General features: G+C 68.6%; 29 protein-coding genes (1 of these 29 running past the window's edge). 1 reads left to right on the forward strand and 28 read right to left on the reverse strand.

Annotation, left to right across the window (positions count from 1 at the left end; all coding sequences use genetic code 11):
- The 25 genes from EX88_RS0112835 to cyoA all read right to left on the reverse strand — a co-directional run.
- Nucleotides 1-21, reverse strand: the beginning of a protein-coding gene (locus EX88_RS0112835; RefSeq protein WP_031372392.1) for a hypothetical protein. Its footprint begins 1,335 nt before the window's first position; the window shows 21 of its 1,356 coding nt (coding positions 1-21); its start codon is at nt 19-21; its stop codon lies off the left edge, out of view.
- A 7-nt stretch (nt 22-28) separates the two neighbouring features.
- Nucleotides 29-1,498, reverse strand: coding sequence for a hypothetical protein (locus EX88_RS0112840; protein WP_031372393.1), 1,470 nt, complete (start codon nt 1,496-1,498; stop codon nt 29-31).
- Nucleotides 1,499-1,523: 25 nt separating this feature from the next.
- The gene (locus EX88_RS0112845; protein WP_031372394.1) at nt 1,524-4,589 is read right to left on the reverse strand and encodes a phage tail protein; all 3,066 of its coding nucleotides are present in this window, start codon (nt 4,587-4,589) and stop codon (nt 1,524-1,526) included.
- Nucleotides 4,589-6,901, reverse strand: coding sequence for a baseplate J/gp47 family protein (locus EX88_RS0112850; RefSeq protein ID WP_031372395.1), 2,313 nt, complete (start codon nt 6,899-6,901; stop codon nt 4,589-4,591). The genes EX88_RS0112845 and EX88_RS0112850 overlap by 1 nt, the downstream gene beginning before the upstream one ends.
- Before the next feature lie 11 nt (nt 6,902-6,912).
- Nucleotides 6,913-7,299, reverse strand: a complete 387-nt coding sequence (locus tag EX88_RS0112855; protein ID WP_031372396.1) for a GPW/gp25 family protein — start codon at nt 7,297-7,299, stop codon at nt 6,913-6,915.
- Complete coding sequence (locus EX88_RS0112860; protein ID WP_031372397.1) at nt 7,296-9,350, reverse strand: hypothetical protein; 2,055 nt, start codon at nt 9,348-9,350, stop codon at nt 7,296-7,298. Before EX88_RS0112860 ends, EX88_RS0112855 begins: the two co-directional genes overlap by 4 nt.
- A gap of 52 nt (nt 9,351-9,402) precedes the next feature.
- Nucleotides 9,403-10,125 (reverse strand): phage baseplate assembly protein V, encoded by a 723-nt coding sequence (locus EX88_RS0112865; RefSeq protein WP_031372398.1) that lies wholly within the window; start codon nt 10,123-10,125, stop codon nt 9,403-9,405.
- Between the two features lie 3 nt (nt 10,126-10,128).
- Nucleotides 10,129-11,196, reverse strand: coding sequence for a phage late control D family protein (locus EX88_RS0112870; RefSeq protein ID WP_031372399.1), 1,068 nt, complete (start codon nt 11,194-11,196; stop codon nt 10,129-10,131).
- An 18-nt stretch (nt 11,197-11,214) separates the two neighbouring features.
- Nucleotides 11,215-11,391 carry a hypothetical protein gene (locus EX88_RS26540; RefSeq protein ID WP_161786121.1) on the reverse strand — a complete coding sequence of 59 codons (177 nt, stop codon included), beginning with the start codon at nt 11,389-11,391 and terminating at the stop codon, nt 11,215-11,217.
- Nucleotides 11,392-11,402: 11 nt separating this feature from the next.
- The gene (locus EX88_RS0112880; protein WP_200875839.1) at nt 11,403-12,275 is read right to left on the reverse strand and encodes a hypothetical protein; all 873 of its coding nucleotides are present in this window, start codon (nt 12,273-12,275) and stop codon (nt 11,403-11,405) included.
- Nucleotides 12,276-12,294: 19 nt separating this feature from the next.
- Nucleotides 12,295-12,756 (reverse strand): phage tail protein, encoded by a 462-nt coding sequence (locus tag EX88_RS0112885; RefSeq protein ID WP_031372401.1) that lies wholly within the window; start codon nt 12,754-12,756, stop codon nt 12,295-12,297.
- 2 nt (nt 12,757-12,758) lie between these two features.
- Nucleotides 12,759-15,692 (reverse strand): phage tail sheath C-terminal domain-containing protein, encoded by a 2,934-nt coding sequence (locus tag EX88_RS0112890; RefSeq protein WP_031372402.1) that lies wholly within the window; start codon nt 15,690-15,692, stop codon nt 12,759-12,761.
- Nucleotides 15,693-15,697: 5 nt separating this feature from the next.
- Nucleotides 15,698-16,150 (reverse strand): phage tail protein, encoded by a 453-nt coding sequence (locus tag EX88_RS0112895; RefSeq protein WP_031372403.1) that lies wholly within the window; start codon nt 16,148-16,150, stop codon nt 15,698-15,700.
- Nucleotides 16,151-16,165: 15 nt separating this feature from the next.
- Complete coding sequence (locus tag EX88_RS0112900; protein WP_031372404.1) at nt 16,166-18,076, reverse strand: phage tail sheath subtilisin-like domain-containing protein; 1,911 nt, start codon at nt 18,074-18,076, stop codon at nt 16,166-16,168.
- A 66-nt stretch (nt 18,077-18,142) separates the two neighbouring features.
- Nucleotides 18,143-19,063, reverse strand: coding sequence for a hypothetical protein (locus EX88_RS0112905; RefSeq protein ID WP_031372405.1), 921 nt, complete (start codon nt 19,061-19,063; stop codon nt 18,143-18,145).
- Entirely contained in the window at nt 19,060-19,647 is a 588-nt protein-coding gene (locus EX88_RS0112910) for a DUF4255 domain-containing protein (protein ID WP_031372406.1), read from the reverse strand. Before EX88_RS0112910 ends, EX88_RS0112905 begins: the two co-directional genes overlap by 4 nt.
- Before the next feature lie 4 nt (nt 19,648-19,651).
- A complete protein-coding gene (locus EX88_RS0112915) occupies nt 19,652-19,927 on the reverse strand; it encodes a hypothetical protein (protein WP_057918042.1) in 276 nt (91 codons plus the stop codon).
- 355 nt (nt 19,928-20,282) lie between these two features.
- Nucleotides 20,283-21,692, reverse strand: a complete 1,410-nt coding sequence (locus EX88_RS23765) for a sigma-54-dependent transcriptional regulator (RefSeq protein ID WP_081930935.1) — start codon at nt 21,690-21,692, stop codon at nt 20,283-20,285.
- A 311-nt stretch (nt 21,693-22,003) separates the two neighbouring features.
- Entirely contained in the window at nt 22,004-22,579 is a 576-nt protein-coding gene (locus tag EX88_RS0112925; RefSeq protein ID WP_051885069.1) for a response regulator transcription factor, read from the reverse strand.
- Nucleotides 22,569-23,894 (reverse strand): ATP-binding protein, encoded by a 1,326-nt coding sequence (locus EX88_RS0112930; RefSeq protein WP_235186269.1) that lies wholly within the window; start codon nt 23,892-23,894, stop codon nt 22,569-22,571. Before EX88_RS0112930 ends, EX88_RS0112925 begins: the two co-directional genes overlap by 11 nt.
- 18 nt (nt 23,895-23,912) lie before the next feature.
- Entirely contained in the window at nt 23,913-24,692 is a 780-nt protein-coding gene (locus EX88_RS0112935; protein WP_051885070.1) for an SURF1 family protein, read from the reverse strand.
- Between the two features lie 345 nt (nt 24,693-25,037).
- Complete coding sequence (cyoD, locus tag EX88_RS0112940; protein ID WP_031372412.1) at nt 25,038-25,433, reverse strand: cytochrome o ubiquinol oxidase subunit IV; 396 nt, start codon at nt 25,431-25,433, stop codon at nt 25,038-25,040.
- Nucleotides 25,430-26,065 carry a cytochrome o ubiquinol oxidase subunit III gene (cyoC, locus tag EX88_RS0112945; RefSeq protein ID WP_031372413.1) on the reverse strand — a complete coding sequence of 212 codons (636 nt, stop codon included), beginning with the start codon at nt 26,063-26,065 and terminating at the stop codon, nt 25,430-25,432. Before cyoC ends, cyoD begins: the two co-directional genes overlap by 4 nt.
- Complete coding sequence (gene cyoB / locus EX88_RS0112950; protein WP_200875841.1) at nt 26,058-28,034, reverse strand: cytochrome o ubiquinol oxidase subunit I; 1,977 nt, start codon at nt 28,032-28,034, stop codon at nt 26,058-26,060. The genes cyoC and cyoB overlap by 8 nt, the downstream gene beginning before the upstream one ends.
- Before the next feature lie 102 nt (nt 28,035-28,136).
- Nucleotides 28,137-29,201 carry a ubiquinol oxidase subunit II gene (gene cyoA, locus EX88_RS0112955; RefSeq protein WP_051885071.1) on the reverse strand — a complete coding sequence of 355 codons (1,065 nt, stop codon included), beginning with the start codon at nt 29,199-29,201 and terminating at the stop codon, nt 28,137-28,139.
- Nucleotides 29,202-29,535: 334 nt separating this feature from the next.
- Between cyoA and EX88_RS0112960 the strand changes: the two genes are divergently transcribed.
- Nucleotides 29,536-30,825 (forward strand): MFS transporter, encoded by a 1,290-nt coding sequence (locus tag EX88_RS0112960; protein WP_051885072.1) that lies wholly within the window; start codon nt 29,536-29,538, stop codon nt 30,823-30,825.
- A gap of 148 nt (nt 30,826-30,973) precedes the next feature.
- Here the strand turns inward: EX88_RS0112960 and EX88_RS0112965 are convergent, their stop codons facing one another.
- The 3 genes from EX88_RS0112965 to EX88_RS0112975 all read right to left on the reverse strand — a co-directional run.
- Nucleotides 30,974-31,192 (reverse strand): MbtH family protein, encoded by a 219-nt coding sequence (locus EX88_RS0112965; RefSeq protein WP_031372417.1) that lies wholly within the window; start codon nt 31,190-31,192, stop codon nt 30,974-30,976.
- Nucleotides 31,193-31,325: 133 nt separating this feature from the next.
- Complete coding sequence (locus EX88_RS0112970; protein ID WP_036148802.1) at nt 31,326-32,588, reverse strand: pyridoxal phosphate-dependent decarboxylase family protein; 1,263 nt, start codon at nt 32,586-32,588, stop codon at nt 31,326-31,328.
- Nucleotides 32,589-32,644: 56 nt separating this feature from the next.
- On the reverse strand, nt 32,645-43,873 hold an 11,229-nt coding region (locus EX88_RS0112975), incomplete at its 5' end, for a non-ribosomal peptide synthetase (protein WP_051885073.1).

Raw genomic sequence — 43,873 nt, forward strand, 5'->3', positions numbered from 1 at the left:
GACGTTGTCGAGAGTGCTCATGGCGGCCTCATGCGGTCCCGATCGAATGCCATTGCCCGGCGCCGTCGGCGACCAGGGTGACGGCCTTTTTCTTCTTGACCGAGAACTCGGGCAGGCCGTCGATGCCGTCGCCGACCAGGGTGTCGGCGAACACGGTCAAGGCGCCGACGTCGAGGTTCTTGATCACGTAAGTGCGCCCCGCGGTCATCGGCACCGAGGCCGGCAAGGTCAGGGCGAGCTTGGCGGCGCTGCGGCCGATCACCAGGTACTGGCTGTCGTCGAGCGCCAGGTCCTGGTCGGAGAATTGGATCGGCACCTGCATCGGCGAGATCGCCATCGGCGCGTCGAACTCCAGCGGCATCGGCCCGCCGAACGCCGCCCCGGCGGCGTCGCCGGTGCCGGCGCAATCGCAGCCGCACAGCGCCCATTCCTGCAGCAGGCGCAGATGGGCGAGGAAGGGCCGCGCGCTTTCGTCGATGCGCAGGCTGGCCGGGCTGCCGTCGACTTGCCAGGCGCCGCTCGGCGAACCGCCGACCCAGACCACCTCGAAACTGATCCGCGCCAGCAGCACGCAATCGCCGTCCGGGTATTGCGGGCGATGGCAGCGCATGGCCATCCACATCGGCCGCAGTTCGGTGACCCAGAAGCGGAAGGCGGTGCGCAGAAACTCGCATTGTTGCTCGCGCGCAAGGCTGAGCCGCGGCGAGCCGAGATCGAACAGATAATCGCCGAGGGTTGCGAACGAGGCCGGCGGCGACAGCGGCGGCGACATCGATTGCGCGTCGAGCCAGGGCTGCACGGCACCGCGCATCGCCTCGAGCCAAGCGTCGGGATCGCCGATCTGCGGCGGACTGCTGTCGAGCACGCTGACGTTGCGGCGGAGCCAGCGCACGAAATCGCGCAAGGCGTCTTCTTCGACCTGGGCCGGCGCGTGCTGGCGCAGTTCCAGGCGGAAGTCGTCGGCGACGCGCGAAGGCTTCATCAATTCGTCTTCGGACCGGCACGGCTCGCCGGGGATCGGCACCGGCCGGGTCTTGCAGTCGGCATAGCACAGGGTCAGGTACAGCGAGATCTCGCCCGCGCCGACCGCGGGCGGGGACAGCGGCGGCGAGAGCGGTGGCGACAACGGCGGCGAGCCGGGGTCGAGCATCCGGTTCACCAGCGCGGCGTTATCGGGCTTGGCCAGCCAGCGGTTGAGCACCGCGCACTGATCGGCCGGCACGCACACCAGCTTGCCGCTGGGTACCAGTGCCGAACCGGCGGCGACGTGCAGGCGCGGTCCGTCGCTGCCGTCGTTCTCGAATTGGATGCGCAGTCCGCTCAGCGTGCCGTAGCCGACGGCGTCGCGCGCCAGCCATTGGTCGCGTCCGGCCAGATAGGCGAACTCCTGGGTGAAGTCGTCCACGCCGAGCACCATGCCGCGCTCGTAATTGACATGCTGCGTGGGATCTGCGGGCAGGCCCGTCAGCGTGGTCACCGGTTCGTTGCAGCAGCCCATGATTCGCTCCTTGAGACTTGGCGGCTCAGCATTCGAGCGACAGCCGGTCGCGCCCTTGATGGCGCGGCGCACCGCCGACGAAGCTGGCTCCGAGGTAGGCGCGGCCCACCACGGCATCGGGGATCAGCTCGCTTGCGCGGCTGCCGGCACCCAACTGTGTGTCGAGCCCGAGCCGCGCCTCGCCGACGCGGTTGAAGGCCCAGTAGAAGCGCACGTCGAACACGGTGTGCGCGGGTTTTTCCAGTTCGACGATGCGCCGCGCGAGTGCGAGGCGTTCGTCGAGGAGGTAGGGGTCGGCGATTACGCTCGCCACCGGCAGCAACACCGAGAAGCGGTGCGCAGTGCGATGCATCGCCAGCAACTGGCGCTCGAACTGCAGCCAGTCGGTCTGCGCAGCCAGGCTCGCCGGCAGGCGATCGGGTAATGGCACCTGTTCGAACTCGGGCCAGGCGGCGAGGTGCGCACTGCGCAGGCGCTCGATGCGGCGATAGCGCCGGGCCAGGAAGTCGTGCCACAGCTTGCGTTCGCGCGCACCGTCGCTGCGCGCGCAGAACTCCTGCCAATCCTGGCTGGCGGCTTCGCGCGCGGACGGCGTACCCGGCAGCAGGATCTGCGAGACCTGCGCGTAGGCGCCGGCGTGCGCGAGGTTCAAGGCTGGCAGGCTGCCGTAGCGCGACATCAGGAAGCCCTGCCAACGACTGCGCTCGGCGGCGCCGACGCTGGGCACGAAACCCAGGTGCGCCGAGCAAAACGCGTTCCATTCCTGCGCGGCATCGGGATGCGCGGCGGTGTTCGGCGGCGGCGCCAGCGAGAACGGCGTCATCTGCTGCAAGGCCGATGCCGTGCTTTGCAGCCAGGCGGCATAACGATCGACCAGGCCGGCATTGCCTTCGGCCGGCGTCCACAAGCTCTGCATCACCACGTTGCGCAGGCCGTCGTCGGACGCGGCGCTGCCGAGCGCGGCATCGGCGATCAGGGTTTCGACCAGGCGCGTTTGATAGGACTCGACGATGCGGATGCGGCCGGCGCCTTCGTCGTCGGGGTCGGGGCCGTCGAACATGGCGGCATCGAAGCCCGGCTCGAAGGCCAGGGTCAGGGCGACGCGCAGGCCGTGCACAGTGCCGCGCCAACGGAAGAAATCCATGGCGTGGCGGACCAGCAGGCGGTGGCGGCGTTCGTCCCAGGACGGGTCCAGGGCCAGGTCGAACCAGCCGGCGAGCCAGGCCAGCGCGTCCTGCGGCACCGTGCGCGCATCGAATAGGGACTGCACGTTGGCGACGCGGTCCTCGATCTGGGTCAGGGTGCTTTCGCAGTTGGCGAGCCAGCGTTCGAGGAAATCGCCGTTGGCGCTGTCTTCGCGGTACAACGCCGGCAGGAAACGCTGCGGATAGGAGAAGCGCGGCGACCACACGCGCAGGGCGCGCAGGCGCGGCGTGGCGGTGCCGTTGCGGCCGACCAGGGTCACGCGCAGTTGCAGATAGCGGCCGTGGGCTTGCTGCAGCAGCAACTCCCAGGTGCCGGCACCGGCTTCGCGGCGGGTCGCGCGTGCGGCTTCGCGACGCAGCCAGGGCAGCTCCGGGCCGCTCGTGCGCAAGCGCGGCACCGGTTCGAGCAGCCAACTGCCGATGACTTGCGCATCCGCCGCCGGTTGCGACTCGCCGTCGAACCAACCGCTGAGTTCGTCGCCGGCGCGACTTTCGATGGTGATCGCGGTGTCGGGCGGAATCGCCGCGTCGAGCAACAGCTTGTCCCAGACCGTGCCGAGCTCGTTGCTGTCGAACACCGGGGTCACGAACACCGCTTGCGCGGCATAGCGTTGCCGGTGCTGCTGCACCACCGGGGTCCAGCGCGGCAGGCCCGGGCCGCAGTCGTAATGGGCCTTGCCCGCAACCGAGACCAGGGCGCGGCCGCCGTAGCGGCGCAGTGGATACAGCTCGGCCGGCGCGCGCAGGGCGAACTGCCCGTCGTTGTCGATCACTTCGAAAGCGTGGACCTGGTTGCCGACTTCGCTGGCGATGAACAAGCGCGGCGGCGCCAGTTCGGCCACCGAGGCCGGGGTATGGCCAAGGCCGCTGGCGTAGACCATGTCGTGGGCGAGCGCGGGCAGGGCATCGAGCCATTGCGAGGCATCGACCGACCAGGCCGAACCCTCGCGGCGCAAGCGCACCACGCGCGAGCGTTGCAGGGGCGCGTCGCGGTCGAGCAGCAAGACCGTGCCCGCACCGATGGATTCGATCGCGATCGGATCGAGCACGGGCAGACTCAGCGCCGCCAGGTCCAGGCCGGCGGGGAATTGCACCGCCGCTTGCTCGCGCAGCGGCCCGGAATGCGGTTGGAAGTCGTCGACGACCGCTGCGCTCAACGGCAGCGCGGTCTGCCCGCTGTTGACCACGGCCAGGGTGCAGTCGAGTTCCCACAAGCGCCGATGCACGCGATCCAGCACCCAGGCGCCGCCGCCATGGCGCGGGCACAGGTCGAAGGGTTCGAACGGTACCGCCGCCGGCCAGCTGGTTTCCAGCGGCGGACCGCCGGAGATCAGGTCGAAACTCATCAGGCCGCGCAGATCGCCGCGCGCGAACGCCGCGACGAGGTAGTCGTCTTCGGTAACGACCACCGCGAGGTAGCGATCGGCGGCGTGCGCCTGCGCGGCCTGATGAGTCTCGAAGGCGAGGCGCCGCTCGCGGCGGGTCTGCGCGCAGTCGGCCGGGTCGGCCGGCCAGAACGGCGCTTCGCTGCCGCCTTCGGTCGAGGCGACCCGCAGGGAGGCGGCATCGTCGGCCACGCGATAGACATTGCCGTGACGATCGGCGGCGGCCGGGCGGCGCGCGTCCAGGCTCAGCGGCGTTTCGCCGAGCGTCGCCGGCAGTTCGATCGCTTGCGGCTGCAGGGTGATCTCGCTGCGCGACGGGTCCCATCCGGGCAGGGTCGCTGGAGGGATCGGCATCGGGCTGGCGAAGACTTCCCACCAGAACGCCAGTGGCTGCGTCGCTGCGGACTCGGCGAACGTGGCCTCGGCAAAGTCGGCAGTCGTGCAACGCGCCCAGTCGTCGCGTCCGTACAGCATCTGGAAGCGGGCGCCGTTGACGTTCATCAGCAGGTCTCCGGCACGACCGGCACCGGCAACAGCGGCGTGGTCGAGCCCGTCGAACCGCTGCCGCCGGCGCTGCCGCCACCGCGCAGGGCATCCAGCGACATGGCTTCGCCGGCGACGACCGAAATACCGAGGATGCGCGGCAGTTCCAGCCCGCTCATCTCGACCACGTCGCTGGCGCTGAGTTCGCCTTCGGCGAGCAGCACGTCGGCGACCGAGGTCACGCCGGCCACGCGCGCGACTTCGGCCAGCAAGACGCGGCTGGCGACGGCGGTGCGCAAGGGCCAGCCGCGTGCCGGGTCGGCGCCGCGCGGCGTGAACAAAGCGCCGTTGCGCGGCATCGCGCCGGCCGGGCCGATCGGCGCCAGCACTTCGCGCAGACGGCGCTTGACGTCGTCGACGACCTGGGCGATCGCATAACCGGCCGCGGCTTCGATGCCCACCGAGATCCAGATGCCCTTGTACTCGGCGCCGCGCACGACCAGTTCGGTGGTAACCAAGCGACGCGGATCGAGATGGCGGCACAGCGCGTTGAGGAACAGACGGTCGGCGCGCGGCGCATCGGGTTGGGTCGGGTCGGAGCGTGGGATCGCCATCAAGGTGACCACGCCGGGCGCCGAGCCCGGTTCGTTCGGCGATAGGTCGGGATGGAAGGCCGGCAACACCTCGATGCGGCCGATCTGCACGCCGGGCGCACGATAGGCGACCGACTCGAAGTCGTCGATGCTGACCATGCGGTCGCGATGTTGCAGATGCCGGCGCACCTGCTTCTCGCCGGTGTCGGCCGATTCGGCATCGGCGCCGCCCCAGGTCTGTACCGGGTTGAGCACGGCGAAGCCGGACGGCAGCTGCGGGGCGTTGTCGATCTTGCCTTCGGCGACGTTGCCCTGTGCACCGAGACAGAATTCGTAGGCGGCGAATACGCGTGCACCGAGCGGCAGGCGGCGCCCGCGCAGGCCATCGCCGAAGCGCAGTTCGCCGGCTTCCGGATCGAGCTCGAACACCTCGGTCGGGCCGGTTTCGACGCAGGCCAGGTCGCGCGCGCTCGAACGCGGATCGGAGACCGGCACTTCCGGCGCGGCCGCGGCCAGGTCGTCGATTTCGCTCCAACGACGCGGCGCCGCCGCACCGACCCGGGTCGACACGCTGACCGAATGGCGCAGCACCGGCCTGCGCGACAACCGCCGCACTTGATCGGGCCGGCCGTCGCCGTCGGCGAGCGGTTCGGCGGCGATACGCTGGATCTGCCGCACCGGCGTGGCGTTGATGCCGGCCCAGCGCATCCGTGCTTGCGCCGCACCGTCGGCGCGCACGCGCAGCCAGGTGATCACGCGTCCGGCCAGAGCCGCGTCGTCGAGGGTCGGCGGCATGTCGCCGACGCCGCCTTCGAGCGGGTCGATGTCCTGCCAGACTTTCAGTTGCGCGGCCGGCGGCAGCGCCAGTTGCACCACGCCGGGCACCGACAACAGATCGACTTCGGTGCGCGGTTCGAGTTGGCGATAGCTCGGTGCGGGACGGTCGCTGGCGTCGCGCGGTACGCGGCCGTCGGCCGGCACGCTCGGCAATTCGAAGCGCAGCAGCTGCCGGCTTTGCGCGTTGCCGGCCGGCAGCAGTTGCGCGCTCACCGCATCCAGCGCCGGCACCAGGCCGAGGGTCAGGGTGCGGCCGCCGAGCGCATCGCGCACCGACTTCCACGGGTCCTCGGGATCGCCGGGCGCATCGGTCTTGCGCGCCAGCAGGGCGATCCACAACGAGCGGTCGACGGTGTCGGCATTGAGGTCGACGCTGTCGACGACCTTGCGATCCAGCGCCAGGGTCTTGTACAGCTGCACCTCGGACGGGAACGGCAGTTGATAGGACGCGTACAGCAGCCGGTAGTAATCCAGCAGTTCCTGCGAGGGATCGTCGAGGCGGCGCTTGAAGTAGACGCGCGCCTCGACCGGCAACACGTCCAGCCCGAGCTGGGTGCGGAACGGTACCGAGCCGGCGCGTACTTCCAGGTCGGCCGGCAAGGTTTCGACCTTGGGCAGGCCGCGCTCGTTGGCGATCGCCACCAGGCCTTGCGCGGCGCTCGCGCTGGCCAGGGGAATGCGCAGTATCTGCAGGAACTTGAGGCGGTTGCGCTCCGGGGTCAGGTTGGCGCGGTAGAGCAGGTTCTCTGTGAGGAAGGAGAACAACTGCACCAGGGTCACGCCCGGGTCGCTCTGGTTGAAGTTGGTCCACTCCGGCGTGTGCACGCTCGCCCGCGCCAGCGTGTCTTCCACCAGTTGGGCGAAGCGGCGATCGTCGATGGGCGGGGGCGTCAGCGGCATGGATGCGGGCCTCAGGTCACGGCCAGCGGAATGGCGAGGCTGATGCGTTCGCGCGAGGCGGTCGCCACCAGCCGGTAAGTGATCGTGGCCACCGCGGTCTCGGCTTCGGTGGCGTGCGCGGCCACCTCGACCGCTTCGACTTCGATGCGCCGCTCCCAGCGGGTCAGCGCGCGTTGCACCGCATCGCGCATGCGCGCATGGGTGGCCGGGTTGTTGGGCTCGAACAGGAAGCGCGCCAGGCCGGCGCCGAACTCGGGCACGCCGACGCGCTCGCCGGGCTCGGTCTTGAGGATCACCGCGATCGATTCGCGGATGTTGTCCTCGCCCGACGACCAGACGAAACGCCCGTCGGCGCCGACCCGCGGCGGGAACGACAGGCTCCGACCGAAGATGCTCATGAGGAGTCCTTTTTGCCCTTGAGCCCGGGCACCGGGAAACAGATCACGAAGTAGGGCAGCCAGCGGAAGATCAGGTCGAACAGGATGACGATGATGATCAGCAGGATCAGCGCGCAGATGGTGATGATCGGAATCGACAGCGAGCAGATCATGCCGATGTTGATGCCGCCGCTCTGGCACGGCGCGCCGTCGCCGGCGGGCAGGTCCTTGTGGAAGGGCCACGGCAGCACCGACAGCACCAGGTCGACCAGGCCCATGCCCTTGGCGCGTTGCACCTGGCCGCAGAGCATGTCCGAGAGCACGAAGGCGGTGTTCTTCTGATACTTGCGCAGGCCGGCGGGGCTGGTGTCGGCCGGCAGCGAGATGCGGATCGGCCGCGCCGGCGCATCGGAATCGAAGAAGCTCGCCAGGCGGAAGCGTTCGGTCGGCGCCGACAACAGCGGCGGATGCAGCGGGCCGCAGTCGCGGCGGCCGTGGACGAAGCGCAGCACGAACCAGCCGCCGTCGCCGAGGTTGGCACCGAGGTTGTTGCCGAGCGCGTTCTTGACCTGCAACGCGAACGGCACCGGCGGCGCGTCGGTTTCGGTGGTGGCTTCGAGTGCGCGCGCGTATAGCGCGGTGAACCGGTCGACCTTGCGCGCCACGTCCTGGCCCGGCACGTTGCCGGCGACCGGGTCGGGATCGATCGAGGCATCGTCGCCGAGGCTGTCGAGCGCGCTGTACGGCCCGTTCGCGGCCAGGCTTTGCTCGACCCCGGCCAGGCAGAAACTGAAGCGCGGCCAGTCCGGCAGGCTGCGGGTGTCGGGCGTGGCGGCGAAGGTCGCGGTGCTCGCTTCGAGCTTTTCGCGCACGCCGGGCGCGCGAATGGCCTTGAGTGCGGCGCGCATCGAGGCGGCGACCGGGTATTGCGCGGTCGGTTGCAGTGCGGCGATCAAGGGCGCGCTCATGACCACTGTACCGAGCCAGTCGTACAACGCGCGGCGGTTGCTCGACAGCGCGGCATAGCCGGCGCCGTTGTTGTCGATCGCGTTCCAGACATCGGGCAGATAGGTCTGCAGATGGTCGGCGCAATCCAGCAGCACCAGCCACGACGCGCTTTGCTGCTGCAGATTGAAATTGAACGCACGGGTGACGCGATCGCCGGGCGGTTCGGCTTCGTCGCCGATGGTCGGCGTCGAGGCCGGCGCGGCGGCGAGCTTGAAGGCCGAGCGGATCATGGTCTTCCACGGCTCGCTGACGTCGATCTGGAACTGCGAGGTGCGCGCGAGCTTGGAGTTCGCCGGGGCCGGAACGCTCGGCGACAGTTGTTCGCGCTGGGCGGCCGCGTACGCCGGCGAAGGCGCGGTATCGACCCGGCAGCCGAGGTACTCCTCGCGCCGGCCGACCGGGACGCTGCCGGCCCACAGCGCACGTCGATGCTGGCCGTCGTCGAGAAAACTCAAGGCGAACGCCGGCAGGCGGTCCTCGCCGGGCACGAAGTCGCTGTTGTCGTTGCAACGCTGCCAACGCGCGCCCTGCAGATCCTTCAGGTAGGCGAACTCGTGCAGCGTTCCGCTGGCGTCGCCGGGCACCGGCATCAGGCGCCGCAGCACCATGCCGACTTCTTCGCCGCCGCCGCGCACCAGCGCGTGCTCGGGCAGGCCCTGGATGCCGCAGACCAGGCTCGCGGTGGCCACGTAATGGCGCTGATGCGCGGGCTGATACAGCTTCAATGGCGGCGCATCCGCGTCGGCCGGGGCTACCCGCGGCTTCGGCAGCCTGGCTGCGGCACTGCGGCTGGAGGCCTGCACCAATTGCGGCATCGGCGCGCGTTCGACCAGGTCGGGCGGGTCGACCATCGGCTTGCGCCAGGTCTCGTAGCGCGCGACCAGTTTGTCGATGCGGGTCGGGTCGCGCGCGAGGGTGCCGAGCAACTGCTCCATGAAGTCGTCGCTGGCGAAGCGCAGGATCGCCGGGCGCGCCTGCTCCGGCGTGGCCGCGGCGCCGGCGGCGTCGCCGAAGCGCGACCACAGCGGTTGCGGCGCTTGCCAGCGCAAGGGATGGGCGTTCATGGCGCCCTCCGCGGGTATGGCGGGCGAGCTCGGCGCGTGGCGGTCATCGGCTTCACCAGATGTTCCCCGCGCCTGGGGTGTAGGAGGCGCTGATGATGCTGTTGCAGATCACCGTGTCGGCTTGCACGACGCCGGAGAAACGCGACATCGCCGAGTCGACCGTGACCATGCCGGCGCTGACCGAGACCTGGCTGGCGTTGACGGTGACCTTGGCCGCGGCGGTGACGGTGATGCCGGACATTTCCAGTTTCACCGAGTTGCCGTTGCTGTCTTCGATCTCGACCGCGCCGGGGCCGTCCTTGAGGGTGAAGCTTTGGCCGCCGGGCGTTTCCAGCACCAGTTGTTCGCGGCCGTCCTGGTCGTCGAGGGTGATCTTCACGCCGTTGCGCGAGCGCAGCACTTTCTTGTAGTTATTGCCGGCGCCGTCCATCGACTCGGGCGGCTGGTCGCGGCCGTTCCAGAGGCCGCCGATCACGTAGGGGCGGCGCGGGTCGCCGTGTTCGAAACAGACCAGTACTTCGTCGTCGACGTCGGGCACGAACCAACTGCCGCGGTTGTTGCCGCCGAACATCGTCGCCAGCCGCGCCCATCCTTCGTAGCGCTGGCCGCTGGCGTCGGGCGACCAGGGCAGGGTGATCTGCACGCGGCCCTGGTTGTCGGGGTCCTTGATGTCGGTGACCAGCGCCACCAGCACGCCGTACCAGCGACCGCCCCAGCCGCTCGGCAGGCGTTCGCTCAGCAGTTGTTCGAACGGCGGCAGCTCGACGATGCGCATGGTTCAGCCCCGTCCGATCGCGGGCCGGTCGCACCAGAATTCGGTGCGCACGCCCAGTTTGGGATCGAAGCGGATCTGCACTTCGGTCACGGTGTAGTCGCCTTCGAACAGCGGCCCCACGCCCTTGATGCTCAGCTTGGTGCCGACCCGCAGGGCATCCTTGGTCTCGGCCACGCCGTGGCCGGTGATGAAGCGCCGCGCCATGTGGCGGAAGCTGGCTTCGGCCAAGGCGCGCGCTTCCCCGTCGGAACTCGGCAGGCCGTGGGCGAGCGCGTCGACGCGTGCGCCGAAGGCCTGTTGCAGGGTCTCGGCGCCGCTGGGGCCGCCGTTGAGTTCGGCGCGGATCGCGGCTTCATCGGCCTCGTGCTTGGCCACGCGCTTGTCGGCGACGCTCCAGCCGGCGCCGACCAGGCGCGTGCGCTGATGGGCAAGGTCGGCGCAGACTTCGAACTCGCGCAAGGGCCCGGCCCAGGACAGCTCGAGCGACTGGCCGTTGCGTTGCGCGCGTTGCGCGGCCTTGAGCTGGGTGCCCTCGACCCAGATCTGCGCGTCTTCGCGCCGGGCCAGGTCGCGCAGGAAGGCCAGGTCGCTCTGGTTGACCTGGGCCAGTAATTTGTAGGTTTCGCCTTGCACGTCGACCTGCGCCTGCAGGCCGTGGTCGCCGGCGATGCTGCGCAGGATGTCGGCGAGGCTGGCGTCGGCGAAGGCGCGGGTGCGCCGGGTCATGCGCAGGTCTTGCAGACGATCTTCGGCGCAGACGCCGATCTGCGGCGTGCCGCCGTCGGGGAACTTCGCCGACAGCGCGCTGATGCGGCCCTCGAACAACTTGCCGTCGCCAAGTTTGATGGTGAGCGGTTTGCCGAACTCGAGCAGGTCGCGGCCGAAGTGCTGGAAGCCGCCTTTGTCCGGGCCGCCCCAGTTGCCGAACACCAGCTCGCAGCGGGCCAGGCCGGCCTCGGACTCGACGATGTCGAGCGACATCAGCGAACTGGTCAGCGTGGCCTCGCGCTTGCCGTCGATTTCCACCGACGGACGCGAAGCTTTGATCGGCAATGTCGCGGTATCGCCCATGGGCTGGCTATGGCTCCGTCAATGCGCCCAGACGCGCAGGGATTGCTGGTCGATGTAGCGCAAGGCCATCTGCACGTCGCGCGGTTCGAGCTTCTCCGGCGCCTCGCCCTCGGACTTGGCGCCGCTGTTCGCATCGGACTTCGCCGCCGGTCGCGGCTCGGCCAACACTTCGAATTCGTTGATGACTACGGCCATGGCGGTGGTCCTTATCCGAACGAGATCGAGCCGCCGGCGCTGCCGCCGAGGGATGCGTTGAGGCCGACACTGGCACCGGCGTCGACACCGACGCTGCCGCCGATGCCGGCTCCGAAACCGGCGCCGACCGAGGCGCTGCCGCCGATGCCCGCGTCGACGCCTATGCCGACACCGACGCCGATGCCGACACCGCCGCCGATCGAAGCGCCGGCGGAAAGATTGAGATCGACCAACTGGCCCGGTGACATGCGCAGCGGGTCTTCGATGCCGTTGGCCGAGGCGATGCCCTGCCAGTCCGGCTTGCCGCTCTTGCCGGCCATCGATTGCAGCGAGTCGCCCTCGTTGGCGCTCTTCAACGGCGCCTGGCCGGGCTGGTTGGGCACCTTGCCTTCGCCCTCGAACTTGGCTTCGAGGATCTTCTGCTGCGACAGGGTCATGGTGATGCTGGAGCGCAGCGGCTTGCCGTCGGGCGAGAAGAACTCGAGGGTTTCTTCCATGCCCTCGACCATGCCGTCGAACAGGAACGTGCCCCAGTGGAAGCGCAGCCCCGGCGGCGACAGTTTCTTCGGGTCTTCTTCGGACTTCTGCGGGGTCATGAAATAGACCACGTCCTGGGTCAGGCGGCGGACATCGTCGACCGCGTCCTTCTCCATCGCGGTGACATCGAACCACAACTGCAGCGCGAGCTTGGTGGTGCCGGCGCCGACGAACTGACGGCCGGCGTTGCCGGCGGCCTGGTCGCCGCCCTGCGGTTGCACGATCTGGTTGGCGAAGGTGACCTTCAGCGTTTCCGGATTGAACTGCACCGCGACCTTGCGCCCGCCCGATTTCTCGTTGGCGAAGCTCTGGTCGAGTTCGATCAGCTGGGCTTTTTCCAGGCTCATGACGTGGCCTCCGCGCGTTTCATGCGTCGAGCTCCTTGAGGGCCAGGGTCTCGTAGGCCACCTGCAGTTCCTCGATCGCCACCTGGCCGTCGCGCGCGTTCAGCGCCGGCGCCTTGAGCTTGACCGGGACGCAGCGCGAGAGCTGAAAGCGCGCGCGCACGGTGCTGCCGTCGGCGGCGAACAGCACCACTTCGGCATTGGCGCGCAAACGCGGGTTGGCGACGCTGTCCTTGAACCAGCGCCACAGGTCGAAATTTTCGGTCATGCCGCGCTTGAGGGTGAGCTGGCCGTAACTGACCATGCCGTTGAGGCGGATCTGGCGGTCGTTGGCGCCGCCTTCGCGGATGGTCTTCACTTCCATGTTCACTTCCAGGCCGTCGCATTCGGCGAACGCGGCATTGACCAGCGGCTTGGCGTCGTCGCCGCGGTTGATCTCGACGGCGAAGTTGAAATTGGTGAACGGGTAGGGCTGGGCGGCCATGCTCAGAGCTCCTCGATCACGGCCAGGCGCTCGCCGTTCTGGGCCAGGCGCACGGCGATGAAACGCATCGGCAGCGACGGCGCCACCCGCAGTTCGACCACGAAGCGGCCGGCGTCGACCGACTGCGGCGTGTTGACGCCCTCGTCGGTGACCACGCGGAAGGACTGCGCGGCGGTGGCGCCGGCGAAGGCGCCGCGTTGGAACAGATCGGTCAGCAGCAAGTCGAAGCCGCGCTGCACCGAACGCCACAGCACCGGCCCATTGGGCTCGAACACGTAGCGAGTGCCGTGGCGCAGCGCCATGCGCCGCAGCAGGATCAATAAGCGGCGCACGTTGATTGGCCGCAGCGCTTCGTCCAGGGCCAGGGTGTCGGCGGACAGGGCGAAGAAGCCGCGCGGATCGTTGCGCAGCAGATTGATCTGCGCGTCTTGCAGCGCCTGGCGGTCGCTGTCGGCGATCGGCGGGGTCAATGCGACCACATCCTTCATCGGTTCGTTGGCGGCGGCGATCCAGGCGCCGCGCATGGAGGCCCGCTTCGACAGCACGCCGACCGAGACGCCGTCCGGCGGCACCACCCGCAAGGGGCGTTGACCGGCGTTGTCGGCGCCGCTCGCGCGCGCGTCCGATTGCAACCAGGGGAAGTACAGGGCGCCGTAGCTCAGAGCGCGGGCTTCGTCGAAGCCGAAGGCGTGCGGATCGCTCGGCCCGGCTTGATCGGTCGGCGTGCGCACGGCGCGCAAGCGCTGGGTGTAGCGCAGGGCCTGAGCGGTGCGGAAATGGCGCGGCATCGACAGCATCGCGAACAGATCGCCGCAGGCCGCGGCCAAGCGCAGGCTGGCCCGATGCACCTCGAGCCAGTCGGCCTCGTGCAGGTCGCCGGCCGATTCGGGAGCCACCTGTTCCCAGTCGTCGGCGCGCACGCGCACCGTGACCGGGTTGGAGCCCTGACTGCTTTCGTCGCCGACCCAGGCGAACACGCGATAGTGATACAGGCCTTCACGTTGGCTCATCGCCACGTACTCGCCGTCGGCGCCGCGGTAGATCTCGCGCTCGTCGCTGAAATCGGCGCTGCCGGCCTCGAACAGGGCATAGACCGCACCGGGCTCGCTCTCGGTCCAGCTCAAGCGATAGGTGCCGGGCGGCATCGGCGCATCGGGGCCGTCGAGCAGCGGCGCTTCGATCAGGCGTGTGCCGCAATCGAGGAAGCGGCCGAAATCGGGTGTTGCCAAGACGGAGTCGGCCGGCACCGTCGCCAGGCAGGCGCCGCGATGCGCGCGCCAATGCGCCGGCGTCGTCACGGGTGGCGCTTGCGCGGGTTCCGGGTCGTCTGCGCCGCGCCGTTGCCAGCCGCAGTGGATGGCGTCGGGCACGGCGATCAGGCTGGCCTCGTTGAACAAGCCGCCGGCACCGATGCCGAACACGGCGTGCAGCCCGTACAGCGGGCGCGTCTGCTCGCGGATCAGGCGGATGTCGTCGGCGTGCGCGAGCAGGGCGTCGACGCCGTCGTCGGCGAGTTCCGGGTCGAGAAACAATCCGCTGTCGAACGCTGCCAGGCCATCGCGTTCGAGCGCGGTCTGCTCGCGGTGCAGCGGGCCGACCGCCGCGCCGAACAGACCGCTCGCACCGAGCGGCAGCCAGGCCAAGGGCAATGGCGCTTCGTCGGGCGCCAATGGAAAACGTTGCAATTGCGCCGGCGCCGCGGCGGCGAGATCGTCGTGCACGCGATAGAACTCGCCGTCGCGCTGCAGTTCCCAGAAGTTGCCGGGCCGGCTCGGCGTCAACGCCAACTGGCGCAGCCGCGCTTGCGGACCGTTCTCCGAGGTCGCAAGCAGTTCGATTTCCAACACTTGCGCCGAGGCCACCGTGCCGAGCGGCGCGGTGGCGAGATCGGCGCTGCGCCAGGCTGGCCCATGCACGGTCGCAAGCACCTGCAAGGTCGTCGCCGACGGCGGGCTCGCTGACAGGTTCGGCGCGCGGTCGGCTTCGTCGATGCGCAACCAGTGGACCGCGCCGGCGGCATCGAAACGTACCCAGGCGCCGACCTCGAAGGCGGATTCGGGCAGCGGCTCGTCGAAGCGCAAGGCAAACGGTGCGGGTTCGGCGGCCGAATCGGGTTCGCTGCCGAAGCTCGGCGGCGCCAGTAGAGTCGCCGCGAGCGGCAGTTCCAGACCGGCGAGGTGGGCGACACCGGCAAGCTCGCCCGGCGGCGAGGGCTCGGCGACGATGCGTTCGAACGCGGCCAGCATACGCACCGAGACCTGGTACGGCGCCGCCGGTGTCGCGCCCGCGGCGACGTCCTCGACCTGGGCATAGGCGCAATCGCCGACACTGCGGCCGAACTGCAGCAGGTCGCCGCCGCGCAGTGCTTGCCGGGTCAGGAATTCGTATCGGCCCGAAGCCGGCGAATCGACGCCGGACCAGGCGTCGAGGGCAAAACCGCGCGACTGCACCGACACGCTGACGCGCAATGGATCCGACCAGGAACCTTCGCAGCGCGTCGCGACGATGGCCGGTTCGGCCTCGCCGCCGGCCGTGGCGATGGACAGCATTCCGGACAGAGCGAAGCGGTTGCCGTCGGCGACCGCGAGCGAGGGATCGGCGTCGGCGTCGACCTCGGCGCGCACGCGTTCCATCTCGGCGCTGCGCGCCACCCGTATCACCCAGCAGCGGCGACCGCCGTTGGCGAAGAAGGCGCGTACCGACGGGCCGAGATGCGCATGCACGCGCTCGCCGCGGCGTTCGTCCCAGGCCAGTGCCGCGTCGGCGCCGAACACGGTCGCGTACTGCGCCGCGCTTTCGACCGCGACCGGCAGGTGCAGCGGGCCGGTCGAGGCGAAGCCGACGAACACCGCCACGTCCAGGCGCGGCAACGCCTCCGCCGCGAGCGGCGGAGCCACGTCGACCTGGATGCCCGGCAGCCGGCGCGCGTTCGCCACGATCCTCACTCCATCTCGAGCCGTTCGTAGGACAGGGTCAGCTCTTCCAACGCCACATCGGTGCCCTTGGCGTTGAACGGCCCGCTGGTGTGTTTGATGATCCGCGCACGCAACAGCTTCCAGGTCTGCACGATTTGGGTGTGGTCCTCGTTCTGCAGATGGATCGTCACCGTGCGCATGGCCTTCTGGTCGCCGTTGCGGATCTGGTCGAGCCATTGGTACAGGTTGAGCGAACCGATCACGCCGCGTTTCATCGTCACGTCGGTGGATTTGTTCATGCCGGTGATCTTCATCACGCTGTTTTCTTTGGCGTTGCCGGTGCGGTATTCGGACACGGTCACTTCCATGCCGATGCCGCTGAGCTCCTGGAACCCGGCCTGCGGCCCGTCGGTGACCCCGTCGCCCAGGTCGACGAGGAAATTGAACTGCACGTACGGGCGGTCGCGAAGGGTGGCCATGACGTTGCTCTCCGATCAGACTTTGCGGTCGGCCGTCCACTGGCCGATGCGGAAGATGACGAACTCGGCGGGCCGCAGCGGCGCCACGCCGATCAAGCAGATCAGGCGGCCGTTGTCGAGATCGTTCTGCGACATGGTCGAGCGGTCGCATTTGACGAAATACGACTTCTCCGGTTTGTCGCCGAGCAAGGCGCCGCTTTGCCATTCGTTGAGGAGGAAGTCCTCGATGGTGCGGCGCACGTTGGCCCACAACTGTTCGCCGTTCGGCTCGAACACCGCCCACTGCGTGCCCTTGTCGATCGAGCGCTCCAAATAGGCGAAGTAGCGCCGCAGGTTGACGTACTTCCATTCCGGGTCGGAACTGATCGTGCGCGCGCCCCACAGGCGCATGCCGCGGCCTTCGAAATAGCGGAAGCAGTTGATCCCTTCCGGGTTCAGCACTTCCTGCTGCGCCTTGTTGAGGAAGCGCTCGAAGCCCAGGGCCAGGTTGACGACCTCGTTGGCCGGCGCTTTGTAGACCGCGCGGTTGACGTCGTTGCGGGCGTAGATGCCGGCGACGAAGCCCGACGGCGGCATATGGGTCTCGCGCTGGGTCAGCGGATCGAGCACGCGCACCCAGGGGTAGTACAGCGCGGCGTGTTTGGAATCGAGCTGGGCGCGCATCGCCCGCACTTCGCTGATCGCCTGGTTGTCGCCGCTGTCGAGCACGGCGATGCAGTACTTCATGCGTTCGGCGTGGCGGATCAGGGCGCGCACGATCGACGGCGCATGGGTCGCATAGCCGGCGCCGTAGCCGAAGGTCGAGCCCGGCGCGGCGACGATCGAGATGTCTTCCAGGTCCTCGAACTGGCGCAGGCCGGTCTTGCGGTCGGCGCTGTCGACCTCGCCCTCGTAGGCGGACGCGAACGGGCGCAGGCCGTCGTCGCCGTCGTCGATCAGGATCGCCAGGCTGCGTTCGGCCGGCGTGCTCTGCGAGTTCTGCATGGCCGCACGCAAGCCCGCCGGCGGCGACAGCGACGCGTTCGGGTCGGCATCGAAGAAGGCGCCGAGCAATTCGGTGCCGGTGCCGATGGCGGCGACGTCTTCGGCGCGGATCACGATCGGCAGGGTGCGGGCGCGGCTGAGGCTGGCCGGGAACTCGGCGAAATACGCGAACAGCGAATCCGGCGAACCGGCGCGCTGGTGCAGCGGGTCCAGCGGCAGGTCGGGGGCGACGAAGGCGTCGCCGCCGCCGAGCGGCTGCACGACCACCGTTACGGTGACCACGCGCAGCTCGTAGTTGGCGGCGCTGAGGTCGGTCAGGGTGGCCTCGGCGGTGCCGATGTCGTCGCCGCTGGAGACGAAGGCCCAGCTTTCGTTGGCCGCATCCCACAGGGCGAGGTAATAACCGTCCTCGACCGCCGGCGACGGCGCGCCGGCGCGCGGCCGGATCCACACCACGTCGCGCGATTGCAGCGAGTTGGCGAAAGTGACGCCGTCGACGTCTGAGAGCAGGCTCTGGCCGACGTTGAAGGTGAAGCCGACCCGTGCGTTGCCGGCGCGACCGGGGAAGCGCGCGTACACCATCATCGACGAGGGGCTGCCGGGCAGGCCGCCGCGGGCGCAGCCCGGGCGTTCGTCGGTCGCGTCGATAGGGGTGAACACGCGGCTGACGTAGAGGCGCTTGCCGCCTTCCTCGAAGAAGGCGCGCACACCGTGCCAGAGGTAGTTGTCGACTTCGCCGGCGTCCTGGAACACCAGTTTGTCGCGACCGCCGTAGGTGCGTTCGAACTCGACCAGGCTGGTGACGATTTCCGGCTCGATGTCGAGCGGGCCGTAGCGGGCGGGACCGACGAAGCCGGTGGTGGTGGTGCTCACGCCCTCGATCGATTTCGCGCGGAAGGAGACTTCCTCGACGAAGACACCGGGAGCCAGGTACTCAGACATAGCAGTTCTCCTTGCCTAAGACGGCGCATGTCTTGGCGCGCGTGTCGGCGTAGTGGCGCGGCGCGGTCATGCGGTGGATACCAACAGCCAGGAAGCGTCCGCCGCCGGCTGCCCTTCGGTTCTGGCCGTCATCGGCCGGCGGTACTCCAGGCGCCGGGGCGGCGCCGGCGACGACAGCGAATCGATCACCGTGCACGGCGTGGCCAGTTGCGCCAGCACGTCGGCGAGATCGGGTACGGCGGGCGCTTCGATCGGCGGCGAGGCCGGCGACCAGAACGCGCTGAGCTCGATCGTCCAGCGGAAATCGCTGCGCGCTTCCGGCGGCGACGACAGCGGCGTGCGCGGCGGCTCGGGGTAGGGATAGATCACCGCTACCCGGCCGTCGCGGTCGGCCATGCCGATGCCGCGCGGCGCGCCGTCGATGTCGACCGCGAGCAGGCTCCAGGCCGGCACGCGCTGGGTGCCGGCCTCGCGCAACTGCGCATAGGTCACGGCGAGCGGTTGCGGCAGGGGGCGGCTCGGCGCCGAGAACAGCGGGATGCGTTCGATCAGCAACTGCGGCGGCGACGAGGCCGTGCCGGGCAGGGCGAGCGGCTGCGGCGGCGAGATCCATGGCGCCAGCCAGGTGAACAGCCCGCGTGCAGGCAATTCGGCATCGAAGGCCAACGGCAGAAAGCGGCCGAACGGGTCGCTGACTTCGATGCGGTAGCCCGAGGCCGGCGGCGACGCGTTCAACGCATCGATCCAGGGTTGTTCGACCGGTTCGCGTTGGTCGAACTCGAAATCGATCAGGCCGCTGACCCGATGCGCCACGTAGATGCCGCTGGGATTGGGCAGGGCGCGTTTGCGCGCGTTCGGGGCGCTGCGTGGGTAGACCTCGACGACCAGGCCGTCGATGACCGAGCTGGCCGTCGCCATGTCCCAGAAACGCAGGCCCAGCGTGGCATTGCGTTGCAGCACTTCGAGTTCGAACAGGACCGCGCTCACGTGATCGCCTCGTGCACTTCGAAGCGGCGGCTCTGCACCGCGGCGGCGTCGTCGACGCTGACGTCGGAATCGATCAGCACCATGCGCAAGACATAGGTCGCCGAGGACGGCAGGCGCCGCAGGCGATCCCACAGGGTCAGATAGTCGTTGAGCGACAGCGGGTCGCACACCACCTCGATGCCTTCCTGCGCGCCGAAGGTGTCGGTTTCGGGCATGTAGTGATTGAGATGGCCGGCGCTGAGCACGCTGGTGTCTTCCATCAAGCGCATCACCCAGCCGAGCATGCGCTGCTGGCGTTCGCTGTCCTGCGCCCAGGGCGTGATCATGTAGTGCAGGTCGAGCGGCAGCGACGGACGATAGCGACGGCCGTCGGGCGAACGGCGCAGGGTCAGGTTGCGCATGGCGCCGTTGACGGCGACGCGGAACAGGTAGATCGAGAAGCCGTCCTGCATCGGCGACTCGAAGTCGCGCGCCTGGTACAGGCTGATGTCGAGGCCGGCGCCGAATTCGTCGCGCGGATAGCGATCGCGCAGCAGACCGGCCAGTGCGGTACTGGTGGCTGCGATGGCGCGGTAGTTCGCCATGGCCTCAGTCTCCGCGCCGTTGCGTCAGCAAAGCGCCGAGCAGCGCATCGCCGGCGAGCCGCCGGTAGCGCCTGCGGCCGTCGGCCGCCACGGTCTCCTCGATCACCCCGCAGCGTTTCATCCAGTCCAGCGCCTCCTGCAATTCGTCCATGGCGACCTCGTGCTCGCTTCCGAACCACCAGCGATGGATGCCTTCGGCGGTATCGCACGCGTGCGGATTGGCTCGCATATAGCTGGCCAATGCCTTCACACATGCCGATACCGCGGAGCTTTCGTCCATCGCGATCGACCCTCTGCGCACCAGATCAATGCAAGAGCGATGCCAACGGCGATGGATGACGCAAACGCTTGCGCAGTGGGCGTTATCGATGCGGCACGGCGAGCGAGGGCGGATGTTTTGATCCGGGCGCGAACCCGACGGCCGTCACATAGCCGGCCGCAAACGCCGTGTTTTCAAGCCTGCGCAGCCAGGATGTTTTTGTCCGCGCAGTGCGTGGCTTTGTCCTGTGAGCGCACGGACAGGCCGACCGCTTCGTCGAACGGCGCATATCCGGGAGACCCGTTCGGCCGTACATGCAGGCGCGACGATGCCGCGGGCACGGCGGTTGCCGTCGCCGTCGCGGATAGCGCTGCGATCAGGTGAGCTGCGACTCGAACGCGCGGAAGCGCTTGGGTTCGATGCGGTGCTTGCGCATCAGCTCGAAGAAGGCGCGGCGGTCCTTCTTGGCCGCCATCGCGGCGTGGGTGACGTTGCCGGCGTGCGCGGCGAGCAGGTGCTCGACGTAGCCGCGCTCGAAGTCTTCGACCACGCGTTGTTTCGCCGCCCGGAACGAATCGGCGGCCAGGCCGAACGAGCGCGGCAGGGGCAGGTCGGGCGAGGCCGGTTCGATCTCGATGTCTTCTGCGACCAGCACCTGGCCGCTCGACAACAGCACCGCGCGCTCGATCACGTGCTTGAGCTCGCGCACGTTGCCGGGCCAATCGTGGCGCAGCAGCCGTTCGAGCGCACCGTAGGAGAAACCGGCAGGCGCGCGGCCGAATTCGCGGGCGAAATGGGCGGCGAAGTGGCGCGCCAGGATCGGCACGTCCTCCGGCCGTTGCCGCAGCGGCGGCAGAGTGATGTTGAGGACGTTGAGGCGGTAATACAGGTCCTGTCGGAAGCCGCCGCTCTGCGAGAGCGTGCACAGATTGCAGTTGCTGGCGGCGATCACCCGCAGGTCGGCGTGATGGACGGTGTTGGAGCCGACCGGCCGGTATTCGCGTTCCTGCAGGAAGCGCAGCAGCTTGGCCTGCGCCGACAGCGGCAGGCAGTCGACGTCGTCGAGAAACAGGGTGCCGCCCTCGGCTTCGCGCACCAGGCCCGGGCAGGCGCTGTGGGCATGGGTATAGGCGCCTTTGACGTGGCCGAACAGTTCGTTCTCGACCAGCTCGACCGGTATGGCGCCGCAGTTGACCGCGACCCAGGGGCGGTCGGCGCGCATCGACAGGTAATGGATGGCCTGCGCGCAGACCTCCTTGCCGGTGCCGGTCTCGCCGGTGATCAACACGCTGGCGTCGCAGCGGGCCAGGGTCGGCAGACGCGCCGCGATCGCCGCGCAGACCTTGCTGCCGTGGACGAAACCGCGGATGTGCGGTTCCTCCTCCTGTACCGGCTCGCCGCGGCAAGGCGCCGCAGCGGTGTGCAGCGCACGATGCAGGCGCACCCGCCATTCCGACACGGTCGAGGGCAGGGATACGAAGTCCGAGGCGCCGGCCAGGATCAGGGCATCGAGCTCGCTGTCTCCGGCATCGCGGGTCGCCACCACGATCGCCAATTGCGGACGCTCGTGCCGGATCGCGGCGATCGACTCGGGAATCGTCGCCAGCCCGTCAAGGCCCGGGACCAGGACGATGCCGTCCGCGCTTTGGATCGCCGCCTGCAGATAACCCGATGGCGACAGCTCGACCGAGGCGCAACACGACAACGCCGCGAGCACCTCGCGCACGTCGCGCGCTTCTGCAGGCGCGCTTGCGAGCGGAACCACGGCCCATCGGGGGACTTCCATCGCACGCCTCCATGACCGGGACAGTCCGCCAGATACCCGCGCAACCGACCACGGCGCGGCGCCGTGGGGCGCCAGGCCAAGCCGGAGGTTTTCGAGGTGTTGCAGGACGATCAACGCGGCGCCATCCCCGCGCCGGTCACGGTGGGGGTGTTCGTTTACGTAACATCGGGGGGATTCCGACCGGCGGTAGCGTCTCGCTCCGAGCCAGAAGAGGATCCCGGACGCACCGATGCAGAGGCGAAGTTATCGCTTCAAGGTATTGATAACGATTGAATAATTGGCCGGGCTCGTCAGCGAGTTCCGTGCTCGATCTACTTAACCCGATGCTTCCCCAGCTTCCGCGCCAGGGTCCTTCGGTGCATCCCCAGCCGCCTGGCGGTCTCGGAGATGTTGAAGTCGGTTTCGGCGAGCATCTCGTGGATGCGCTCCCACTCGAGGGTCTTGATCGAGGTCTGGCGCTCGGTCAGTTCGACCGTGGCGTCGCCGCCGGCGCGGCCGAAGGCGGCTTCGATGTCGTCGGTGTTGGAGGGTTTGGCCAGGTAGTGGCAGGCACCGAGCTTGATCGCTTCGACCGCGGTGGCGATGCTGGCGTAGCCGGTCAGGACCACGATCAGCATGTCCGGGTCGTGGGCGTGCAGGGCTTGCACGCAGGCCAGGCCGGAGTCGCCGCCGGCCAGTTTGAGGTCGACCACCGCAAAACCGGGCGAGTGTTCGCGCAGCAGGGCATCGACTTCGCCGAGGTCGGTTGCGTTGCGCACCAGATAACCGCGGCGCTCGAACGAGCGGGTCAGGGTGCGGGCGAAGGCCGCATCGTCTTCGACGATCAGCAGTTCGCGCGGTGCGTCCCGGGGCGGGCCGGGATCTTCACTCTTGAGATCAGGGCTCATCGGCGGCCTCGACCAGGGTCAGCGCCGACAGCGGCAGGGTCATCGCGACGATGGCGCCGCGCGGGCTGCGGTTCTGCGCGGTGATGCTGCCGCCGAGGGTGCGGGCGACGTTGAGGGCCAGGAACAGGCCCAGGCCGCCGCCGGGGCGGCCCTTGCTCGACTGATAGGGCTTGCCGAAGTGCGAGAGCATCGCCGGGGCGAAGCCGGGGCCGATGTCGCTGACCTTCAGCACCAGGCGGTCGTCGTCGCGCGAGGCTTCCAGGCCGATCCAGTCGGGCGAGGCCTCCAGGGCGTTGTCGAGCACGTTGCAGATCATCTGCTTGAGGCCCGAGTCGGAGATGATCGGCAGATCTTCGCCGAAACCGTTGGCGTAATCGAATCCGCGCACCGGGCGGGTCGTTCGCCACTCGTCGACCAGTTCGTCGAGGAAGGCGCCGACCGTGGTCTCGGCCGGGGCTTCGCCGCGGGTTTCGCCGGCGGAGAGCAGGATGCCGGTGACGATGGTCTTGCAGCGATGCAGCTGGGTCTGCATCTCGTCGAGCTCCTGCAGCAACTCGGGTTGCTCGGTGAACGGCGCCATGCGCCGCCAGTCGCCCAGGATCACCGACAGCGTCGCCAGCGGCGTGCCGAGCTCATGCGCGGCGCCCGAGGCCAGCAGGCCCATGCGCACGATGTGCTCTTCCTCGGCTGCGCGTTGGCGCAGGTCGGCCAGGCGCGCGTCGCGGGCGCGCAGGATGCGGCCGATGCGGGTGATGAACACCACCAGCAAGGTGGCGTTGAGGACGAAGCACAGCAGCATGCCCTGGACGTAAGGGTCGGCGAGGCCGCGGGTCGGGTCGGCCGGAATCACCACGGGCCCGGCGAACATGGTCAGGGCGATGAAGCAGGCGCTGGTCGCGAACACCACCGCCCAACTCGCCCACGAGCGCAGCAACACCGCGGCCAGCGCGACCTGCAGCAGGTACAGGAACACGAACGGATTGGCGGCGCCGCCGCTCAGGTATAGCTGCGCGGTCAGGGTGACCACGTCGACCAGCAGGGCGAGGAACAGGGCGCCGTTGGTGACCTTCTCGCGGTGCCGCCAGCGCAGCAGGCTGACCAGGTTGAACGCGGCCAGGCAGGCCAAGACGATCGCCATCGGCGCCAGCGGTAGGGCGATGCCGAAGGCGAAATGGACGAAGACGATGGTCGCGACCTGGCCGATCACCGCGATCCAGCGCAACTGGATCAGCTGATGCATGTTCTTGACCCCGGCGCTGTCGCGCGAGGCCGTCGAGGCGGGCGCTTCGGCGTCGAGCGTGCGGGGTAGCGGCAAATCCTGCATCGGCGGCCCTCAGCGGATGTCGTCGAGCGACGCGGCGGCGCGACGGCGCCGACGTTCTTCCAGCGCCACCCGCCATGCGGCGGCAGCGACCATCAGGGCCAGCCCGAACCAGGTCAGCGCATAGACCAGATGGTTGTTGGGAAACTTTATCACCGTCAGTCCGCCGACCGGCCAGGCCGGCTCGGCGTTGGCGGCGACAGGGGGCTCGTCGTGGCGGTCGGCGTCGACGAAGTAGGGCGCGACGCGCTGCAGGCCGCGGGCGGCGGCGATGGCGGCCACGTCGCGCGAGTACCAGCGATCCTGCTGCGGCGCGTTCTTGCGCAGGAAGCCACCGCCGGGTTCGCTGAGGCGCAGCAGGCCGGTGACCCGGGTGTCGGCCGAAGCGGCCGCGGCAGCGGCTTCGCGCTTGCCCGGGACGAAGCCGCGGTTGACGAGCACGATCGGGCCGGCGTCGGTCTGGAAGGGAGTCATCAGCCAGAAACCGGGGCCGATCGCGGTCACGGCCTGGACCAGGCTGTCTTTTCCGCCCAGATAACGGCCTTCGAGCTGGACGTGGCGATATTCGTCGCGGGCGGCGCAGACCTGGGGCCAATCGGCCGGCCCGGGCGCCGCGCCCGGCGGCGCATGTACGCGCGTTTCGACGCGTTCGATCAGATCGAGCTTCCAGGCGCGGCGTTGCACCTGCCAGCCGCCGAGGGCGATCAGGCCGAGGAAGGCGGCTAGAAAGACCGACGACAGGACCGCCAGGGCGAAGCGGCTGCGCGGGCGCTTGGCGGTGTTCGCGGTCATGGTCGGGGCCTCTTCATGGATCGCCGATAGGGCGTTCGGTGTTGCTCGATTTCAAGCTCGTGCAGCGGCCTACGTACTCCTCATCCGTCATCCCCGCGAAGGCGGGGATCCCGAGACTTCAGAGTCATGTCGCGGTGAAACCCTGGGTTCCCGCCTTCGCGGGAACGACGGGCAAAAAGAACACGGCGAGAACCGAAGACCCGAAACTCGATTCCCGATTCCCGATTCCCGATTCCCGATTCCCAATTCCCAATTCCCAATTCCCGATTCCCGATTCCCAATTCCCGATTCCCGAATCCCGAATCCCGAATCCCGAATCCCGAATCCCGAATCCCGAATCCCGAATCAAGGCATGTTGCGCATGTCGTGCGGTGCCATCGGCATCATGTTGACGTTGAGGTGGTGCATGACCCACAAGGAACCGGCCAGCAGGATCACCACCAACACCAGGGTGAAGATCAGCGCGAGCATGTTCCAGCCGCCCTCCGACTTGGTGTTCATGTGCAGGAAATACACCATGTGCACGACGATCTGGACCACGGCGAAGGCCAGCACCACGAAGGCGGCGGTGCCGGAGTTCGGGATCACCTTGGCCATGATCAGCCAGAACGGAATCGCGGTCAGCACCACCGACAGCAGGAAGCCGATGGTGTAGCTGCCGACGCTGCCGTGGGCGCCGTCGTCGTGGTCGTCATGGCCGTGGCCATGATCGTGCGCGGCGTGAGTGGTGGGCTCGGTCACGGCAGCACTCCCATCAGGTAAACGAAGGTGAAGACGCCGATCCAGACGACGTCGAGGAAATGCCAGAACATCGACAGGCACAGCAGGCGGCGGCGGTTTTCGGCGGTCAGGCCGTGCTTGCCGACCTGCACCATCAAGGTGACCAGCCAGACGATGCCGAAGGTGACGTGCAGGCCGTGGGTGCCGACCAGGGCGAAGAACGAGGACAGGAACGCGCTGCGCTGCGGGCCGGCGCCTTCATGGATCAGGTGGGCGAACTCGTACAGTTCCAAGCCGATGAAGGCCAGGCCGAACAAGCCGGTGATCGCCAGCCAGCCCTGCACCGCGGCGATCTTGCGCTTCTGCATCGCGATCATCGCGAAGCCATAGGTGATCGACGACAGCAACAGCATCGAGGTGTTGATCGCGACCAGTTGCAGGTCGAACAGGTCGGCGCCGGACGGGCCGGCGGCGTAGCTGCGGCCCAGCACGCCGTAGACCGCGAACAGGCAGGCGAACACCAGACAGTCGCTCATCAGGTAGAGCCAGAACCCGAGCAGGGTGCCGTTCTCCGGATGGTGCTTGCCCTTGAGGTCGAAGAAGACCGGGCGCCCGTCGGGCGTGTGGGTGGCGATGGCGTGGGCGTCAGACATGGGCGGCGGCCAGTTGTTGCGTGCGCTTGGCTTCGGTGGCGGTCACTTGCTCCGCCGGGATGTAGTAGTCGCGCTTGTAGTTGAAGGTGTGGACGATGGCGGCGACCAGCATGGCGGCGAAGGACAGGCCGGCGACCAGCCACATCTGCCAGATCAGGGCGAACGCACACAGCGTGCTGAGCCCTGCGATGACCACGCCCGCGGCGGTGTTCTTGGGCATGTGGATCGGCAGGAAGCCCGAGGTCGGACGCTGGTAACCGCGCTGCTTCATGTCGTGCCAGGCGTCGTTGTCGTGCACCACCGGGGTGAAGGCGAAGTTGTAATCCGGCGGCGGCGAGGAGGTCGACCACTCCAGGGTGCGGCCCTGCCAGGGATCGCCGGTCTCGTCGCGCAGCTCGTGGCGGCGGCGGATGCTGACCACGAACTGGATCAACATGCAGGCGATGCCGATGGCGATCAGCACCGCGCCGAAGGCGGCGATGACGAACCAGATCTGCAGCGATTGGTCCTCGAAGTGACTCATGCGCCGGGTCACGCCCATCAGGCCGAGCACGTACAGCGGCATGAAGGCGAAGAAGAAGCCGGTGATCCAGAACCAGAACGAGCACTTGCCCCAGAACGGGTCGAGCTTGAAGCCGAAGGCCTTGGGCCACCAGAAGTTGATGCCGGCGAACAGGCCGAACAGCACGCCGCCGATGATCACGTTATGGAAGTGAGCGATCAGGAACAGGCTGTTGTGCAGGACGAAGTCGGCCGGCGGCACCGCCAGCAACACACCGGTCATGCCGCCGATGGTGAAGGTGACCATGAAGCCGATCGTCCACAGCATCGGCACCTCGAAGCGGATGCGGCCGCGGTACATGGTGAACAGCCAGTTGAAGATCTTCGCGCCCGTCGGGATCGAGATGATCATCGTGGTGATGCCGAAGAACGAGTTGACGCTGGCGCCCGAGCCCATGGTGAAGAAGTGGTGCAGCCACACCAGGTAGGACAGGATGGTGATGACCACCGTCGCATAGACCATCGAGGCATAGCCGAACAGGCGCTTGCCGCTGTAGGTCGAGACGATCTCGGAGAAGATGCCGAAGCACGGCAGGATCAGGATGTAGACCTCCGGGTGGCCCCAGATCCAGATCAGGTTCACGTACATCATGGGGTTGCCGCCCAGATCGTTCGTGAAGAAGTTGGTGCCGGCGTAGCGGTCGAGCGAGAGCAGCAACAGCACCGCGGTGAGCACCGGGAACGCCGCCACGATCAGCACGTTGGTGCACAGCGAGGTCCAGGTGAACACCGGCATCTTCATCATGCTCATGCCCGGCGCGCGCATCTTGACGATGGTCGCGATCAGGTTGATGCCCGATAGCAAGGTGCCGACGCCGGCGATCTGCAGCGCCCATATGTAGTAGTCGACGCCGACCCCGGGACTGTAGGCGATGCCCGACAGCGGCGGATACGCCAGCCAGCCGGTCTTGGCGAACTCGCCGACGAACAGCGAGACCATCACCAGGGCCGCGCCGCAGGCGGTCATCCAGAAGCTGAAGTTGTTGAGGAACGGAAACGCGACGTCGCGCGCGCCGATCTGCAGCGGCACGACGTAGTTCATGAAGCCGGTGACCAGCGGCATGGCCACGAAGAAGATCATGATCACGCCGTGGGCGGTGAAGACCTGGTCGTAGTGTTCGGGCGGCAGGTAGCCGGCGTTGTCGCCGAACGCCATCGCCTGCTGCAGGCGCATCATGATCGCGTCGGCGAAGCCGCGCATCAGCATGATCAGGCCCAGCACGATGTACATGATGCCGATCTTCTTGTGATCGATGCTGGTGAACCACTCGTTCCAGAGATAGCCCCAGAGCTTGTAGCGGGTGATCGCGGCGACCACGGCAAGGCCGCCCAGCACGACCATGGCGAAGGTCGCGATCAGGATCGGTTCGTGCAGCGGGATCGAGTCCCAGGTAAGCCGGCCGAAGATCAGCGTGGCGAGGTTGGATTGGTCAGACATCTCGACTCCAGAAGTCCGCGGGCGGACTCGGCGCGCGTTCGGCGCGCCCGGTGAATGCGTTTACGAAACAGGTCAGGGGGCGAGCGTGGCCACGCCCAGGGGCGAGCCGGCCGAGGGTTCGGTCAGGCACATCGCCGAGGTCACCACCGGGCCGCCGCGCAGGTCGCCCTTGCGGCGCGGCGCGAGCGCATCGGTGTTGAGGCCGAGGCCGCCGCCGGCGTCGATGGCCATCATCTCGTCCATGCACATCTTGCTGCTGTCGACGCAGCGGTTGAGGATCGCCTTGTACAGGCCGGGGGCGACGCTGGCGTAGCGGCGCACCGGTTCCTTCTCGCTGGGCTTTTCCAGTTCCAGGTAGCCGGCGCGCTCGAGCGTCGCACCGCTGGCGCGATTCTTCGCCACCCAGGCATCGAAGCCGGCCTGATCGAGGCCGTGGAAACGGAAGCGCATGTGCGAGAAACCGGCGCCGCTGTAGTTGGCCGAGAAGCCTTCGTAGTCGCCCGGCTTGTTCATCACCGCGTGCAACTGCGTTTCCATGCCGGGCATGGCGTAGATCTGTCCGGCCAGCGCCGGGATGTAGAACGAGTTCATCACCGTGGAGGCGGTGATCTTGAACTGGATCGGGCGATCGACCGGCGCGGCGAGTTCGTTGACCGTGGCGATGTTCTGCTCGGGATAGAGGAACAGCCACTTCCAGTCCAGCGCCACCACCTCGACCACCAGCGGTTTCACGTCGGCCGGCACCGGACGGTTCTTGGCGATGCGGTCGAGCGGGCGATAGGGATCAAGCGTGTGCGTGCTCATCCAGGTGATCGCGCCGAGCGCGATGATGATCAGCAGCGGCGCGGCCCAGATCAGCAGCTCGAGCTGGGTCGAATGATCCCAGTCAGGCTTGTAGGTGGCCTTGGTGTTGGAGGCGCGGTAACGCCAGGCGAAATACAGGGTCAGCGCGATCACCGGCACGATGATCAGCAGCATCAACACGGTCGACACCACGATCAGGTCGCCTTGCTGCGCGGCGACGTCGCCGGGCGCGTTCAGCAAGATCGTGTTGCAGCCGGCCAGCGGCAGGATGGCCGCGGCCATCAACAGGCGGCGGAGCAGGGACGGGCGGAGCAGGGGTTCGATGGCGGTCATCTAAGGAGCAAGCAGCACGATCGAGGCCGCGGCAGTCGCGGCGATGCGCGCACTGTAGAGGCGCAGGACTGTGACGACGATTGGACGTTTTGTCCTATGGCAGCGCCGCGCCGGTGGTGGGAAGCTAGCGTCGTCCCGGTAGCCGGGCGCTCGTCCTTTGCCGCATTTGGGGCCTGGGGCGTCGTTTCCGGTTCCGTCGCCGTCGGACGCGCTTTAACTGAACGTACCCGCCTGTTTAGGCACAGTGTCCGGGCCCGGTCGTCACGACCGTGCCGCGGCGCCCACCACCGAATCGACGATGCATACGCCAAATCACGCAAACCCGGATTCCTCCATGACCGTTTCGGTGCACGACACCGGTTCGCATGCCGAGGTCGCGCCCGGCGACATCGCGGTCGGCGTGGTGATCGGCCGCGCTTCGGAGTACTTCGACTTCTTCGTCTACGGCATCGCCTCGGCGCTGGTGTTCCCGACGGTGTTCTTCCCGTTCCTGGGCCGCCTGGAAGGCACGCTGTGGTCGTTCGCGATTTTCGCGTTGGCGTTCGTCGCGCGCCCCATCGGCACCGTGACCTTCATGTGGATCCAGCGCCGCTGGGGCCGCAGCACCAAGCTCACCGTCGCGCTGTTCCTGCTCGGCACCTGCACCGCCGGCATCGCCTTCCTGCCCGGTTTCGGCAAGATCGGCGTGCTCTCGATCGCGCTGTTGTCGCTGTTCCGGGTCGGCCAGGGCATCGCCCTCGGCGGTTCCTGGGACGGCCTGCCGTCGCTGCTCGCGCTCAACGCGCCGAAGCACCGCCGCGGTTGGTACGCGATGCTGGGCCAGCTCGGCGCGCCGGCCGGTTTCATCATCGCCGCCGGTCTGTTCGCCTATCTCAACACCAGCCTGGCGCCGAGCGACTTCCTCGACTGGGGCTGGCGCTATCCGTTCTTCGCGGCGTTCGCGATCAACGTCGTCGCCTTGTTTGCTCGCCTGCGCCTGGTCGTGACCCACGAGTACGAGCGCGAACTCGGCGAACACGAACTCGAACCCACCGACGTGGTCGAGCTGTTCCAGCAGAAGGGCCGCCACGTCGTCATCGGCGCCTTCGCCGCGCTCGCCAGCTATGCGCTGTTCCACATCGTCACGATCTTCCCGTTGTCGTGGATCCTGCTGTATTCGGACCAGTCGGTGAGCCAGTTCCTCGGCGTGCAGATCGTCGGCGCGCTGCTGGCCTGCGGCTCGATGGTGGTATCGGGCGTGATCGCCGACCGCTACGGCCGCCCGCGCACGCTGGCGGCGCTGGCCGCGGCGATCGCCATGTTCAGCGGTTTCGCACCGACGCTGCTCGGGTCCGGCGAAGTGGGCCAGGACGTGTTCATCCTGATCGGCTTCATCCTGCTCGGCCTGTCCTACGGCCAGGCCGCCGGTTCGGTGACCGCCAACTTCGGCTCCAAGTATCGCTACACCGGCGCGGCCTTGACCTCGGACCTGGCCTGGCTGATCGGCGCCGCGTTCGCGCCGCTGGTGGCGCTGGGCCTGTGCGCGCACTTCGGCCTGGCCTTCGTCGGCGTGTACCTGCTGTCGGGCGCGATCTGCACCCTGGCGGCGCTGGGCGTCAACCGCGCCCTGAAGCTGCGCAGCTAAACCGCTGCGTATTCCGACGCGTCGTCCGGGGCGCGTCGTGCGGGCCGACCGCTTACCGTCGGGTCGGCCCGTCGTCGTTTCATTCTTTCGCCACTCGCGATCGCGACGCATCCGGCCGGTGGCCGGAGCGTCCGATCGCGCGCGTCCTTCAATGCGCGTGCTGTTCCTGCGCTTTGATCAGGCTGGCCGGACGCATGTCGGTCCAGTTCGTCTCGATGTAGTCCAGGCAGGCCTGGCGCGCGCCGGGGCCGTGCACGCTGCGCCAGCCGGCCGGAACTTCGGCGAATTCGGGCCACAGCGAATGCTGGTTCTCGTCGTTGACCAGGACCAGGAAGCTGCCGTTGGGATCGTCGAAGGGATTGCTCATATCGTGCTCCTGCTTGCGGTTGCGATGAAGGGGAAGGCGAGCGGTGCGGTGTTCGCCGGTCCCGAGGGTGGAAGGATGCCGTGCTTGGGTTACCGATCGGATCGATCGCGCATGATCCGGATCGGCGCTGCGATCAGTACGTGACCACGGTCCGCGATTGCGAACGCAGGGCCGGCCGGTCCGCATGCGGGATCGACCGTTCCAAGTCGCTCAGGTAATCGTCGACGCCCTGGTCGTGGCCGGGGGTCACGGTCATGTGCAATGCGGCCGGGTTCGACAGCCGGCTGATGTACCAGCCGCGGGCCTCCATGGCGTCGCCGACGTCGTGGATGTCGTAGCGGTCGGAAGCGAAGGCGATCACGCTGAGGTCAGGCTGGCCGAGCAGGTGCAGGCCAGGAATGCGGTCGATGCCTTCGATGTAGCGGTCGCGGATGTGCATCACCCGCTGCGCGAGCGCGCGGTAGCCGGCCTCGCCGAGGTAATGCATCACCGCCCAGGCCGCGGCGACGGCGCCGCCGGGGCGGGTGCCGGTCAGGGTTTCGGTGCGGTAAATGCCCTTGGGCCAGTCGAAGTACTCGAAGTACTGGTGTTCCTGGTCTTCGGCATCGGCGTACAGGATCACCGAGGCGCCCTTGGCGGCGTAGCCGAACTTGTGCAGGTCGGCCGACAGCGAGCGCACGCCGGGCACGCTGAGGTCGAAACGCGGCAGGCCGCTCATGAACTTGGCCACGTGCGGGGCGAGAAAGCCGCCGATGCAAGCGTCGACGTGCAGCCACACGCCGCGTTCGAGCGCGAGCCGGCCGATGTCGGCGATCGGGTCGATGGTGCCGAACGGCAGCGACGGCGCCGAGGCGACGATCATCATCGTGTCGTCGTTGATGTGCTGGGCCAGGATGTCGGCGCAGGCGCGGTAGTCGGCGCCGATCGGCACCCGCACTACGTCCAGGCCCATCAGGTCGGCGGCCTTGTCGTAGGCCGGATGCGCGCTGGTCGGCAGCAGCAAGTGCGGACGCGCCTGCGGACGCCGCTCGCGGAAGGCGCGATGGGCGCTGCGCACCGCCAGCATGATGCTTTCGGTGCCGCCCGAGGTCATGGTGCCGCCGGCATCGTCGCCGCCGCCGAGCAGCGACAGCGAGATGTCGATGATGTCGTCCTGCATCCGCTTCAGGCTCGGGAACGCCGCCGGCGCCAGGGCGTTCTCGCTGATGAACATCGCATAGGCCTGGCGGGCGACGTCGAGCACGTCCTCGCCGGCGTAATAGACGTGCAGGGGCGTGCGGCCGTGGCGCCAGTCGGCGTCGCCGCTGCGCAGATCGGACATGGCTTCCTGCAGCTCGCTCCAGGCCTGGCCGCGCGAGGGCAGGGTCTTGCGACCGTTGAAATTGAACCGCGTCATGGTGCGCTGTCTCGTATCAGGTCAAAGGGAAAATCGAGGGAAAAGGAGGTCATCGCTCAGATCCGGTAGCGCTGGGCGAGCAGCCGGCCGATCCGGGCCAGGTGCTGCGGGTGCGCCATCTCGTCGTGTCGACACTCGATGTCGTGGACATGCACGCGGCCGTCGACCCGGGTCTGGAACTCGGCCGCGCCCGGGTCGCCATCGCCCTTGCCGGCGGCGGCGTTGAAATAGACCAGTTCGCCCTGCAGTCGATGGCGCGGCAGGTAGCGGCCGAGCATCGCGACGTCGTTGGCGGTCGCGGCGATGAAGCGTTCGAGTTGGCCGGCGTCGAAGCCCGAATAGACGCTGCCGTCTAGCAACTGCGCGGCACGCGCGTAGTCGGGCACCGCCGCGTCGTAACCGGCGAGGTCGCAACCGCTGTGTTCGAGAAACTCGTGCAGGATGCGTTCGCGCGGTTTGTCGTTCGCCGTCGGGTCGAACTGCGGCAAGGCGGTGAGCAGGTAGCTGTCGAGCAAAGCCAACAGCGCGACCTGTTCGCCGGCCTGCTGCAGGCGTTGCGCGATCTCGAACGCGAGCACGCCGCCGTAGGACCACCCGAGCAGGTGATACGGCCCTTCGGGTTGCACGGCGCGGATCTGCGCTAGGCAGTCCTCGGCGACGTCTTCCAGGCGCTCCGGCAAGCTCGCGCCGTCGGCCAGCGCACGACCCTGCAAGGCATAGATCGGTCGCTGCGGATCGATATGGCGTGCGAGGCCGCTATACCACCAGCCCAGGCCACCGGCCGGATGCAGGCAGAACAGCGGCGGCAACGAACCCTGAGTCCGGATCGGCAGCAACGGTTGCAGCGACGACAGCGCCTGCAGCGGCTCGGCGAGCCGTTGCGCCAAGGCGGCGACGGTGGGGGTCTCGAACAGGACCCGGGTCGACAGTTCGGCGCCGAGGGTGCTGCGGATGCGGCCGATCAAACGCGGTGCGAGCAAGGAATGGCCGCCCAGTTCGAAGAAGTCGTCGTCTATGCCGACCTCGTCGAGTTCCAGCACTTCGGCGAACAAGGCGCACAACGCTTGTTGCTGCGGCGTGCTGGCGGCGCGGCGTGCGGGTGCGTCGGCAGGAGGCAGCGCCTTGCGGTCGATTTTTCCGTTCGGCAGCAGCGGCAGGCGTTCGATCGCCACCCAGGCCGAAGGCAGCATATGGCTCGGCAGCTGCGCCGCGAGCGCTTCGCGCAAGGCCTGCGTGTCCGGACGGCGGCCCGCGGCCGGCACCAGATAGGCGACCAGTTGCCGCTGCCCGGGCCGATCCTCGCGCACGCTGACCGTGGCCTGGGCGACCGCGTCGTCGGCTGCGAGCAAGGCTTCGATTTCGCCGGCCTCGATGCGGAAACCGCGGATCTTGAGCTGATGATCGGCGCGGCCCAGGTACTCCAGCTCGCCGTCCTCGTTCCAACGCACCACGTCGCCGGAGCGGTACATGCGCGCCCCGGGCTCGAACGGATTCGCAAGAAAGCGCTCGGCACTGAGCCCGGCCTGGCGCAGATAGCCGCGGCTGAGCCCACTGCCGGCGACGTATAGTTCGCCGGGCGCACCGACCGGCACCGGCCGCAGGAAGGGATCGAGCACGTAGGCGCGCATATTGTCGATCAAGCGCCCCAGGGGCACGCCGTGGTCGCCGGTGTCCTCGGCGCGGGCCTCGAAGCAGGTCGCGTCCCAGAACTCGGAGGTGCCGTAGATGTTGAGCAGGCGCGCCTTGGGCAAGGCCGCCTTGAAGCGGTTCGCCAGTTCGAAACTCAAGGCTTCGCCGCTGCACGACCAGTAGTAGAGCTTCGGCAGGCGGGCGGCGAGATCGATGCCGCTGTCGAGCATGGCCCGCAGCAACGAAGGCACCAGCACGATGCGGGTGGCTTCGGCCTCGGCGAGCGCTTCGATCAGGCGCTCGGGCTCGGTGGCTTGTTCGCGCGTCAGGACCAGCACGCGCTGGCCGCGGATCAGCGGCATGAACAGTTCCCACAGCACGTCGATGAAGTTGACCGTGGTCTTCTGCGCGTAGATTTCCTCGATTGCGCCGTCCGACTCGATGTCCCAATGGAGGCGCGAAGCGACGTTGCGGTGCGTGCCCATCACCGCCTTCGGCTTGCCGGTCGAACCGGAGGTGTAGAGCAGATAGGCGAGGTGCTCGGGATGAGGGGTGCCGCGCACCGGCGCCTCCGGGACGCTGTCTTCGCTGTCGATGAGGATCAGCCGCGCCGACGATTCCGGCAGGCGCGTACGGAGCGAAGCTTGGGTGACGACGGCCACCGGACGCGCGTCGCCGAGCATGTGGGCCAGGCGTTGCTGCGGGTAGTCCGGGTCGAGCGCGAGGTAGGCGCCGCCGGCCTTGAGAATGCCGAGCAGGCCGACCACCGCGTCCGGCGAGCGCTCCACGCACAGGCCGACGATGCTGTCGGGGCCGATGCCCTCGGCCTGCAGGCGGCGAGCAAGACGGTCGGCGCGGCGGTCGAGTTCGGCATAGGCGATGCGTTGCTCGCCGAACATCAGCGCCACCGCATCCGGCGTGCGCGCAGCCTGGGCCTCGAACAGCGCGATCGCGGTCGCGTCCGGCACCGCTCGTGCGGTGTCGTTGCGTTGCCGTGCCTGCGCGCGTTCGTCGTCGTCGAGCAGATCGAGAGCGGCGACGCGGGTATCCGGAGCCTGCGCGATGGCTTCCAGCACGCGCGCGAAACGGCCGGCGATAGCGCGCACACGCGCGGCATCCAGCAGGTCCGGTCGATAGCTGAGGTCGAGATGCAGCGGCTGCCCCGGCATCGGCGGCGTCACCGACAGGCCGAGCGGGTAGTGCGTCGCCGCGGCGCCGTGATTGCCGCGAAGCGCGATCTCGACGCTGTCGTGGTCGTCATTGCCGCGACCGACCGCGGAGGGCTCCACCGGGAAGTTCTCGAATACCAGCAAGCTGTCGAACAACTCGCCGAGCCCGCCGATGCGCTGGATCTCGGCCAGGCTGAGGTGCTGGTGTTCGAGCAGGCCCGATTGCTGCAATTGCAAGCGCTGCAACAGTTCGAGCAGGCTCTCCTGCGGACGCAGTTGCAGGCGCAAGGGCACGGTGTTGATGAACAAACCGATCATGCGCTCGATGCCGGCGACGTCCGGCGGGCGTCCCGACACGGTCACGCCGAACACCACGTCGTCGCGACGGGTCAGATGCCCCAGCACGATCGCCCAGGCCGCCTGGACCAGGGTGTTGAGGGTCAGCTGATGGCGCCGCGCCTGCAGCGCGAGCGCATCGCCGAGCGTGGCCGGCAAGCTCAGCGACAACGCGGTAGGCACCGTCGCCGCGGTCGAGGCCGCGACCAGACGGGTCGGTTCGACCAGCCCGGCCAAGGCCTCGCGCCAGGCCGCGGCCGAACGCTCGCGATCGCGCGTCGACATCCAGCCCAGGTAATCGCGATACGGCGCGACCTGCGGCAGGGCGCTGCTGTCGCCATCGTTGCGGTACAGGGCGAACAGCTCCTGCAACAGCATCGGCGAGGACCAGCCGTCGAGCAGGATATGGTGGCTGGTGAACAGCAGATGGTGACGCGCGCTATGGCCGTCGCGGTCGGAACCGTCGCGAATCAGCGTGAAGCGCAGCAACGGTCCGCGTTCGAGATCGAAGCGACGGCGCTGGTCGTCGAGTAGCAAGGCTTCGAGTGCGGCCTCGCGGCTCGCCTCCTCGCCGTCGAGCGCGTGTTCCTGCCAGGGCAGATCGACCTCGCAGGGAATCGCCTGCACCGGCTCGCGCAAGCCGTGATGGAGGAAGGCGGCGCGCAGGTTCGGATGGCGTTCGAGCAAGGCCTGGGCGGCGCGACGCAGACGCGCGGCATCGAGCGCTCCGCTCAGGGTGAAGGCCATCTGCACGATGTAGCGGTCCTGCGCTTGTTCGTCGTAGAGGGTGTGGAACAGGAAGCCGTGCTGCAGCGGCGACAGCGGCAGCACGTCGAGCAAGCGAGGTTGGTTCGCCTCGATGGTTTCGATCTGGCGCTGGTCCAGCGCGATCAGCGGCAGGTCGCTCGGAGTCAGCAGCCGATGCTCGCCGGCCGCGACGGTGGCGGCGATGCGACGCAGCACCGCGAACCAAGTCTCGGCGAGGTCGCGCACTGCGATCTCGTCGAACAGTTCGCCGTTCCAGCTCCAGGCGGCGCACAGCACCGGGCCTTCCGGGCCGTCTTCGGTGGTGGCGTTGAGGTCGAGCGCATGTCCCAGGCCCTGCGTCGCGCCGGCGGGGCCGTCGAGCAAGACCTCGGTTGCCGGTGCCCAATGCTGCTGCGCGGTCGTGCCAGCGGTGGCGAAACGGCCCAGGTAATTGAAGCCGATCTGCGGCGCCGGCAAGGCCGCCAAGGCTGCGCCGGCGACCGGGTCGAGGTAGCGCAGCAGGCCGTAGCCGATGCCCTGGTCGGGCAGGCGGCGCAGTTGTTCCTTGATCGACTTGAGCGCGCGTTCGAGCTCGGGGCCGCCCGACAGGGCCGCATCGCGTTCGATATAGGCCAGCGACAGCTGCAGCGGGAACTGGCTGGTGAACCAGCCGACCGTGCGCGTGAGATCGGCGCCGTCGACGATGGCCTCGCGGCCGTGGCCTTCGAGCTCGAAGCGGACGGTGTCGAGGTCGATGCCGAGGTAACGCTGGCGCCATTCGGCCACGGCCAGGGCGAACGCGCACAGCAGGACGTCGTTGATGCGGCCGTTGATGCGTTCGGTTGCGCGGGTCAGCAGCAGCCGGGTGACCTCGGGCTGCAGGCGCAGGCCGAGGCTGTGTCGGCCGGCGTTGGTGGCGCCTTGCGGAGCCGGCGTTCGGGTAGCGAGCGGCGGATCGAGGCCGTCGAGCATCGAACGCCAGAACGGCAGCTCGCCGCTGCGTTGGGCCGCCGCCTTCGGCAAGGCCAGCGCCCAATGACGCAGCGAGGTCGGCACCGCTTCCAGTTCGGCGGCGCGACCGGCGCTGCGGGCTTCCCAGGCCGCTTGCAGGTCCGGGATCAGGATGCGCCAGGACACGCCGTCGACCACGAGGTGATGCAGGGCGAGGAACAAGCGCGAATCCTCGCCGTCGTCGAACCATACGGCCTGCAGCATCTGGCCTTCGCACGGCGACAAACGCTGCTGCGCGGCCTGGGCGTGCTGGTCGATGGTCCAGGCGCGGGTCTGCGCGTCGAGCCCGTGCAGGTCGACGTGGTTGAGGCAACTGATCGCGGCGACGCTGCCGGCTGCGCCGATTTCGAGCACGTCGTCGGCCTTCAGGCGCAGACGCAGGGCATCGTGATGGTCGATCAGGTCCTGCAACGCGGCGATCAACGGCTCGCGTTGCAGTCGCGGCACCTGCAGCAGCATCGATTGGGCGAAATGCTCGAACGGCCCGTCCTGCTGCAACAGCCAATGCATGATCGGGGTGGCCGGCAGCACGCCGACCGGCGCTTCCACCGGCGCCGTGCCCGCGCTTTCCATCGCCGTGGCGACGCGGGCGAGCGCCTGCACCGACTGCTGCTGGAACACATCGCGGGCGCTGAAACGCAGGCCGGCGCGTCGCGCCCGGCTGACCAGTTGGATCGAACCGATGCTGTCGCCGCCGAGGGCGAAGAAGCTGTCGTCGATGCCGACCCGCTGCAGACCGAGCACCTGTGCGAACAACTCGCACAGCAGGGTTTCGAGGGCATTGCGCGGTTCGCGCGAGCCGCTGGCGAAATCCGGCGCCGGCAGGCTCTTGCGGTCGAGTTTTCCGTTCGGCGTCAGCGGCAGTTGCTCTAGCACCACGAAAGCCGCGGGCAGCATGTAGTCGGGCAACTGCCCGGCGAGGGTCTCGCGCAACGCCGCGGTGTCGATGCGGTCGCCGGCCAGATAGGCGACCAGTTGCTTCTGTCCGGGGCGGTCCTCGCGCAGGATCACCGCATTGCGCGCTTGGCCGGCCTGGGCCAGCGCGGCCTCGATCTCGCCGAGCTCGATACGGTAGCCGCGGATCTTGACCTGCTGGTCGACACGGCCGAGGTAGGCCAGTTGGCCGTCGTCGCGCCAACGCACGCGGTCGCCGGTGCGGTACATGCGCGCACCCGGCTCGAACGGGTTGGCGACGAAGCGTTCGGCACTGAGGCCGGCGCGGCCGAGATAGCCACGGGCGATGCCGGCGCCGGCGATATACAACTCGCCGGCGATTCCGACCGGGACCGGTTGCAGGGCGGCGTCGAGCACGTAGAAGCGGGTATTGGCGATCGGCCCGCCGATGCAGCCCAGCTCGCTCGCATCGGCTTCGCCGACTTCGGCGGACGAGCACCAGATCGTCGCTTCGGTGGGGCCGTATTCGTTGTACAGCCGCGCCAGCGGAGCGCATTCGCCGTGGCGCTGGCGGACGCTCGGCGGAATCGCTTCGCCACCGAGCACGACGCTGCGCAGCGAGGCCAGTGCATCGGCCTGTTCCAGCGCCGCCGCATACAGGCTCGGGCCGCTGATCCATTGCTCGACCCGGTGTTGCCGGACCAAGGCGGCCAGGGCCTGCGGATCGTGTTCGAGGCCGCTGGCCGGCAAGACCAGGCTGGCGCCGATGGCGAGGCTGCCGAAGATCGCCGCGAGCGAGGCATCGAAGGCCAGCGACGGCAGCAGCACCGCGCTGCGATGCGGCGCGTAGCGCGCGGCACGGGCGCGGATCGAGTTCAGCGCCTGGCGGTGCTCGACCGCAACGCCCTTCGGCTGTCCGGTCGAACCGGAGGTGTAGATGACGTAGGCGATGTGGTGATCGCGCAGGACGCAACGACGGTCGCTGTCGCGCGGTGCGCGTTCGCTGGCCAGTTGCATCAGTTCGCGCGTCGCCGGCGCGTCGATCGCAAGCACAGGCGTCGCATCGCCCAGGATTTGCAGGCGAGCGGCGAAGGCCTCGTCGGCGACCAGCAGCACCGGCCGCGCATCGCCGAGGATATGGCCGAGACGTTCAAGCGGATGTTGCGGGTCCAGCGGAAGATAGACGGCACCGGCCTTGAGCACGGCCAGCAAGGCGACGATGGCCTCCGGCGAGCGCGGCAGCGCCACTGCGACGCGGTCCTCGGCGCCGATGCCGCGCGCTATCAGGACATGGGCGAGACGGTTGGCGCGACGTTCCAGGGCGAGGTAATCGAGCTGGCTGTCGGCGCCGACCAGGGCCGGCGCGTTCGGCGTGCTGGCGGCCTGGGCCTGGAACAACTCGTGCAGGCCGGTGCAGCCGGTGCTTTCGGCCGCGGTGGCGTTATAGGCCAGCAGCAGGCGTTCGCGTGCGCCGTCGTCGAGCAGCTCGACTCTTCCGAGGCTGCGCTCCGGGTCCTGCGCGATCGCTTCGAGAATGCGCCCATAGGCGCCGAGCAGTTGTGCGGCCTGGGCCGCGTCGAAAGCGTCGTCGCGGTAGCTCAGGCTCAGGCGCAGGGCCTCGCCCGGCATCACCGCCAGGCCGAGCGGGTAATGCGAGGCATCGCCGCCGTGCTGGCTGTGGCGGCCGATGCGCAGTCCGGCACCGGGCACGCTGGCGCCGTCGTCGCCGAACGCGGTCTCGTCGATCGGGTAGTTCTCGAACACGGTCAGGGTGTCGAACAGCTCGCCGATCCCGACCAGTCGTTGCACCTCCGGCAAGCTCAAGTGCTGATGTTCGAGCAAGGCCGATTGCTCGGCCTGCACGCTCCGCAACAGGCTTTCCAGGCTTTGTTGCGGCTGCAGGCGCACGCGCACCGGCACGGTGTTGATGAACAGGCCGACCATGCGTTCGACGCCGGCGAGGTCCGGCGGGCGCCCCGATACGGTGGTGCCGAAGACCACGTCGTCGCGGCCGGTGATGCGGCTGAGCAACAAGGCCCAGACGGCCTGGGTGAGGGTGTTGAGGGTCAGGCCGAGCCGGCGCGCCTGGTGGCTCAACTGGCAGCTCAAGGCCTCGGGCAGGCTTCGGGCGAGTACTTGCGTGCCTGCCTCGGCGTGTGCGCCGCCGGCCACGCGGGTGGCTTCGTCGACGCCGTCGAGATAAGCGCGCCAGGCCTGCTGCGCGGCGTTGCGGTCGCGCTTGGACAGCCAGGCGAGGTAATCGCGATACGGCGCGACCCGCGGCAAGGCATCGATGTCGCCGCCGTTGCCGTACAAGGCGAACAGTTCTTCGAGCAGGATCGGCAGCGACCAGCCGTCGAAGACGATGTGGTGATTGGTCAGCACCAAATGATGCAGGCGCTCGTGTTCGCGCACCAGGGTGAAGCGCAGCAACGGGCCGCGTGCGAGATCGAAGCCTTGCGCACGGTCTTCGTGCAGCAGCGCGTCGAGTGCGGCGCTGCGCGCTTCGGCATTGCCTTCGAGGGCGATCGAACGCCACGGCAGCACCGCATCGCGCGGTATTGCCTGCACCGGCGCGGCCAGGTCCTGATGGACGAAGGCCGCGCGCAGGTTCGGATGGCGTTGCAGCAGCGCCTGCGCGGCGCGACGCAGCGCGGCGCCGTCCAGCTCGCCGTCGAGGGTGAAGGCCATCTGCACGACGTAGCTGTCGGCCGCCGCGGTTGCAGGCGTGCCCGCGTCCTGGTCGTAGACGGCGTGGAACAGGAAGCCGTGTTGCAGCGGCGACAGCGGCAGCAGATCGAGCAGGGGCGGTTGCGCGGCTTCGATGGTCTCGATCTGGGGCTGGTCGAGCGCGGTCAGCGGCACGTCCGAGGGCGTCAGCAGATGCCGCTCGGTGTCGGCGACGGTCTCTGCGATGCGGCGCAACACCGCGAACCAGGTTTCGGCGAGGTCGCGTATCGCGTCCTCCTCGAACAACTCGCCGGCCCAGCTCCAACCGGCGCAGAGCACCGGGCCCTCGGCGCCGTCCTCGGTGCTGGCGTTGAGATCGAGCGCATGCGCGAGCGGACGCGCCTCGTCGCCGTCACCGCCGAGTGCGGCCTCGTCGGCCAGGGTCCAGTGCGGCTCGTGGGCGCCGGCGCCGGCGACGCTGAAACGGCCCAGATAGTTGAAGCCGATCTGCGATGGAGGCAGCGACTGCAAGGCCTCGCGGCCGGCGTCGCTGAGATAGCGCAGCAGGCCGTAGCCGATGCCGTGGTCGGGCAGGCGGCGCAGTTGCTCCTTGACCGATTTGAGCGCGCGCTCCAGCGGCGCGCCGCCGCGCAGGGCGGCCTCGCGCTCGCCGCGCGGCAAGCTGAGTTGCAACGGGAACAGGCTGGTGAACCAGCCGACCGTGCGCGACAGGTCGGCGCCGTCGAGGATGGCTTCGCGGCCGTGGCCTTCGAGATCGAAGCGGACCGTGTCGGCCTCGTCGAGGCCGCGGCGCCGGCGCCAGTCGGCCAGCGCCAGCGCGAACGCGGTCAGCAACACGTCGTTGATGCGGCCGTGGATGCGTTCGGTGGCGCGGGTCAGCAGCAGCCGGGTCGTATCCGCTTCCAGGCGCAGCCACAGGCCGCGTTGGGTGGCGCTGGTGTCGCGTTGCGGATCGAGCGCACGCGCGCTCAGGCGCGGGTCGTGGCCGTCCTGCATGGCCTGCCAGAACGGCAGTTCGTGCCGGCGCGCCTCGGCGAGCTTCGGCAGCGCCAAGGCCCAGTGACGCAACGAGGTCGGCACCGGCTCCAGGGCCGGGGCATGGCCTGCGGCGCGTGCGTCCCAGGCGGCCTGCAGATCGGGTACGAGGATGCGCCAGGACACGCCGTCGACGGCGAGATGGTGGATCGCCAGCCACAGCCGCGAGTCCTCGCCGTCGTCGAACCAGACCGCCTGCAGCAGCCGCCCCTCGCGCGGGGCGAGGCGGTTCTGCGCGGTTTCGGCGGCGGCCTGCATGGCGGCTTCGCGGCTTTCTCCGCTCAGGCCGGCCAGGTCGACGCGCTGCAGACAGGTTTCGGCATCGACGCTGCCGAGCGGCAGGGTTTCCAGGCTGTCGTCCGCGCCCAGGCGCAGGCGCAGGGCATGGTGGTGATCGATCAAGTCCTGCAACGCGGCCTGCAGCGGCGCTTGCCTGAGCGGCGGCACCCGCAGCAGCATCGACTGGCTGAAACGGTCGAACGGCCCTTGGCGTTCGAGCAGCCAACGCATGACCGGCGTCGCCGGCAACGCACCCACCGGCGCTTCGACCTCGACCGTGTCGGCTTCGACGATGCTCGCCGCGACCTGGGCCAGGGCCTGCACCGAAGCATGCTGAAACACGTCGCGGGCGCTGAAACGCAAGCCGACGCGGCGGGCGCGGCTGACCAGTTGGATCGAGCCGATGCTGTCGCCGCCCAGGGCGAAGAAGCTGTCGTCGATGCCGACCCGTTCCAGCCCGAGCACCTGCGCGAACAAGGCGCACAAGGCGGATTCGGTGGCGGTGCGCGGTTCGCGCAAGCTGCTCGGCGCGAAGTCGGGCGCGGGCAGGGCCTTGCGGTCGAGCTTGCCGTTCGCGGTCAAGGGCAGCGCATCCAGCGCGACGAAGGCGGCCGGCAGCATGTACTCGGGCAGGCGCTCGGCGAGCGCATGGCGCAGCGCTTCGCCGTCGATGGCGTCGCCGACCACATAAGCGACCAATTGCTTCTGGCCGGGGCGGTCTTCGCGCACGATCGCCGCGTTCTGGGCGTAGCCGGCCTGGGTCAGCGCGGCCTCGATTTCGCCGAGTTCGATGCGGAAGCCGCGCAGCTTGATCTGCTGATCGGCGCGACCCAGGTAATCGATCTGGCCGTCGCCGCGCCAACGCACGCGGTCGCCGGAGCGGTACATGCGCTGGCCGATTTCGAAGGGGTTGGCGACGAAACGTTCGGCGCTGAGCGTGGGGCGCTGCAGATAGCCGCGCGCCAGGCCGGCACCGGCGATGTACAGCTCGCCGGGCACGCCGGCCGGCACCGCTTGCAGCGCCTCGTCGAGTACGTAGACCTGCATGTTGTCGAGCGGCGTGCCGATCGGTACCGAACGCGCCTGCGGCTGCAGGGTCGGCACGGCGCAGGTCAGAGCGAAGGTAGTGGTTTCGGTGGGGCCGTAACCGTTGACGATGCGCAGGCGCGGATGTCGCGCCTGCAGGCGGCGGATGGCATCGGTCGAGAGCACGTCGCCACCCGCGAGGACCTGGCGCAGGCTGCCGAAAAGCTCGGGCGTGGATTCGGCGAACTCGTGGAACAGGCCGGCGGTCAGCCACAGGCTACGCACGTCGTGCGCTTCGATCAGGCGCTGGAAGTCGCGGCCATCGCTGGCCCCGGCCGGCGCGACCACGATGCGCCCACCGTTCAACAGCGGCACCCACAGCTCGTAGGTCGAGGCGTCGAAAGCGTGGGTCGAATGCAGCAGCACGGTCTCGTGGCCGCTGGCGAAGCGGCGGTCGCGGGCGAACTC

Origin of the sequence: Lysobacter antibioticus, from assembly GCF_000731095.1 — a bacterium.
GTDB lineage: Bacteria > Pseudomonadota > Gammaproteobacteria > Xanthomonadales > Xanthomonadaceae > Lysobacter > Lysobacter antibioticus_B.

Bases quoted from the DNA above. Each gene is read 5' to 3' on its own strand.
- EX88_RS0112840 (WP_031372393.1), bottom strand. From the start codon at position 1,498: ATGGGCTGCTGCAACGAACCGGTGACCACGCTGACGGGCCTGCCCGCA.
- EX88_RS0112845 (WP_031372394.1), bottom strand. From the start codon at position 4,589: ATGAACGTCAACGGCGCCCGCTTCCAGATGCTGTACGGACGCGACGAC.
- EX88_RS0112850 (WP_031372395.1), bottom strand. From the start codon at position 6,901: ATGCCGCTGACGCCCCCGCCCATCGACGATCGCCGCTTCGCCCAACTG.
- EX88_RS0112855 (WP_031372396.1), bottom strand. From the start codon at position 7,299: ATGAGCATCTTCGGTCGGAGCCTGTCGTTCCCGCCGCGGGTCGGCGCC.
- EX88_RS0112860 (WP_031372397.1), bottom strand. From the start codon at position 9,350: ATGAACGCCCATCCCTTGCGCTGGCAAGCGCCGCAACCGCTGTGGTCG.
- EX88_RS0112865 (WP_031372398.1), bottom strand. From the start codon at position 10,125: ATGCGCATCGTCGAGCTGCCGCCGTTCGAACAACTGCTGAGCGAACGC.
- EX88_RS0112870 (WP_031372399.1), bottom strand. From the start codon at position 11,196: ATGGGCGATACCGCGACATTGCCGATCAAAGCTTCGCGTCCGTCGGTG.
- EX88_RS26540 (WP_161786121.1), bottom strand. From the start codon at position 11,391: ATGGCCGTAGTCATCAACGAATTCGAAGTGTTGGCCGAGCCGCGACCG.
- EX88_RS0112880 (WP_200875839.1), bottom strand. From the start codon at position 12,275: ATGAGCCTGGAAAAAGCCCAGCTGATCGAACTCGACCAGAGCTTCGCC.
- EX88_RS0112885 (WP_031372401.1), bottom strand. From the start codon at position 12,756: ATGGCCGCCCAGCCCTACCCGTTCACCAATTTCAACTTCGCCGTCGAG.
- EX88_RS0112895 (WP_031372403.1), bottom strand. From the start codon at position 16,150: ATGGCCACCCTTCGCGACCGCCCGTACGTGCAGTTCAATTTCCTCGTC.
- EX88_RS0112900 (WP_031372404.1), bottom strand. From the start codon at position 18,076: ATGTCTGAGTACCTGGCTCCCGGTGTCTTCGTCGAGGAAGTCTCCTTC.
- EX88_RS0112910 (WP_031372406.1), bottom strand. From the start codon at position 19,647: ATGGCGAACTACCGCGCCATCGCAGCCACCAGTACCGCACTGGCCGGT.
- EX88_RS0112915 (WP_057918042.1), bottom strand. From the start codon at position 19,927: ATGGACGAAAGCTCCGCGGTATCGGCATGTGTGAAGGCATTGGCCAGC.
- EX88_RS23765 (WP_081930935.1), bottom strand. From the start codon at position 21,692: ATGGAAGTCCCCCGATGGGCCGTGGTTCCGCTCGCAAGCGCGCCTGCA.
- EX88_RS0112925 (WP_051885069.1), bottom strand. From the start codon at position 22,579: ATGAGCCCTGATCTCAAGAGTGAAGATCCCGGCCCGCCCCGGGACGCA.
- EX88_RS0112935 (WP_051885070.1), bottom strand. From the start codon at position 24,692: ATGACCGCGAACACCGCCAAGCGCCCGCGCAGCCGCTTCGCCCTGGCG.
- cyoC (WP_031372413.1), bottom strand. From the start codon at position 26,065: ATGTCTGACGCCCACGCCATCGCCACCCACACGCCCGACGGGCGCCCG.
- cyoA (WP_051885071.1), bottom strand. From the start codon at position 29,201: ATGACCGCCATCGAACCCCTGCTCCGCCCGTCCCTGCTCCGCCGCCTG.
- EX88_RS0112960 (WP_051885072.1), top strand. From the start codon at position 29,536: ATGACCGTTTCGGTGCACGACACCGGTTCGCATGCCGAGGTCGCGCCC.
- EX88_RS0112965 (WP_031372417.1), bottom strand. From the start codon at position 31,192: ATGAGCAATCCCTTCGACGATCCCAACGGCAGCTTCCTGGTCCTGGTC.
- EX88_RS0112970 (WP_036148802.1), bottom strand. From the start codon at position 32,588: ATGACGCGGTTCAATTTCAACGGTCGCAAGACCCTGCCCTCGCGCGGC.